The sequence below is a fragment of the Stenotrophomonas sp. I18B00994 genome, from assembly GCF_014145825.1.
Taxonomy (GTDB): Bacteria; Pseudomonadota; Gammaproteobacteria; order Xanthomonadales; family Xanthomonadaceae; genus Stenotrophomonas; species Stenotrophomonas maltophilia.
On the sequence record NZ_JACIUW010000019.1, the window covers coordinates 1 to 55,308 of the forward strand.

General features: G+C 68.0%; 55 protein-coding genes (1 of these 55 only partly in view). 24 read left to right on the forward strand and 31 right to left on the reverse strand.

Annotation, left to right across the window (positions count from 1 at the left end):
• Positions 1–407: 407 nt before the first annotated feature.
• Positions 408–1,136, reverse strand: a complete 729-nt coding sequence (locus H4O10_RS17425; protein WP_012480972.1) for a response regulator — start codon at positions 1,134–1,136, stop codon at positions 408–410.
• Between the two features lie 127 nt (positions 1,137–1,263).
• Between H4O10_RS17425 and rlmD the strand changes: the two genes are divergently transcribed.
• From rlmD to H4O10_RS17470, 9 genes are all read left to right on the forward strand, one after another.
• On the forward strand, positions 1,264–2,598 hold the full coding sequence (gene rlmD, locus H4O10_RS17430; protein ID WP_049454079.1) for a 23S rRNA (uracil(1939)-C(5))-methyltransferase RlmD: 1,335 nt from the start codon (positions 1,264–1,266) through the stop codon (positions 2,596–2,598).
• A 34-nt stretch (positions 2,599–2,632) separates the two neighbouring features.
• Positions 2,633–3,118, forward strand: coding sequence for a CYTH domain-containing protein (locus H4O10_RS17435; protein ID WP_033834349.1), 486 nt, complete (start codon positions 2,633–2,635; stop codon positions 3,116–3,118).
• 113 nt (positions 3,119–3,231) lie between these two features.
• Complete coding sequence (locus H4O10_RS17440; RefSeq protein WP_033834348.1) at positions 3,232–3,927, forward strand: DsbA family oxidoreductase; 696 nt, start codon at positions 3,232–3,234, stop codon at positions 3,925–3,927.
• A 160-nt stretch (positions 3,928–4,087) separates the two neighbouring features.
• A complete protein-coding gene (gene nagZ, locus H4O10_RS17445; protein WP_005414204.1) occupies positions 4,088–5,095 on the forward strand; it encodes a beta-N-acetylhexosaminidase in 1,008 nt (335 codons plus the stop codon).
• Complete coding sequence (locus H4O10_RS17450; protein ID WP_005410592.1) at positions 5,095–5,649, forward strand: hypoxanthine-guanine phosphoribosyltransferase; 555 nt, start codon at positions 5,095–5,097, stop codon at positions 5,647–5,649. The genes nagZ and H4O10_RS17450 overlap by 1 nt, the downstream gene beginning before the upstream one ends.
• 82 nt (positions 5,650–5,731) lie before the next feature.
• Positions 5,732–6,478 (forward strand): S-methyl-5'-thioinosine phosphorylase, encoded by a 747-nt coding sequence (locus tag H4O10_RS17455; RefSeq protein ID WP_005410591.1) that lies wholly within the window; start codon positions 5,732–5,734, stop codon positions 6,476–6,478.
• Positions 6,479–6,566: 88 nt separating this feature from the next.
• The gene (locus H4O10_RS17460; RefSeq protein WP_005410590.1) at positions 6,567–6,773 is read left to right on the forward strand and encodes a cold-shock protein; all 207 of its coding nucleotides are present in this window, start codon (positions 6,567–6,569) and stop codon (positions 6,771–6,773) included.
• 104 nt (positions 6,774–6,877) lie between these two features.
• Positions 6,878–8,146, forward strand: a complete 1,269-nt coding sequence (locus tag H4O10_RS17465; protein ID WP_049454076.1) for an NAD(P)/FAD-dependent oxidoreductase — start codon at positions 6,878–6,880, stop codon at positions 8,144–8,146.
• A gap of 180 nt (positions 8,147–8,326) precedes the next feature.
• Positions 8,327–8,596 carry a hypothetical protein gene (locus H4O10_RS17470; protein ID WP_024958257.1) on the forward strand — a complete coding sequence of 90 codons (270 nt, stop codon included), beginning with the start codon at positions 8,327–8,329 and terminating at the stop codon, positions 8,594–8,596.
• Between the two features lies 1 nt (position 8,597).
• On the opposite strand, the gene pdeM is transcribed toward H4O10_RS17470, so the two are convergent.
• Genes pdeM through H4O10_RS17490 form a run of 4 tightly spaced genes read right to left on the reverse strand, consistent with a single transcriptional unit; the run spans position 8,598 to position 14,287 of the window.
• Complete coding sequence (gene pdeM / locus H4O10_RS17475) at positions 8,598–9,239, reverse strand: ligase-associated DNA damage response endonuclease PdeM (RefSeq protein WP_049402339.1); 642 nt, start codon at positions 9,237–9,239, stop codon at positions 8,598–8,600.
• Positions 9,229–11,688 carry a ligase-associated DNA damage response DEXH box helicase gene (locus H4O10_RS17480; RefSeq protein WP_049454075.1) on the reverse strand — a complete coding sequence of 820 codons (2,460 nt, stop codon included), beginning with the start codon at positions 11,686–11,688 and terminating at the stop codon, positions 9,229–9,231. The genes pdeM and H4O10_RS17480 overlap by 11 nt, the downstream gene beginning before the upstream one ends.
• Complete coding sequence (locus H4O10_RS17485) at positions 11,685–13,292, reverse strand: ATP-dependent DNA ligase (protein ID WP_049454074.1); 1,608 nt, start codon at positions 13,290–13,292, stop codon at positions 11,685–11,687. Before H4O10_RS17485 ends, H4O10_RS17480 begins: the two co-directional genes overlap by 4 nt.
• The gene (locus tag H4O10_RS17490) at positions 13,289–14,287 is read right to left on the reverse strand and encodes a ligase-associated DNA damage response exonuclease (RefSeq protein WP_005414211.1); all 999 of its coding nucleotides are present in this window, start codon (positions 14,285–14,287) and stop codon (positions 13,289–13,291) included. The genes H4O10_RS17485 and H4O10_RS17490 overlap by 4 nt, the downstream gene beginning before the upstream one ends.
• A 113-nt stretch (positions 14,288–14,400) precedes the next feature.
• On the opposite strand from H4O10_RS17490, the gene H4O10_RS17495 reads away from it, so the two are divergent.
• Complete coding sequence (locus H4O10_RS17495; RefSeq protein ID WP_049454070.1) at positions 14,401–16,038, forward strand: acyl-CoA dehydrogenase family protein; 1,638 nt, start codon at positions 14,401–14,403, stop codon at positions 16,036–16,038.
• Positions 16,039–16,274: 236 nt separating this feature from the next.
• Here the strand turns inward: H4O10_RS17495 and H4O10_RS17500 are convergent, their stop codons facing one another.
• The 3 genes from H4O10_RS17500 to H4O10_RS17510 form a co-directional block, all read right to left on the reverse strand.
• The gene (locus H4O10_RS17500) at positions 16,275–16,685 is read right to left on the reverse strand and encodes a hypothetical protein (protein ID WP_005410582.1); all 411 of its coding nucleotides are present in this window, start codon (positions 16,683–16,685) and stop codon (positions 16,275–16,277) included.
• A 157-nt stretch (positions 16,686–16,842) separates the two neighbouring features.
• Positions 16,843–17,184, reverse strand: a complete 342-nt coding sequence (locus H4O10_RS17505; RefSeq protein ID WP_005410581.1) for a hypothetical protein — start codon at positions 17,182–17,184, stop codon at positions 16,843–16,845.
• A gap of 124 nt (positions 17,185–17,308) precedes the next feature.
• Positions 17,309–18,484 carry a thiolase family protein gene (locus H4O10_RS17510; RefSeq protein WP_005410580.1) on the reverse strand — a complete coding sequence of 392 codons (1,176 nt, stop codon included), beginning with the start codon at positions 18,482–18,484 and terminating at the stop codon, positions 17,309–17,311.
• A gap of 183 nt (positions 18,485–18,667) precedes the next feature.
• On the opposite strand from H4O10_RS17510, the gene H4O10_RS17515 reads away from it, so the two are divergent.
• On the forward strand, positions 18,668–21,514 hold the full coding sequence (locus H4O10_RS17515) for an autotransporter serine protease (RefSeq protein WP_049454067.1): 2,847 nt from the start codon (positions 18,668–18,670) through the stop codon (positions 21,512–21,514).
• A gap of 44 nt (positions 21,515–21,558) precedes the next feature.
• Here the strand turns inward: H4O10_RS17515 and H4O10_RS17520 are convergent, their stop codons facing one another.
• Entirely contained in the window at positions 21,559–22,656 is a 1,098-nt protein-coding gene (locus H4O10_RS17520) for a Glu/Leu/Phe/Val dehydrogenase dimerization domain-containing protein (RefSeq protein ID WP_005410578.1), read from the reverse strand.
• A 278-nt stretch (positions 22,657–22,934) separates the two neighbouring features.
• Here H4O10_RS17520 and H4O10_RS17525 point away from each other — a divergent pair, with 278 nt between their 5' ends.
• Positions 22,935–24,011, forward strand: a complete 1,077-nt coding sequence (locus H4O10_RS17525; protein ID WP_049454065.1) for an HDOD domain-containing protein — start codon at positions 22,935–22,937, stop codon at positions 24,009–24,011.
• Between the two features lie 3 nt (positions 24,012–24,014).
• Here the strand turns inward: H4O10_RS17525 and H4O10_RS17530 are convergent, their stop codons facing one another.
• The 3 genes from H4O10_RS17530 to H4O10_RS17540 all read right to left on the reverse strand — a co-directional run bounded on the left by H4O10_RS17530 (position 24,015) and on the right by H4O10_RS17540 (position 26,984).
• Positions 24,015–25,607, reverse strand: coding sequence for a phospholipase D family protein (locus tag H4O10_RS17530; RefSeq protein ID WP_049454063.1), 1,593 nt, complete (start codon positions 25,605–25,607; stop codon positions 24,015–24,017).
• A gap of 130 nt (positions 25,608–25,737) precedes the next feature.
• Positions 25,738–26,436: an RNA pseudouridine synthase gene (locus tag H4O10_RS17535; protein WP_033834386.1), complete on the reverse strand. Its 699-nt coding sequence runs from the start codon at positions 26,434–26,436 to the stop codon at positions 25,738–25,740.
• 47 nt (positions 26,437–26,483) lie between these two features.
• On the reverse strand, positions 26,484–26,984 hold the full coding sequence (locus H4O10_RS17540; RefSeq protein WP_049431303.1) for a M48 family metallopeptidase: 501 nt from the start codon (positions 26,982–26,984) through the stop codon (positions 26,484–26,486).
• 62 nt (positions 26,985–27,046) lie between these two features.
• Between H4O10_RS17540 and H4O10_RS17545 the strand changes: the two genes are divergently transcribed.
• The gene (locus H4O10_RS17545) at positions 27,047–27,604 is read left to right on the forward strand and encodes a DUF2058 domain-containing protein (protein WP_033834333.1); all 558 of its coding nucleotides are present in this window, start codon (positions 27,047–27,049) and stop codon (positions 27,602–27,604) included.
• A 170-nt stretch (positions 27,605–27,774) separates the two neighbouring features.
• The gene (locus tag H4O10_RS17550) at positions 27,775–28,041 is read left to right on the forward strand and encodes a DksA/TraR family C4-type zinc finger protein (protein WP_005414219.1); all 267 of its coding nucleotides are present in this window, start codon (positions 27,775–27,777) and stop codon (positions 28,039–28,041) included.
• A gap of 259 nt (positions 28,042–28,300) precedes the next feature.
• Here H4O10_RS17550 and H4O10_RS17555 read toward each other — a convergent pair whose 3' ends face one another.
• Positions 28,301–28,894: a mechanosensitive ion channel family protein gene (locus tag H4O10_RS17555; protein WP_080353465.1), complete on the reverse strand. Its 594-nt coding sequence runs from the start codon at positions 28,892–28,894 to the stop codon at positions 28,301–28,303.
• Between the two features lie 36 nt (positions 28,895–28,930).
• Positions 28,931–29,110 (reverse strand): hypothetical protein, encoded by a 180-nt coding sequence (locus H4O10_RS17560; RefSeq protein WP_005410570.1) that lies wholly within the window; start codon positions 29,108–29,110, stop codon positions 28,931–28,933.
• Positions 29,111–29,236: 126 nt separating this feature from the next.
• Between H4O10_RS17560 and H4O10_RS17565 the strand changes: the two genes are divergently transcribed.
• The 3 genes from H4O10_RS17565 to H4O10_RS17575 are packed head-to-tail and all read left to right on the forward strand — an operon-like array spanning position 29,237 to position 31,237.
• Complete coding sequence (locus H4O10_RS17565; protein WP_033834331.1) at positions 29,237–29,815, forward strand: sigma-70 family RNA polymerase sigma factor; 579 nt, start codon at positions 29,237–29,239, stop codon at positions 29,813–29,815.
• Entirely contained in the window at positions 29,812–30,345 is a 534-nt protein-coding gene (locus tag H4O10_RS17570) for a hypothetical protein (protein WP_005410568.1), read from the forward strand. Before H4O10_RS17565 ends, H4O10_RS17570 begins: the two co-directional genes overlap by 4 nt.
• Positions 30,346–30,355: 10 nt before the next feature.
• The gene (locus tag H4O10_RS17575; protein ID WP_033834330.1) at positions 30,356–31,237 is read left to right on the forward strand and encodes a DUF4097 family beta strand repeat-containing protein; all 882 of its coding nucleotides are present in this window, start codon (positions 30,356–30,358) and stop codon (positions 31,235–31,237) included.
• A gap of 49 nt (positions 31,238–31,286) precedes the next feature.
• Here the strand turns inward: H4O10_RS17575 and H4O10_RS17580 are convergent, their stop codons facing one another.
• The 3 genes from H4O10_RS17580 to H4O10_RS17590 all read right to left on the reverse strand — a co-directional run bounded on the left by H4O10_RS17580 (position 31,287) and on the right by H4O10_RS17590 (position 33,365).
• Entirely contained in the window at positions 31,287–31,469 is a 183-nt protein-coding gene (locus H4O10_RS17580) for a hypothetical protein (RefSeq protein WP_005410566.1), read from the reverse strand.
• An 11-nt stretch (positions 31,470–31,480) separates the two neighbouring features.
• Positions 31,481–31,774: a YkgJ family cysteine cluster protein gene (locus tag H4O10_RS17585; RefSeq protein ID WP_053462562.1), complete on the reverse strand. Its 294-nt coding sequence runs from the start codon at positions 31,772–31,774 to the stop codon at positions 31,481–31,483.
• Between the two features lie 229 nt (positions 31,775–32,003).
• A complete protein-coding gene (locus H4O10_RS17590) occupies positions 32,004–33,365 on the reverse strand; it encodes an Hsp70 family protein (protein WP_033834328.1) in 1,362 nt (453 codons plus the stop codon).
• 182 nt (positions 33,366–33,547) lie between these two features.
• On the opposite strand from H4O10_RS17590, the gene H4O10_RS17595 reads away from it, so the two are divergent.
• Positions 33,548–33,883: a zinc ribbon domain-containing protein YjdM gene (locus H4O10_RS17595; RefSeq protein ID WP_005414225.1), complete on the forward strand. Its 336-nt coding sequence runs from the start codon at positions 33,548–33,550 to the stop codon at positions 33,881–33,883.
• A gap of 6 nt (positions 33,884–33,889) precedes the next feature.
• Here the strand turns inward: H4O10_RS17595 and H4O10_RS17600 are convergent, their stop codons facing one another.
• Complete coding sequence (locus H4O10_RS17600) at positions 33,890–35,041, reverse strand: transglutaminase-like domain-containing protein (RefSeq protein WP_049454060.1); 1,152 nt, start codon at positions 35,039–35,041, stop codon at positions 33,890–33,892.
• Positions 35,042–35,281: 240 nt separating this feature from the next.
• On the opposite strand from H4O10_RS17600, the gene H4O10_RS17605 reads away from it, so the two are divergent.
• The 4 genes from H4O10_RS17605 (at position 35,282) to H4O10_RS17620 (ending at position 38,146) form a co-directional block, all read left to right on the forward strand.
• Entirely contained in the window at positions 35,282–35,884 is a 603-nt protein-coding gene (locus tag H4O10_RS17605; RefSeq protein WP_005410561.1) for a hypothetical protein, read from the forward strand.
• A gap of 49 nt (positions 35,885–35,933) precedes the next feature.
• Complete coding sequence (locus H4O10_RS17610) at positions 35,934–36,107, forward strand: oxidoreductase-like domain-containing protein (RefSeq protein WP_050550426.1); 174 nt, start codon at positions 35,934–35,936, stop codon at positions 36,105–36,107.
• Positions 36,104–36,721: a DUF998 domain-containing protein gene (locus H4O10_RS17615; RefSeq protein WP_049454058.1), complete on the forward strand. Its 618-nt coding sequence runs from the start codon at positions 36,104–36,106 to the stop codon at positions 36,719–36,721. Before H4O10_RS17610 ends, H4O10_RS17615 begins: the two co-directional genes overlap by 4 nt.
• A gap of 78 nt (positions 36,722–36,799) precedes the next feature.
• A complete protein-coding gene (locus H4O10_RS17620; RefSeq protein WP_032964433.1) occupies positions 36,800–38,146 on the forward strand; it encodes an AcvB/VirJ family lysyl-phosphatidylglycerol hydrolase in 1,347 nt (448 codons plus the stop codon).
• A 98-nt stretch (positions 38,147–38,244) separates the two neighbouring features.
• On the opposite strand, the gene mprF is transcribed toward H4O10_RS17620, so the two are convergent.
• Positions 38,245–40,809, reverse strand: coding sequence for a bifunctional lysylphosphatidylglycerol flippase/synthetase MprF (gene mprF / locus H4O10_RS17625; protein ID WP_005414230.1), 2,565 nt, complete (start codon positions 40,807–40,809; stop codon positions 38,245–38,247).
• 192 nt (positions 40,810–41,001) lie between these two features.
• Here mprF and H4O10_RS17630 point away from each other — a divergent pair, with 192 nt between their 5' ends.
• The gene (locus H4O10_RS17630) at positions 41,002–41,349 is read left to right on the forward strand and encodes a RidA family protein (protein WP_005410556.1); all 348 of its coding nucleotides are present in this window, start codon (positions 41,002–41,004) and stop codon (positions 41,347–41,349) included.
• Between the two features lie 157 nt (positions 41,350–41,506).
• Here the strand turns inward: H4O10_RS17630 and rnfB are convergent, their stop codons facing one another.
• From rnfB to H4O10_RS17675, 9 genes are all read right to left on the reverse strand, one after another.
• Positions 41,507–41,920, reverse strand: coding sequence for an Rnf electron transport complex subunit RnfB (rnfB, locus tag H4O10_RS17635; RefSeq protein WP_049454082.1), 414 nt, complete (start codon positions 41,918–41,920; stop codon positions 41,507–41,509).
• 24 nt (positions 41,921–41,944) lie between these two features.
• Entirely contained in the window at positions 41,945–42,535 is a 591-nt protein-coding gene (locus H4O10_RS17640; RefSeq protein WP_005414141.1) for an HAD family hydrolase, read from the reverse strand.
• A gap of 78 nt (positions 42,536–42,613) precedes the next feature.
• Positions 42,614–44,701 (reverse strand): methionine--tRNA ligase, encoded by a 2,088-nt coding sequence (metG, locus tag H4O10_RS17645; RefSeq protein ID WP_049454054.1) that lies wholly within the window; start codon positions 44,699–44,701, stop codon positions 42,614–42,616.
• A 102-nt stretch (positions 44,702–44,803) separates the two neighbouring features.
• Positions 44,804–45,247 (reverse strand): DUF2147 domain-containing protein, encoded by a 444-nt coding sequence (locus H4O10_RS17650; RefSeq protein ID WP_005410552.1) that lies wholly within the window; start codon positions 45,245–45,247, stop codon positions 44,804–44,806.
• Positions 45,248–45,789: 542 nt separating this feature from the next.
• Positions 45,790–46,194, reverse strand: a complete 405-nt coding sequence (locus H4O10_RS17655) for a VOC family protein (RefSeq protein WP_180845671.1) — start codon at positions 46,192–46,194, stop codon at positions 45,790–45,792.
• On the reverse strand, positions 46,191–47,261 hold the full coding sequence (locus H4O10_RS17660; RefSeq protein WP_049453105.1) for a serine hydrolase domain-containing protein: 1,071 nt from the start codon (positions 47,259–47,261) through the stop codon (positions 46,191–46,193). Before H4O10_RS17660 ends, H4O10_RS17655 begins: the two co-directional genes overlap by 4 nt.
• Positions 47,262–47,277: 16 nt before the next feature.
• The gene (locus H4O10_RS17665) at positions 47,278–49,218 is read right to left on the reverse strand and encodes a DUF885 family protein (protein WP_049403489.1); all 1,941 of its coding nucleotides are present in this window, start codon (positions 49,216–49,218) and stop codon (positions 47,278–47,280) included.
• Between the two features lie 95 nt (positions 49,219–49,313).
• Positions 49,314–50,099 (reverse strand): queuosine precursor transporter, encoded by a 786-nt coding sequence (locus tag H4O10_RS17670; RefSeq protein WP_012480937.1) that lies wholly within the window; start codon positions 50,097–50,099, stop codon positions 49,314–49,316.
• Complete coding sequence (locus H4O10_RS17675) at positions 50,096–50,791, reverse strand: DUF502 domain-containing protein (RefSeq protein WP_005414135.1); 696 nt, start codon at positions 50,789–50,791, stop codon at positions 50,096–50,098. The genes H4O10_RS17670 and H4O10_RS17675 overlap by 4 nt, the downstream gene beginning before the upstream one ends.
• Before the next feature lie 76 nt (positions 50,792–50,867).
• Here H4O10_RS17675 and H4O10_RS17680 point away from each other — a divergent pair, with 76 nt between their 5' ends.
• A complete protein-coding gene (locus tag H4O10_RS17680) occupies positions 50,868–52,184 on the forward strand; it encodes a hypothetical protein (RefSeq protein ID WP_049403488.1) in 1,317 nt (438 codons plus the stop codon).
• A 7-nt stretch (positions 52,185–52,191) separates the two neighbouring features.
• Here the strand turns inward: H4O10_RS17680 and H4O10_RS17685 are convergent, their stop codons facing one another.
• The 3 genes from H4O10_RS17685 to H4O10_RS17695 all read right to left on the reverse strand — a co-directional run.
• On the reverse strand, positions 52,192–52,644 hold the full coding sequence (locus H4O10_RS17685; protein WP_049453107.1) for a DUF4442 domain-containing protein: 453 nt from the start codon (positions 52,642–52,644) through the stop codon (positions 52,192–52,194).
• A 74-nt stretch (positions 52,645–52,718) separates the two neighbouring features.
• Positions 52,719–54,344: a CHASE2 domain-containing protein gene (locus H4O10_RS17690; protein ID WP_033835328.1), complete on the reverse strand. Its 1,626-nt coding sequence runs from the start codon at positions 54,342–54,344 to the stop codon at positions 52,719–52,721.
• Positions 54,341–55,308: the 3' portion of a FecR domain-containing protein gene (locus H4O10_RS17695; RefSeq protein ID WP_049453109.1), read on the reverse strand. Its footprint extends 700 nt past the window's final position; the window shows 968 of its 1,668 coding nt (coding positions 701–1,668); its start codon lies beyond the right edge, outside the window; the stop codon is at positions 54,341–54,343. The genes H4O10_RS17690 and H4O10_RS17695 overlap by 4 nt, the downstream gene beginning before the upstream one ends.

The window sequence follows — 55,308 nt, forward strand, 5'->3', positions numbered from 1 at the left end:
TACCGCCGTGTACAACTACCTGACCAAGAACGGCGTTGACGCCGGTCGCCTGGTCGGCCCGATCGGCTACGGCGAGAGCCGTCCGATTGCTCCGAACACCAACCCGGATGGTTCGGACAACCAGGGAAAACGGATCTGACCCCAGTTTGAATTTCGATATCTGACAGAGATTCATCCACGCATGGCGTGGATCTACTGGCCACCGGTCAACTGTCGAAGGCGGGGCACTATGGGTTTGCGGGGTGTGAGCGCCATGGATGGCGCGACCAAGGCTACATGGACGTACTTGCGCCGTCCCCGCATACCCACAGTGCCCCGCCATTCCACGGGATGCCCGCTGTTGCCGTTGCTTCGGCTGTTGCTCTGGCTTGAAGCAGGTGCAGGGCTGCAAGCCCTGCCGAACACCCTCAATGCAGCAGGGCCGCCACCGCCGCGCGGAACCCGTCCTGGGCCTGCCCGGACTCCGGCGCATGATGCAGCTGCCGCACCGCCCGTCCCAGCCGTGCCGCGCCGACAAACCCACAGCTCGCCTGCAACCGGTGCAGCTGGCTGCGCAGCTGGCGCTCGTCGTGCTGGTCCACGGCCTGCTCGACCGCGTCGCGTACGCCCGGCAACTCGGCCAGGAACAGCTCGCGCAGCGCGATCAAGTGGTTGCGCTGGCCATTGAGCGCGGCCAGTGCCGCGGTCTCGTCCCAGTCCTGTACCTGCAGCTCGACCGCTGCCGGAGCCGGGGCAACGGAGATCCCCGCCGGGCTGTTCACCAGTGCCCGGCGCACGGCCTTCAGCAACTGGTCGCGGCCCAACGGCTTGACCAGCGTGTCGCTGAAGCCAGCTTCGCGCAGGCGGGCATGGATGGAGGTGTCGCCATCGGCGGTATGCGCCAATGCCGGGGTATCGGGGTGTGAACGGCGCAGTTCACGCAGCAGCTGCGCGCCATTGCCGTCCGGCAGGTTGACGTCGATCAGCCACAGGTCATGCGCGCCGGGCTCGGCGCTGGCCAGCGCGCTGGCCAATGAATCTGCCGTGTCCACGTCCGCCGGTAACGTTTCCAACGCCGCTTTGAAAAAACCGCGGCTGATGATGTCGTCCTCGACAAGCAGGAAGCGGGGCCGGCTGGCCCGCGGGGTCATCTGCATCAGGGCTGCCTCCATGTCAGCTGCTGCAATCATCAAGCACGGCGGCGGCGGGCGCAAGCGGGTCCGGACCCTGCCAGTCAGGATCTGCGACAATGTGCCCCCATTTTTGCCCGCAGCCTGTTGCCACGTGGCCCGATCCCGCTCCCGCATCGACCGTACCCCGTTCCAGACCGAGATCCTCGACCTCAGCCATGATGGTCGCGGCGTCGCCCGCCGTGAAGGCGAGGGCGGCAAGGTCACCTTCGTCAGCGGCGCCCTGCCGGGCGAGGTGGTCATGGCCGAACAGACCGCCCGCAGCCGCCATTTCGACGAGGCACGCACGGTGGAAGTGCTGCAGGCCTCGCCCCAGCGCGTGACCCCGAAGTGCCCGCATTTCGGTACCTGCGCCGGCTGCGTGCTGCAGCACCTGGACGAAGACCAGCAGATCGTCGCCAAGCAGCGCGTGCTGATGGACAACCTGGAGCGGATCGGCCATGTGAAGCCGGGCAAGGTGCTGGCGCCGCTGGTCGGCGAGAGCTGGGGTTATCGCCGCAAGGGCCGCTTCTCGGTGCGCCGGGTCGAGAAGAAGGACAAGACTCTGGTCGGTTTCCGTGAACAGGACCCGCGTTTCGTCGCCGACCTCAGCCAGTGCCTGACCGTGATCCCGGAGATCGGTACCAAGGTCGAGGCCTTGTCGACCTTCATCGAATCGCTCGATGGCAAGCGCGACATCCCGCAGATCGAGTTCATCGCCGGCGATCAGGCGGTGGTGCTGACCGTACGTCACCTGCAGCCGCTCAGCGATGCCGACCGCACCGCCTGGGCCGCCTTTGGCCAGCAGCATGGTTTCGTGATCTACCTGCAGTCCGGCGGCGTGGACACCGTGCAGCCGCTGGACGGGCAGGGCGTGCCGCTGTCGTTCCGGTTGGCGCCTTGGGACGTGGAACTGGCGTTCCGCCCGCTGGACTTCATCCAGGTCAACGCCAAGCTCAACGAAAAGATGATCGCCCACGCCCTGGACCTGCTTGAGCCGGGCGAGGACGAACGCGTGCTTGACCTGTTCTGCGGCCTGGGCAACTTCACCCTGCCGCTGGCCCGCCGCGTGCGCGAAGTGGTGGGTGTGGAAGGCGATGCCGGCCTGGTCGCGCGTGCCCGTGAGAATGCCGTGCGCAACGGGCTGGCCAACGCCCAGTTCTTCAGCGCCGACCTGACCCAGGACCAGCGCAGCACGCCGTGGATGCGCCAGGGCTTCGACAAGCTGCTGCTGGACCCGCCGCGCTCGGGCGCCATCGAAGTGCTGCAGCAGCTGCCGCTGAAGCAGTTCAAGCGCATCGTCTACGTCAGCTGCCACCCGGGCTCGCTGGCGCGCGATGCCGGCTATCTGGTCAACGAACAGGGCTTCACCCTGATCAGCGCCGGTGCGATGGACATGTTCCCGCACACCGCGCACGTGGAAAGCATCGCGGTGTTCGAGAAGCGCTGAGCGGCTGTCATCACCCATGGCGCATAATCGCGCCATGGGCATTGAAATCGAACGCAAATTCCTGGTCATCAACGATGGCTGGCGATCCGCTGCGCACCGGGTGACCCCGATGGCGCAGGGCTACATCAACGACATGGGCGCGCTGGATCGCGGTACCCAGAACGCCTCGGTGCGCGTGCGTATCGAGGGCGACCATGCTGCGCTGAACCTGAAGTCGCGCACCATCGGCCACACCCGGCAGGAATTCGATTACCCGATTCCGGTGGAGGACGCGCGCGCGCTGCTGGCGCTGTGCGTGGGTGGCCTGATCGACAAGCGCCGCCATCTGGTCGAGCACGCCGGCCTGACCTGGGAAGTGGACGAGTTCCTCGGCGACAACGCCGGCCTGGTGGTGGCCGAGGTGGAACTGGACAGCGCCGACCAGGCCATCGAACTGCCGGACTGGGCCGGCGCGGAAGTCACCGACGACGCCCGCTACTACAACGTCGCACTCGCCAGTCGTCCCTATTCACAGTGGTGAAACCCTGAAAAGGGGACGGAGGGGATTAAGTCGTCTTTACCCCGCCTGTGCGGAAAGCGACTTAATCCCCTCCGTCCCCTTTTTTCGGTGGGGGCGGGCCCCATGTCGGGGGGATGAGAATCGACATCTACTCCGACGTGGTCTGTCCCTGGTGCTGGATCGGCAAGCATCGTTTCCAGCAGGGCGTGCAGTTGCTGGGCGCCGATGCGCCTGAACTCGATATCCACTGGCAGCCGTTCCAGCTGGACCCGGACGCGGACGCAACCCCGGTGCCGCTGCGTGAGGCCTATGTGCGCAAGTTCGGTGGCGTCGAGCGCACCGAGCAGATCCTCGGCCAGACCCAGACCACGGCGCGTGCGGAAGGCCTGCCGATGGACTTCAGCCGGGGCCAGGTGCGGGTGACCACGCTGCCGGCGCACCGGGTGCTGTGGCTGGCCGGCCAGCACGGCGTGCAGGACGCGGTCGGGGAGGCGCTGTTCCGGGCCCACTTCGAGCTTGGCCAGAACCTGGCGGACAGCGCGGTGCTGATCAAGGCCGGTGTGGCGGGCGGCCTGGACGGCGGCGAAATCGCGCAGATGCTGGCCTCCGACCGCGGCCTGGCCGAGGTCGAAGCCAAGCTGGCGGAGGCGCATGCGCTGGGCATCTCCTCGGTGCCGACCTTCGTCATCGATGGAAAGTGGGCCATTTCCGGGGCGCAGCCCCCCGAGGCCTTCGCCAACGCCCTGCGCCAGATTGCCGCCGAACAGGGCGCCCCGGCCACCCCGGCTGGCGACGACGAGGCCTGCGGCCCGGACGGCTGCAAGGTCTGAGCAGATCGGGGTCAGGGCCCCTGCGGGGATCCGGCCCCGGGGTCAGGGCCCCGCAGGGGCTCTGACCGCACACTCCCCTTTTTCTGACCACTGCGCCTGTCGGCCGGTTCTGCGACAATGCGGCACTGCGCCATGCGGGCGCGCGTTGTGGAGATCGACCATGCTGCTGATCGGCGTTGCCGGCACCGAACTGACCGCCCAGGAACGTGACTGGCTGCAGCACGATGCCGTGGCCGGGGTGGTGCTGTTCAAGCGCAACTTCGCCTCCCGCCAGCAGGTGACCGATCTGAGCGCGGCGATCCGCGCCGCCGCGCCGCGCCCGCAGCTGATCTGCGTTGACCAGGAAGGTGGCCGCGTACAGCGTTTCCGCGAGGGTTACAGCGATCTGCCGCCACTGCAGGACATTGGTGCCCTGTATGCCACCGACCCGCAGCAGGCCTTGGCATTGGCCGAACGGCACGCTTGGCTGATGGCCAGCGAAGTACGCGCCAGCGGCCTGGACCTGAGCTTCGCGCCGGTGGTCGACCTTGGCCGTGGCAACCGTGCCATTGGCAACCGCGCCTTCAGTGAAGACCCGCAGGTGGTGGCCGCGTTCACCGCCGCCTACGTGCGTGGCATGCACTCGGTCGGCATGGCCGCCACGCTCAAGCATTTCCCCGGCCACGGCACCGTGCTGGAAGACACCCACGTCGATACTGCGATCGATCCGCGCGCGCTGGACGAGCTGCGTGCGCAGGACCTGGTGCCGTTCCAGGCCGGCATCGCCGCCGGTGCCGATGCGGTGATGATGGCGCACGTGATCTACCCGCAGATTGCGCCTGAACCGGCAGGTTACTCGCCGCGCTGGATCCAGGACATCCTGCGCGGCGAGCTCGGCTTCCGTGGCGTGGTGTTCTCCGACGACATCGGCATGGCCGCCTCGCACAGCGCTGGCGGCGTGCCGGCGCGCGTGCACGCCCATCTGGACGCCGGCTGCGACGTGGTGCTGGTCTGCCACCCGGAGCTGGTCGATGAAGCCCTGCACGCGGTGCAGGGGCGCTCCCTCAATACCGCTGCGCTGCTGGGCCTGATCGGCCGCGGCGCGCTTGGCTGGGATGGCCTGCTGGCCGATGCCCGCCATGGCGACACCCAAACCCGTCTGCTTGAAACCCTTGGAAGAACCGTCTGATGCCCAACCTCACCATTTCCCAGGCCCTGGCCCAGGCTGACCTGCTGGTCGACCGCCCCACCATCGACAAGGCCATTGCTGGTATCGCCGACGCCATCGCGCGCGACTACAAGGGCGAGGTGCCGCTGTTCCTGTCCATCATGCACGGTGCGCTGCCGTTCGCCGGCCAGCTGGCGCTGGAACTGGGCGCGCGCGGCCAGGACGTGCAGTTTGATTACCTGCACGCCACCCGTTACCGCGGTGAAACCACCGGCGGCGACCTGGTCTGGAAGCACAAGCCGGCCACCTCGCTGTTCGGCCGCCGCGTGCTGCTGGTCGACGACATCCTTGACGAGGGCTACACCCTGCAGGGCGTGCGCACCTGGTGCCTGGAACAGGGCGCAACCGACGTGCGCATCGCCGCGATGACCGTGAAGAAGCACGACCGCGCGCTGCCGGACGTGACCGCCGACTACGCCGGCATCGAACTGCCGGACCGCTACGTGTTCGGCTTCGGCATGGACGTCAACGAAACCCTGCGCTGCGTGCCGGCCATCTACGCGATGAAGGAATAACGGCGCAGCCGCCCGCGGCGCGTCTTCTTCTGCCGCCGGCATCCTCGGGTGCCGGCGTTCGTCTTTTCATGGAGTGCTTCGAATGCAACAGATCGCCCTGGCCGTGATCGGCGGTACCGGTGTCTACAACCTGGCCAAGCTTGACGACGTGCAGACCCACGAGGTCGACACCCGCTTCGGCCGCCCGTCGGGCCCGGTGCGCGTCGGTACGCTGCTCGGCCATCGCGTGGCGTTCTTGGCGCGCCATGGTGAAGGCCACTCGCTGCCGCCGCACAAGATCAACTACCGCGCCAACCTGGCCGCGCTGCAGCAGCTGGGCGCGCAGCGCGTGTTGGCGTTGAACACGGTCGGTGGCATCACCGAGAACTTCGGCCCGCGCGTGCTGGCCTGCCCGGACCAGATCATCGACTACACCTGGGGCCGCATCAGCACCATCTGTGAAGAAGAGGGCACCGATGTGGTCCACGTCGATTTCGGCCACCCGTACACGCCGATGCTGCGCAGCAAGATCCTGGCGGCGGCCAAAGTGACCGGCGTCACGGTCCATGACGGTGGCTGCTACGGCGCAACGCAGGGCCCGCGCCTGGAAACCATCGCTGAAATCGCCCGCATGCGCCGCGACGGCTGCGACCTGGTGGGCATGACCGGCATGCCGGAAGCCGCGCTGGCACGCGAACTGGGGCTGGATTACGCCTGCCTGGCGATCATCGCCAACTGGGCTGCCGGCTGTGGTGATGGCGAGGAGATTACGATGGCCGAAGTGCTGGCCAACGTACAGGCGGCCAGCAACGGACTTCCGGAACTGGTGGGCGAATTGGCGCGGGGGTGATTGTCTTCCCCGAGCAAGCTTTGCATACTCAGCTTGTGCGCGGGTTCAGCGTACACCACCCATTCATTGCATAAGGTCTCGCATCACCATGCCGAACGGTACCGTCAAGTGGTTCAACGACGCCAAGGGATTTGGCTTCATCTCGCCGGAGGATGGCAGCGCCGACGTGTTCGCGCACTTCTCCGCCATCAACTCCAAGGGCTTCCGCAGCCTGCAGGAAGGCCAGCGTGTCACCTATGACGTGACCCAGGGCCCGAAGGGTGCCCAGGCTTCGAACATCACGCCGGCCGAGTGATCCACTCGACAGTGCGTTGAAAACCCCGCTTCGGCGGGGTTTTTTTTTTGCGCGGCGTGCCCGCGGCCGGTTCGCGATCCACCCGCCTCGGGCACAATGTGGCCATGACGGAACGACTGCGTATCGCCGTGATCGGCTACGGCACCGCTGGACAGGCAATGTCCATCCTCCTCACCCGTGACGGCCACGAAGTGGAGATATTCGAACGCGTGCCGACGCCGGGACCGGTGGGTGCCGGTTTCCTGCTGCAGCCCAGCGGCCTGCAGGTGCTGTGGCAGATGGGCCTGCTGGATGCGGTGCGCGCGCATGCCGCGCCGGTGCACCGCCTGTATGGCGACACGCCATGCGAGCGCGCGGTGATGGACATGCGCTACGACGGTCTGGATGCGCGCCTGCATGGCCTGGGCATGCAGCGTGGGGCGTTGTTCTCGCTGTTGGACCAGGCGCGCGCGGGGGCAGGCAATCTGCATGCGGGCGTCACCATCGCCGCCGTGGATGCCGAGCAGGGCCGCCTGCGCGACAGCGAAGGGCGCCTGCATGGCCCGTTCGACCTAGTGGTGGCCGCCGATGGCGCGGCCTCTACGCTGCGCAGCACCATTGCCGGCGGTGCCGGGCTGGACCGCGTGTATCCGTGGGGAGCGCTGTGGTGCCTGTTGCCGGCCGAAGACTGGCCGCATGTGCAGGAGCTGCGGCAGCGCTACGTGGCCGCGCGCAAGATGATCGGCCTGTTGCCGGTCGGCACGCGCCCCGGCGATGACACGCCGCGCCTGAGTTTCTTCTGGAGCCTGCCACGCACCGACTTCGAGCGCTGGCAGGCCGATGGCATGACGCCCTGGCTGGACGAGCTGCATGCGCTGTGGCCGCAGGCCAGTGCGCGCTTCGCCCACCTGCGCGATGCCGGCCAGCTGGCGCGCGCGGTCTATCGCGATGCAGTGATGACGCGCTGGCACCAGGGCCGCATGGTGCTGGCAGGTGATGCGGCGCACGCGATGAGCCCGCAGCTGGGGCAGGGGGTGAACATGGCGCTGCTCGATGCGCTGGCGCTGCGCGATGCGGTGCGCACGCATGGCGGTGGTGCCGCTGCATTGCAGGCCTACCAGGCGCAACGCAGGGCCCACGTGGCGGTCTACCAGCGCTGGAGTCGCTGGCTGACGCCGCTGTTCCAGTCCGATCGCGATGCCTTGGCGAAGACGCGCGACGTGCTGCTGGGCCCGATGGGGCGCCTGCCCGGAGGCCGTGGCCACATGCTGCGCGTGCTCAGCGGCACGCAGCAGGGGTGGTTCGGTTCGCTTACGCTGGATCCGGCCTTCATCGACGCATTGGCGACGACGATGGAGATACCTCGCAGCAACGCGATCACGGCCAGCGTGTGAAGCGTGCCGTCACGTGAATTAACGGTTGCCTCACCGCGGATGTGCGAGAAGTAGGTTGCACGCGACTGCGCGTCGCCCGTTTTCCTTTCCGTGATCAACATCGCGCGTGGCCCGGGCAGCGCGGCTGTTGCGGCCTGTTGCGGCCCGGACGTGCCGCTTGATGTTGAAGAGGAGGACGCCATGTTGTTCGCGGTCGAAGAGCTGGAATCGGAAATCTGCAAGCTGCGTGGACTGCTGCAGATGCTGCACGAGGACCAGCCCGACGTACTGGAGGATGTATTCGAGTTCCATGTCGGCAGCCTGGTCAGCCATGCGTCGCCGGAACACCACGCACGCATCCGGACCTGCGCGCAGGAGATGCTGGCGGCAATCCAGGCCTTGCCGCGGCGGCGTGAGAATGACACCCCTGATTTCCAGTTGATGCCGCAGCTGGGCATTGGCCCGGCCTGAGTCAGGCGACCGGCAGTTCCACCAGGCCGCTTTCCACGCAGGCGATCATCTGTTCGCCGCGGGCGGGGGCAGGCACGATGCCTGCAGTGAATGCGGAGAAGGCCGGCAGGACCGTCATCCGGTCACGCAGCCAGAACGCGGGGAAGCGCCGTCGCAGTGGCTTCAAGGCGACCTGCGGGTGCAGATGCCCGGCAATCACATGCAGCGCCGCATCGGGCATCGGCTCATGCCGAAGCAGGAACGGCCGCAGTCGTACTTCATCGTGGATCTGGACCTGCAACTGCGCATGCGGCAGCTGGCGGTCGTGATTACCGCGCAGGACATGCACGTCCAGCGAAGCATTGCGTTCACGCCATCCCAGCCATTGCTGGTACCACCCAGCGCGATGCGCCGGTCCATGCAGGATGTCGCCCAGGATCCACAGCTCGCGACAGGCATGCAGGTCCAGAAGCCGCTGCAAGCGTTGCAGGTCTTCGCCGGTGCCGCCGCTGGGCAACGCGATGCCGGCGCGACGGAACACATCGGCCTTGCCCAGGTGGAGGTCTGCGATCAGCAGTGCCTGCCGCGCGGGCCAGTACAGCGCACGCGCACCCACCAGGACCACGGACTCACCAGCAAGCAGCAGCGGCAATTCATCGGTCATGGCGGCGCTCCAGTTGCTGGGCCGCGCGCTGCACGCGCATACGCCAGTCTTCATTGCTGAACTGACCGCGCAGGCGTTCGGCCCACAATGGAAAGCCCAGCGGCGTGAGTGATGACGGTCGCTGCAGCGACAGCTGCTGCGTGCCGATCCGCTCCAGTACCTGCTGCACCCCCGGCAGGTCGAGGCTGTCGTACAGCACTTCATGTTCCGCCAGCGCCAGCAGCAGGTGTTCCGGATCGTGCTCGCGCAGCACGTCGTACAGCAGGCCTGCGGACGCCTGCAGCTGGCGCAGTGACCGTGGCATGCCACCGGGCAGGCTGGGCACCAGCAGGCCTGCTACGCGTGCGATGCCCCGGAACTGACGTCGCGCCAGCTCGCCCAGGTTCACTGCCTCGCGCAGATCGGCCAGCAAGCGGTCATTGCCGAACAATGCACGCCATTGCGCCTCATCCAGATCGATCGGCTGCGCCGGCGCCAGTACCAGGCCATGATCGTTCACCGCATAGCCAATGCTGTTGCGTTGCTGGCGGGTGCAGCGCAGCGCCAACAGCGCGGCCAGTGCCTCGTGTACGTGGCGGCCGGCAAAGGGGTAGACGAACATGAACTGGCCTTCGCGGCGCCGCACCTCTTCCACCAGCAGGTGCTCTGGGCCGGGAAGCGCCGACAGCTGCTGCTGCAGTGCCAGCAACGGTGACAACCAGCGGGATTCGGCACTGTCGTCGGCGCCGGACAGCACCCACTCCAGCTCACGGCCGAGTGGCATCGACAGCGGCAACTGGCCTCCCTGCCAGCGCGGCACCACACCATCGCCGCGCCCTCGTGCCAGCCGCACGAAAGCGGTCATGTCGCGCAGCTGCACCAGTTCCAGCAGGCGCCCGGCGAACTGGAAACGGTCGCCGCGACGCAGGCGGCTGGCGAACTGCTCCTCCACTGCACCAAGCCCGCCACCGCGCAGGAACTGCACGCGCACGCTGCCATCGCTGCTGATGGTGCCGATCGACAGGCGGTGCCGCAGCGCCTGGCGGCGATCGTGCATGCGGTAGCTGCCATCGGCATCGCGCACGACCTTGTGGAAATCGGGGTACTGCGCCAGCGCCTGCCCACCCTGCACGATGAAGTCCAGCACGGCCCGCCATTGTTCATCGCCCAGCGTGGCGAAGGCATGGGTGCGACGCACCTGCGCCAGCAGCGCATCACTGTCAAAGCCGCCAGCGAGGGCGCGGCTGACCGCATGCTGTGCCAGCACGTCCAGTGACAACCTCGGCGGTCGACGCGCTTCGACCACGCCTTCGTGCAGTGCGCGGCGCACCGCTGCATATTCGGCCAGTTCCAGTGCGTGGCTGGGTATGCAGACGATGGCCCCCCCGGCGCCGGGACGATGGCGTGCGCGCCCGGCGCGCTGGCGCAGCCGCGCCACGCCCTTGGGGCTGCCCAGCTGCAGTACCTGTTCAACCTCCGGGAAATCCACGCCGAGGTCGAGGCTGGAGGTCGCCACCACGCAGCGCAACGCGCCTGCGCGCAGGCCGTCTTCCACCTGCTGGCGCAGTGCTGGATCCAGCGAGCCATGATGCAGTGCCAGCGTGTCCGCGTCTTCCGGCCATACCGCCGCCAGCGCCTGGTGCCACAGCTCGGCCTGCGCGCGGGTGTTGGTGAACAGCAGGCTGCTGCGTACGGCCATCAGCGCGTCCAGCACGCGCGGCAGCTGCGCCAGGCCGAGATGCCCCGCCCAAGGGAAACGTTCACCGGGTTCCGGCAGCAGGCTGCGCACGCTGATCGCGCGCGGACGAACGCCCTGTACGATCGGTGCATCCTGTTGGCCAGGCAGCAGCACGTCGCGGGCCTGCGGCAGGTTGCCCAGCGTGGCCGACAGTCCCCAGAGCTGCAGGGAAGGAGCGGCGTCGCGCAGCACCGCCAGGTTCAGCTGCAGCAGGACGCCGCGCTTGTTGCCCAGCAGTTCATGCCATTCGTCCACCACCACGCAGCGCAGCTGGCGCATGCGTGGCAGTGTGTCGGGATAGCTCAGCAGCAGTGCCAGCGATTCCGGCGTGGTCACCAGTACGTCGACGCGGCCTTCGCGGGCCTGCCGGCGCTCGCGGTTGCTGGCATCGCCGCTGCGCAGGCCGACCCGCCAGCCCAAGCCCAGCCCGTCGACCACTGCCTGCAGCGCACGTGCGGTATCACTGGCCAATGCCCGCAGCGGCGTCACCCACAGCACCTGCAGCGGCCGCACCGCGCTGGCCCGGCGCGGTGCCGACGGTGGATCGAGCATCGCCTGCAGCAGCGGGCCGCCGAACATGGCCAGCGTCTTGCCGCTGCCGGTGGGGGTGTGCAGCAGCCCGGAGTCGCCCGCCAGATAGTGCCGCCACATCGCGCGCTGGAACGGCAGTGAGCGCCAGCCGCGCGCAGCGAACCAGTCTTCCAGCCTACGCAACGCCTCGCGGCGGTTCATCGCGCCAGCGCCTGCAGCGTGGCCAGCTGGTCGGCTTCCGTGGCGGGCTTGTCGTGGCGCCAGCGCAGGATGCGGGGAAAGCGCACGGCGATGCCGGATTTGTGCCGGCTGCTGTGGTTGACTGCCTCGAAGCCCAGTTCAAACACCTGTTCGGCACGCACGCTGCGCACCGGGCCAAACCGTTCACGGGTGTTGGCGCGGATCCAGCGATCGAGGGCCAGGATTTCCTTGTCATCCAGGCCCGAATAGGCCTTGGCCACCGGCACCAGCGTATCGCCGTCCCAGACGCCGAAGGTGTAATCGGTGTACAGCGTGCTGCGCCGTCCATGGCCGGCCTGCGCATACAGCAGCACGGCATCGATGGTCAGGGGGGCGACCTTCCATTTCCACCAGTCGCCGCGCCGTCGCCCTGACTGGTAGGCGGACGTCCGGCGTTTCAGCATCAACCCTTCCACGCCCCGCTCACGGGCGGCCTCCCGCAACGTGGCCGCCTGCAGCCAGTCTCCAGCGGGTACGTCGGGCGACAGCTGGATGCGTGTATCGCCGAGGGCACCGATGACCTCGGCCAACTGTGCACGCCGTTGCTGCAGTGGCAGCCCGCGCAGATCCTCGCCATCGCGTTCAAGCAGGTCGTAGGCAAGCACGCGCACCGGGGTGTTGCGCAAGGTCGCTGCACCGGGCTTGCGACGCTGGATGCGGGTCTGCAGCGCGGTGAAGGCGCGTGGCAGGTCGTCGCTCTCGTCCCAGGCCAGCAGTTCTCCGTCCAGCACGCAGCCGTCGGGCAGCGCCATCGCGGCCTGTTCAATTTCCGGGAAGCGGCCATCCAGCCGTTCTTCGCCACGTGACCACAGCGCCACTTCACCGCGTCGGCGCAGCAGCTGCAGACGGATTCCATCCCACTTCCACTCCAGCAGCCAGTCTTCGACCGGACCCAGCCGTTCGCCCGGTTCGCCCTCCAGCGGTGAGGCCAGGAAGAACGGGTACGGCTGCTGCCGGTCCAGTGGCAGTTCATCCGGCGACAGCAGCTGCCCCAGCAACGCGGGAGAGGGCACCCACTCGCCGAGCATGCGCTGGGCGATGCGCGCGATGTCCAGGCCGGACCATTCTGCCAGCGCCTGCTGCACCAGCCGTTGCGAGACACCCACGCGCAGCGCGCCGGTGAGCAGCTTGTTGAACACCAGGCGCTCGCCGCTGCACAGCTGCTGCCAGCCGGCGACGACCGCCGCACGGCGCACCACTTCGGGCTGGTTGGCCACCGCCAGCAGATGCTGTTCGATCCAGTCCGACAACGGCCGGTCGGCGGCGGGATGCAAGGGGTCATCCAGCAGCAGTGTCAGTGTTTCGGCCAGATCGCCGACCTGAGCGTAGCTGTCTTCCACCAGCCAGGCGGGCAGTCCGGATTCCTCGGCAATCCAGCTGCGCAGCTCACCACTGGCGGCGATCCTGCGGCGTGCGCCGCCGACCTTGCCGCCGCTGAGCAGGTACAGCGCCCACGCCGCATCGTGCGCCGCTGCGTGGCGGAAGTAGTCGACCAGTGCGGCGCGCTTGTCCTGCGTCGCAGTACTGCGGTCCAGGCGCTGGTAGAGCGCGGCGAACGCCTTCATTCCTCGCTCCCGAAGTCGGTGCGAAAGGCTTCAGCCGCCACGCCGCGCTCGCGCAGGAACGGAATCAATGCATCGGTATTGCCATGGGTGGCGATGACCCGCTGCGCGCCGGTCTGTTCGATGGTCTGCAGCAGCGCGGGCCAATCAGCGTGATCGGAAATGACGAAGCCCCGGTCGACGTTGCGGCGCCGCCGGTTGCCGCGCAGCTGCATCCACCCCGAGGCGAACCCCAGTTGATGCGGTCCGAAGCGGCGCATCCACGGCGTGCCTGCGGCCGAGGGTGGGGCCAGGATCAACTGGCCGGCGGCATCGGGTTGACGCCCCTGTTCGGCGACGGTGAGCGTCTCCAGCATCGGGATGTTGGCCTGCCGGTAGACCGACACGCCATTGGCGATGGCGCCGTGCAGCCACGCGGGGCGGTCGTCCAGTGGCAACAACTCGGCCAGCACCCGCTGCGCCTTGCCGAGTGCATAGCACAGCAGGATCGCCGCTTCGCCACGTTGTTCGCATTCGCGGCGCCACGCCACGATCTCTGCGGCGACCGCCGGGGTGTCCGGCCAGCGATAGATCGGCAGCGCGAACGTCGCTTCGGTAATGAACGTATCGCAGGGCACCACTTCGAAGGGCGTGCAGGTCGGGTCGGGTTGGCGCTTGTAGTCGCCGGACGCCACCCATACCCGTTCACCATCGTCGATGCGCACCTGCGACGAACCGAGCACATGACCGGCCGGATGCAGTGATACCTGCACCCGGCCCAAGCGGAACGGCACCCCCTCGGCGTGCGCCTGCACGCCAACATCGCCCAGCCGCCAGCGCAGGATCGGCAGGCTTCCTTCGCTGCAGTGGTATTCGCCCATGCCCGGGCGCGCGTGGTCGCCGTGGCCATGGGTGATGACCGCGCGCGGCACCGGGCGCCAGGGATCGATGTGGAAATCTCCCGCGGCGCAGTACAGCCCCTCCGGACGCAGCACCACCAGATCGTCATTGCCTTCCATGCGGCCACTGTGGCCTGCGCTTCGTGCAGGCGGTGAGAACCGGCCTGAACACGGGCTTGGCGGGGCATGCGGCACAATCGGGCCGCATACCTCTTGCCGCCAGGATGGACCGGATGAGTGGACCCAGCTTCAGCAGCAACGCGCCGTTTGAAACCCATGTGGTGCTGAACCAGCCGCCACCGTTCGCGGGCCGCCAGCTGTGGACCGACGATGTGGCGTTGGCGGAGGCGGTGCATCGCGAGGGTGCCGGTGCCTTAGCGCCACGCCTGGCCGTGTACGGGGCCTTGGCCGGCGACGAGTTGTACCGGCTCGGCTTCGATGCCAACCGTGATCGCCCGCGGCTGCGTACGCACGATGCGCAGGGCCACCGTATTGATACGGTCGAGTTCCACCCTGCGTACCACCAGCTGATGTCCGCAGCGAAGCAGCATGGCGTGGCGGGTTTGTCCTGGCACGAGCCGCAGCCCGGCGCACACGTCGCGCGTGCGGCGCTGAGCTACCTGCACCACCAGGCCGAAGCCGGCACCAGTTGCCCCTTGACCATGACCCATGCGGCGGTGGCAGTGCTGCAGTCGCAGCCGCACCTGGCCGAATGGGCGCGCAAGGCCGCCGCGCCGGTCTATGACCCGCGCGACGTGCCGGTGGCGGACAAGACCGGCATCACGCTGGGCATGGGCATGACCGAGAAGCAGGGCGGCTCGGATGTACGTGCGAACAGCACGCGCGCCGAGCCGATCGATGGCGAACATTACCGCCTGGTCGGCCACAAGTGGTTCTTTTCCGCGCCGATGTGCGATGGCTTCCTGGTGCTGGCGCAGGCACCGGGCGGGCTGACCTGCCTGCTGATGCCGCGCCGGCTGGCCGACGGCGACCGCAATGCATTCAGGCTGATGCGGCTGAAGGACAAGCTGGGTGACTGGTCCAATGCGTCCAGCGAAGTCGAGTTCTGTGGCGCGCAGGCGTGGCGCGTGGGCGAAGAAGGGCGTGGCGTGGCGACCATCATCGGCATGGTGATGATGACCCGTCTGGACTGCATGCTGGGTGCGGCGGCGGAGATGCGCATGGCGCTGGCGCAGGCGCTGCATCATGCACGCCATCGGCGCACCTTCGGCAAGCTGCTGGTGGAGCACTCGCTGATGACCAACGTGCTGGCTGATCTGGCGCTGGAGTCGGAAGCGGCCACGGTGTTGGCGATGCGCATCGCACGCGCGGTGGATCGTGCCGGTGTGGATGCCAATGAAGCGGCGATGGCGCGGTTGGGGACGGCGCTGGGCAAGTACTGGCTGTGCAAGCGTGCGCCGGCCTTCGTCAATGAAGCGCAGGAATGCCTGGGCGGTGCCGGCTACGTGGAGGAGTCGATGCTGCCCCGCCTGTACCGGCAGGCACCGTTGAATTCGATCTGGGAGGGCAGCGGCAACATCCAGTGCCTGGATGTGCTGCGTGCGCTGGCGCGTGAACCGGAGGCGATGGCGGCGTTGCGCGGTGAGCTGGCGTCGGTGGCCGACCGTGATGCGCGCTATGCAGCGGCATTGCAGCGTTGGGCAGCGGCGCCGCCACCGGAGGAAGCGCAGGCGCGGCTGTTCTGCGAGCGCACTGCGCTGCTGCTGCAGGCGGCGCTGCTGCTGCGTGCGCGCAGTCCGATGGCGGAGGCGTTCGTGCGTAGCCGGCTGGAAGCGGAGCATGGGCTGGCGTTCGGGACGCTGCCGGCGGGGCTGGAGCTGACGGCGATGCTGGCGCGCGCGCTGCCGTAGGGGCGGCCCACGCCGGCTCTCGACACCTACGCTGACAGATTTTCATCAGATAAGGCTCGGGCGCGCCATCCATGGCGCTTACGCCCCTGCGCAACCTACCCGCGCGTCCTTGGACACTTTCCGTGGGCGCACACCACGGAATCAACAGAAGAAGCAGGGAGCGAAAAGCAGAAAAGCCGCGGCAGTGCCGCGGCTTTTCCTGTGGAACCGAGCCGGTGCTCGGCTGCCGGTAAGGCTTAGTGCTTGGCTTCTTCCTTGGCGGCGTTGGCCTTGGCGTCATTAGCGACATCGCGGGCCTTGTCGGCGACCTTCTGCGCGGCGTCGGCGGTGGCGTCGCTGGCGTGCGCGGCGGCGTCGGTTGCGGCGTCCTTGGCCTTGTCGGCGGCGTTGGCAGTGGCGTCTGCGGCCTTGTCCAGCGCCTGCTGGGTATCGGCGGCGGCCTGCTCGGAAGCGGCGGCGGTCTTGTCGGCGGCTTCGCGGGTGGCGGCAGCAGCCTTGTCGACGGCGTCGCGGGCGGCAGCGCCGGCGCTGTCGGCCGCCTGCTGCGCGTCCTGCTTGGCCTGTTCGGCTTCCGGGCCCTTGCAGGCGGCCAGGGCCAGCAGCAGGGAGGCGGCCAGCAGGGTGGTGGTGATCGGACGAATCTTCATGGCGGTCTCCGGCACTGCAATGGATGGGGACGCCAGCCTATTCATGCCGTTGTGAAGACCGGGTCGCGATGCAGGGGCTTGATCGCCGGCATCCACGCAAAGAAAAAGCCGCTGGCGAACCAGCGGCTTTTCCAGAACGGCGTGAAGAAAGAAGTTATTACTTCTTGGCTTCTTCAGCAGCGTCCTTGGCCTTCTCAGCGGTGCCTTCAGCAGCCTTGGCAGCGTCAGCAGCAGCGCCGGCAGCAGCGTCGGTGGCAGCACCGGCGGTCTGGGCAGCGGCGTCGGTGGCGGCGTCAGCAGCGGTGGCGGCGGTGTCAGCGGCCTGCTGGGCAGCGTCGGCGGTCTGGGCGCCAGCAGCGGCGGCCTGGTCGGCAGCAGCCTGGGCTTCGGTGGCGGCTTCGTTGGCCGAAGCAGCGGCGTCCTGGGCAGCTTCCTGCTTCGAGCAGGCGGCCAGGGCCAGAGCCAGGGACATCGCGACCAGCAGCTTGTTGATGCTCATTGTGTAAATCCTCGTCGTTAGAATTAGGCAACGCGCATGCTGCGCGCCGACAACATGATGACAAGCCAAGATTGGGTGTCAAGCGATCCCGCATTCATTTTTGCGAAATCATCGTTAAATCTTTTTAAATCAATTCGATGGCGATTGCCGTTGCTTCGCCGCCGCCGATGCAGAGGGTGGCAATGCCGCGCTTGCCACCACGCGTGCGCAGAGCGTTGACCAGGGTCACCACAAGACGTGCGCCGGAAGCACCGATGGGGTGACCCAGTGCGCAGGCGCCGCCATTCACGTTGAGCTTGTCGTGAGGGATGCCCAGTTCGCGCATCGGGGCCATCGCCACCACGGCAAAGGCTTCGTTGATTTCGAACAGATCGACCTGGTCCAGCGACCAGCCGGTCTTGCCCAGCAGCTTGTGCAGCGCACCGATCGGCGCGGTGGTGAACCACTCCGGCTCCTGCGAGTGGGTGGCGTGGCCGACGATACGGGCCAGCGGCGTGATGCCTCGCGCGGCGGCGTCCTCTTCGGTCAGCAGCACCACCGCGGCGGCGCCGTCGGAGATGCTGGAGGAACTGGCGGCGGTGACGCTGCCGTCCTTCTTGAAGGCCGGGCGCAGGGTCGGGATCTTGGCGATGTCCGAGCGCCCCGGCTGCTCGTCGATGGCGACCTCGACCTCACCCTTGCGGGTGGCTACCTTCACCGCGACGATCTCGTCGGCGAACGCACCATTGGCCTGGGCAGCCTGCGCGCGCTTGACCGACTCGATCGCATAGGCGTCCTGCTCTTCGCGGCTGAACTGGTACTTGTCCACCGCGCACTCGGCGAATTCGCCCATGGCCTTGCCGTCATAGGCGTTGACCAGGCCATCGTGGGCCATGTGGTCGACCGCCTGGAAGTTGCCGAAACGGTTGCCGGTACGGGAGTTCGGCAGCATGTGCGGGGCGTTGGACATCGATTCCATGCCGCCGGCGACCACGATGCTGGCCGAGCCGGCCTTGATCAGGTCATGGCCGAGCATGATGGTCTTCATGCCCGAGCCGCACACCTTGTTCAGCGTGGTGGCACCGGCCGACAGCGGAATGCCGGCGGCGATCGCGGCCTGGCGGGCGGGCGCCTGGCCGAGGTTGGCCGGCAGCACGCAGCCCATCAGGACTTCGGAAACGTCGCTGGCCGGGACACCCGATTGTTCCAGCGCGGCGGCGATGGCTGCCGCGCCGAGGGTCGGGGTCGGTACGCCGTTGAACTGGCCGAGGAAGGAGCCGATGGCGGTGCGCTTGGCGGCCGCGATGACGATGTTGGACATGGCAATCTCGTTGATGCGTAAGCAATGTTCGGAAAGGAGACCGGAGGCCGTTGGATGCGCCCCGGTTTCCCGGCAGACTGCGTGGGGGTCGGCCCAAGTATAGAGGGTCGGGGAGGGCTGCCGCTGTGCGGCGCCGAACGCCTGCCGGGATGAAGGCAGGCCAACGTTCACGGGAAGGAATCGATGGAGCGAACGATGATGGTGAGGTCTGTGCTGGCAACCGCGCTGGCGATGGCGCTGACGGCCTGTGGTGGAGGCGGCGGAGGCGGCAGCAACGTGCGCGTCGACCCACCCCCGACCACGCCGCCCCCTCCAACCACGCCTCCGCCGACGACACCACCGCCGGCCAAGCCGCAGGAGCCGGCCTTTGATGCGCATCTTTCAGTCACCAACGCGCGTGCCGCACAGGCCGCCGGCCTGACCGGGCAGGGCGTGCGCATCGGCATCGTCGATTCGGGCGTGCAGCGCAACGCGGTGGCCTTGAATGGTCGCGTGCTGGCCAACTTCAATTACATCGATCCCGCCAGGAACAACCTGGCGGTTGATGACGTGGTCGGGCATGGCACCGCCGTGGCCAGCCTCGCCGCCGGCGCAGCAGTGGGGACCTGGCCGGGCGGTATCGCGCCAGGCGCCCAGATCGTCTCGGCAAGAATCATTTCCGACAAGCCGCCGACCGATGACGGCAGTGGCCAGGGCAATGCCTTCAGTGGGCCGCTGGGCGTGGCCCAGGTCCACCAGGACCTGATCAGCTACAACGTGAAGGTGATGAACAACTCGTGGGGCGGCCTGTACTGGACCGACCTGCCGACCACCGCGCAGGTAGCCGCCGAATACCGGCCGTTCGTGATCAACCACGGTGGCCTGGTGGTGTTCGCCGCCGGCAATGACGGCCGCAGCGAGCCGAGCAGCCTGGCCGCGCTGCCCAGCCAGAAGGGCGTGGCAGGCACGCTTCCGGCGGCCGATCTGGAGCGCGGCTGGCTGGTGGCCACGGCGGTGGACCCGTTTACGCCTGGCGCGCTGGCCAGCTATTCGAATGCCTGCGGCCAGGCGGCCCGCTACTGCCTGGCAGCGCCGGGCAGCGCGGTCTACCCGGATGCCAACGGTGGCAGCTACTACTGGAACTACGGCACCTCGTTCGCCGCGCCGCTGGTCTCCGGTGCGGCGGCGCTGGTCTGGCAGCGCTTCCCCTACTTCAGCAACGATCTGGTGAGGCAGACCCTGCTGGGCACTGCCAAGGACATCGGTGCGCCCGGCGTGGATCCGGTGTTCGGCTATGGCCTGCTCGACATCGGTCGCGCGATCAACGGTCCCGGCCGCTTCGACTGGGGCGATGTGGTTGCCAACGTTGATGCCGGCTCGACCAACTCGATGTGGAGCAACGACATCACCGGCAGCGGTGGCCTGGTCAAGCAGGGCGGAGGCAAGCTGGTACTGGCCGGCAACAACAGCTATTCCGGCGCCACCCGCATCGAGCGCGGCATCCTGACGCTGCAGAACGGTGGCGTGATCCGTTCCAATGTGACGATCCTCGCCCAGCCCGACCCGGACTCCACCGGTCTGCAGTTCAACGGTGGCACGCCGCGGGTGATCGGCAATGTGGTCAACGGCGGCAGCGTGTTCCTCACCACCGGCAACACCACCGGCACCATCGAGGGCAACTACACCCAGCAGCCCGGCGCGCAGCTGATGATCGCGCTCGGTGCCAACGCACTTCAGGTCATCGGCAACGCAACGATCAATGGCGGTGTGCGTGTGCACGGCTTCGTCTCCGGCTATGTGCCGCAGAACGGAACGCGCCAGGACCTCATCCACGCCGCGGGTGGCCTGAACGGCACCTTCAGTAGCCAAGCCACTTCCACCGGTCTGCAGGGGCTGACCCTGGTGGCACCCACGTATGGCTACGACAGCAACAACGCCTGGTTGAACGTGAACCAGGTCAGCGTCACCGCCGCAGCCAGTGGCCTGAGCGCCTCCGCACAGGCCGCAGCGCAGCGCCTGGAAGGCGCATTCGCAGTGCTCGACGGCAACACCGGCCTGCAGGGATCGCCCTTCGGTGCGGCAGCCGGTGCGCTGCAGTGGGCCGGAGGCGGCCAGCAGGGCCTGGCCGACAGCCTGCAGAGCCTGTCCGGCCAGGCGCATGCCCGCGCCGAGGCCGCCACCTTCGACAGCATCGACATGTCGCGGCGTGCGATTGCCGAGCGCTTCGATCGTGTACAGGCCACCCCGCGCCTGCGCGGGAGCTGGCAGAGCGCGCTGGGTGAGGTGGGGCAGGGCAGCTTCGCCGGCAACGCCGCCGACAGCCGGGGCTGGATGGCCGGCCAGGATCTGCCGCTGGGCGGCAACGGCCTGATGGGCGTCGCCTTCGGTGAGACCCGCAGCAATGGAGGCAGCAGCTTCGACGGTGATCGCGGGCGCGACCGCCAGGCGCAGGCACAGTTGTACGCTGGCTGGAGCTTGGGGCGCGGCTATGCGCTGGCCCAGTTCGGCAGTGGCCAGTTCACCCGCGCGCTGGATCGCCAGCTGCTGCTGGGTGCGGGTGCCTACGGTGTCTCGGCGCGTTACGGCGGGCGTTTCAGCAGCGCCAGCGTGGAAGGCGGATATCGCCTGGGCCGCGCAGGCGCTTCGGTGACGCCCTACCTCGGTGCCAGCACCACGCGTGTCGATACCGATGCGTTCAATGAGCTGGGCGGTTTCGGCTTCGGCCTGCGGGGTGAAGCCACCCGCGCGCAGCGCAGCCAGATGCTGGCCGGCATCCGCGGCGAGCGGGGCTGGGGGCGTTGGAACCTGCGCGGACACGCCGAGTGGCAGCAGCGGCTGGACGGCGGTGACGCCGATTGGCAGGCCAGTTTTGTCGGCGTGGATGCCTGGGCGCCGCTGGCAGGCTGGGATGCGCCGCGCGGCAGTGCGCTGATCGGCGTGGCGCTGGAATCGTGGTGGGGCCGCAATGGCCGCTTGAGCCTGGGCTTCGACCAGCGTATCGGTGGCGAGGGCGCGCGGCAGGCTGCGTTGCGCTACAGCACCGGGTTCTAGCAATCGGTCGCGCCGGGAAGGCTCCCGGCGCGACGTCTGCAGCCTCAGCCGCCGCGCAGGTTGCCCAGGCGCGGAGTGCTGCGGCCCAGCGGCATCTTCAGCTTGCCGATCGACAGGATGCGGCTTTCCGCAATGCGATCGGCGGCCCGCTGCGGCGCGATGTTCTCGCGCTGCGACAGTTCGAAGATGCGGGTGAGGTTGTGGTAGATGCTGCGGATCAGGCGCATCGCGCGTTCGCGGTTGTAGCCGTCGATCTCCAGCGACACGTTCATCACACCGCCGGCGTTGACGGCGTAGTCCGGGGCGTAGAGGATCCCGCGCGCATGCAGTTCGTCGCCGATCTCCAGGCTCGACAGCTGGTTGTTGGCCGTGCCGCAGATGATCTTGGCCTTGATCCGCGGCAGCGTATCGGCGTTGATCGCGCCTTCCAGCGCACACGGTGCGAACACATCGGCGTTCACTTCGTGGATCTCGTCCGGCTTGACCGCCTCGGCGCCGAAATCGCTGACTGCACGATCAACCAGGGCACTGTCCAGGTCGGTGACATACAGTTTGGCACCGCGGTCACGCAGCAGTTTCACCAGTTCCATGCCGATGTGGCCCAGGCCCTGCACCGCGATGCTGGTCTTGCCTACTTCCTCATGGCCGAACTTGAAGCGCATCGACGCCATCAGTGCCTGCAGTGCGCCGTAGGCCGTGAAAGGCGCCGGATCGCCGGAGCCACCATGGACCTGGTGCACGCCGGTCACGAACTGGCTCTCCAGGTAGATGTTCTCCATGTCGTTGACGTCGGTGCCAACGTCCTCGGCGGTGATGTAGCGGCCGCCCAGCGAATCGACGTAGCGGCCGAAGGCGCGGAACAGTACCTCGGTCTTGTCCGTCTTCGGGTCGCCGATGATCACCGCCTTGCCGCCGCCCACGTTGAGCCCGGCCAGCGCATTCTTGTAGGTCATCGTCCGGCTCAGCCGCAGCACATCGGCCAGCGCCTCGTCGGTGCTGGCGTAAGGGCGCATGCGCACGCCGCCCAGGGCGGGGCCCAGGGTAGTGTTGTGGATGGCGATGATCGCCTTCAGGCCGGCATCGTGGTTGTGGCAGAACACCACTTGTTCGTGGCCGGTGGTGGCGAGGGTTTCGAATAGCATGGCGTCTCCGATGGCGCGAACAGCGGCGAACTGCAGCGAACGGCCAATGAACGGTAGGGTCCCAAAACAAAAAAAGCGACGTCGTCAGTGCAGGGGGACGGGTCGCGCGGCGCCATTCTAGTCCATTCCCCCGGTTGCTGCCGTCGACATCGCCGCCCTTCCGGTTAAAGAAGATGAAAGTGCGGCCGATGCTGCGACGACGGCGGGTGGCCGGATTCGCGTGAAGAGGCAGGGCGGTCAGTGACGGCAAGGGCACCACAACGACAGGGCAGGCGGCGATGACGCCGGCCTGGTGGCGATCGCTGCGCGGCTGGCTGGCGCGCTCGACCGGGACGGCTCCGTTGCGCCTGGCGGCCGTATCGCGACAGGCGGTCGCTGCTGCCGCAGCCAGCCTTCAGGGCGAGGCGCTGCAGGCCGGTGAGATCGCCGCCCACCTGCAGCGCGGCCTGCATGCACTTGCCCTGTACCCACGGCTGGCCGGCGAGCCTGCCCCCGTGCAGGATCCGGCACTGGGCGAAGCGGTGGCGCGCGCGCTGCAGGACCGTGACTGGGCCGCCCGGCACCTGCCGCGGCGCCCGCAACTGCTGCCGCAGCTGATCCAGACCGTCAACGACGATGCCGCCTCGGCACGGGTGATGGCGGCCATCATCGGCCAGGACCCGGTGCTGACCGGAAATCTGCTGCGCATCGCCAACAGCCCGGCCTACAAGGTGCATGAGCGGCCGGTGGAAAGCCTGCAGCGTGCGGTGACCCTGGTCGGTACCGAGGGCGTGCGCCAGATCATCAGCGCGGTGCTGGTGCAGCCGGTGATGCAGGTGCAGTGCGGCATGTTTCCGCAGTTCAGCACGGTCATCTGGGAGCACGCACTGCTGGCTTCGCGTGCGGCCGCCGATCATGCGCGCACGGTCACCTTCGGTGATGCCTTCGCTGCGCAGTGGCTGGGCCTGGTGCAGGGGCTGGGGGCAGCGCTGGTGATGCGCCAGCTGCTGCAGGAAGCGCAGGCACGCGACGAAACCGTGGAGCCGGCGCTGGCCCTGCAACTGCTCCAGCAATGGTCGTTGCCGCTGGCACAACGCGTGGCTGCAGCCTGGGAGCTGCCCGAGCCCGTGCACCAGGCACTGGCGCCGGAGGCCGATGGCCCACTCGCCGACAGCCTGCGCCTGGCCAGCGCTGCGGCGGCAGCCAGCCTGCTGTGCCGGCATGGACATGCCAGCCAGAGCCGCATGCTGGCCCTGCTCGAACAGTTGCCTTCAGCGCCGCCGCATGCCCTGCGTTGGATCTGGCGGCGCCTGCATGGACGCAGCGTGGAAACACGTGATGAGGCCGGACAGGAAGAGGCGGGTCCAACGCCCTGAGCGCTACAGCTGCGATTCGACCGGCAGCCAGCTGATCACCCGCGACAACCAGCGTTTGCGCGCCGTTGCCCCCGGCTCCGCCTCCACCCAGTGCGGTGGCGGTTCGCGCTCCAGCCAGCGCAACCGGCGACGGTCATCCAGCGCCAGCCACCAGCTGTGCCTGGGATCAGCCAGGCGCAGGTACTCGTCCCGCAGCTGTGCGCCCAGCACCGGATCGTCGAACAGCACGCCCATCTCGGTGTTCAGATAGGCCGAGCGCGGGTCGAGGTTGAACGAACCGACAAAACCGCGGCGGTCATCGACCAGGAACGCCTTGGTATGCAGGCTGGCGCCGCTGCTGCCGAACACGCCGGCATCGCCGGACTGCCCTTGTGCCTTCAGTTCGTAAAGGTGGACGCCGGCTTCGAGCAACGGCACGCGGTAGCCCATGTAGCCACCATGTACGGCGGCGACGTCATTGGCGGCCAGTGAGTTGGTGACCACGCCGACCTGCACGCCCCGCCCGGACATGGCCGAAAAGCCATCCAGGCCCTCGTTGCCGGGAACGAAGTAGGGCGAGATCAACAGGGCCTTGTGCCTGGCGGCCTGCAGCTCGCTGATCAGGGTCGACACCAGCCAGGCAGCGCGATCGTCCTTGCGGTGCTTCATCGGCGGGTCGGACACGATGCGCACTGCACCGCTCCAGCGCAGCGGCTCGGGGCTCGGGCGCTGCCGCTTGCGCGATTCGGCCACGCGCGCCAGGTACGGCCGGGCCACGTCCCGCTGCGCCTCGTGGTCCGATTCGCGCACCAGCAGGCGCAGTTGTGCGTCGGTATGGAAGGCAAGCGCGGATACCGGAATGGCGGTTTCGCTGTTCCAGTAGTCGTCGAAGATGCGGTTGGCCTGCTCCACGGCGGGGCCGGCGACCAGCAGGTCCAGATCCTGGAAGTTCACATCGGAGCGCGCGCTGAAATACTCCTCGCCGATGTTGCGGCCACCGACGATCGCGACGCGGCCATCGGCGATCCAGCTCTTGTTGTGCATGCGGTGGTTCACGCTGAAGAAGCGCTGCACCATCTCCACCATGCGCAGGATGCCGGTCCGGTTGCGGAACGGGTTGTACAGGCGGATCTCGATGTTCGGATGCGCATCGAGCGCCATCATCAGCGCGTCCTTGTCCTTGGCATTCATGTCATCAAGCAGGATGCGCACGCGCACGCCGCGCTCGGCGGCGTCATACAGCGCCTTGGCCATCAGGTGGCCGATCAGGTCGTCGTGCCAGATGTAGTACTGCAGGTCCAGGCTGCGGCCTGCGTGCGTGGTGATCATCGCGCGTGCGGCGAAGGCATCCATGCCATCACTGAGGAAGGCCACGCCGGACTGGCCGGGATGGGCCTCCTGCAATGGCACGATCTGCTGGTCGATGCGGGTCTGCGCCGACTGCAGTGGCAGCACATGCGAAGGCGTGCCCCGTGCCTGCGGCGTGAGGTGGTCGGCCAGCAGCAGGCCGGACAGCACCAGCAGCACCAGCGCAGCGAGAATGATTGCAGCGATGCGCAGCAGGCGTCGCCACAGCGGCTTGGGCAGGCTCATGCCCCGATGGTAGAGCCACGCCATGCGTGAAGGAATGCCTGCAGGATCGACAGGGGGTCAGAGCCCTTGCCTTCGGCACGGGATCCCGCCCCGAGGGGGCGTCACCGATGGGGTCGGATCCCATTCCACAGGAAAGGGCTCTGACCCGCACACCTCAGAACCGCTCGTGGCTGCCCAGGTAGCGCCATTGCCCCGGCGGCAGCGGCCCCAGCGCCACGCGTCCGATACGCAGGCGGCGCACCCCGGTCACCTGCAGCCCGGCGGCTGTCACCGCTGCACGCAGGCCCTTGGCGGTAAGCCCCTTGCCGGCAAAGCGCAGGCGTTGTTCGCTCTGCCAGCTGACCTTGCCGCCGCCGGCCTCCTGCTGCAGACGCGCCATCAGCCATGGCCCACGCTCCGGGCCGCCTTCGGCCACTTCGATCAGGTATTCCTGCTCGGTGCGGCCCAGATTGCGCTGCAGATGGGCCAGCGTGGCCGGATCCTGGCTGACCACCACCAGGCCGCTGTCGCTGGCCGGAAGCGAGGCGGCCAGCTGCAGGCCATGGAAGTGACGCTGCAGAGGACGGATGTCGCTGGCATCGAGTTCGCTGTGGCTGTCACTGCTGACCAGCGCACACAGGGTCTCAGCGGCAACGCCGGCCGGCTTGTTCAACAGCATGCTGACCCGCTCGGCCTTTTCATCGCTGGCCTGCGCGGCTACGACGATCACCGCGCTGTCATCGACCGGGCGCTGCGGCTGCTCCACCACGTCGCCGTTGACCGTGACCCAGCCGCCTTCGATGTAGCGCCGCGCTTCGCCGCGCGGGATGCCGAGCAGGGCGGACAGGCGTTTGTCGAGACGGATCGGTTCCATGGCGGCAAGGTCGGGCAGGGGGCGCGCAGTGTAGCTGCTGCGGCCGGTCAACGCTGGCCGCGGTTGGCCAGCTCGGTCAGGTACAGGCGGGTATCGAACTCCAGCTGCAGGTACTCCGGCTCCATGTGCTGGCACAGCTGGTAGAAAGCCTTGTTGTGGTCGGATTCCTTCAGGTGGGCCAGCTCATGTACCACGATCATGCGCAGGAACGCTGCTGGTGCCTGGCGGAACACGGTGGCGATGCGGATCTCGCGGCTGGCCTTGAGGCGGCCGCCGTGCACGCGGGAAATGGCGGTATGAGTGCCCAGCGCGTGCTTGATCACTTCCAGCGTGTTGTCGTAGCAGACCTTGTTGAGCGGCACCGACTTGCGCAGGTAGCGGTCCTTCAGCTCCTGGGTGTAGTCGTACAGCTGGCGGTCGCTGCGTACCTCGTGCGGGTCGGGATAGCGCTGCTGCAGCCAGGGGCCGAGCTTGCCTTGCGCCAGCAGTTCGCTGACCTGGGCGACCAAGGGTTCGGGATAGCCGGTGAGGTACTTCAGGACTGCCATGCAGGGGCGGCGGGGCGTCGGTAGAATGGGGCATCCAAGATTACACGCGGTACGCACCGACCATGGCAAAGCCCAACGCGCTGCAGGAACAATTGCTCAAGGCCGGCCTGGCCAAGAAGTCGCAGGCCAGCGCCGCCGCGCGCGAGCAGGCCAAGGCCCGGCAGGGCAAGGCCGAATCGACCTCGGCCGACGTCCAGCGCGAGGCTGAACGGGCCCGCGCCGAGAAGGTCGAGCGCGACCGCGCGCTGGCCGCCGAGCGCAATGCGCAGGCCAGGCAGGCTGAACAGAAGGCGCAGGCGAAGCAGATCATCGCGGCCCATGCCGTGCCCCACAAGGGCGATGACGAGTACCGCTTCAGCGATGGCACGGCGATCCGCACCCTGCTGATCGACCCCAAGCTGCGCAAGGCGCTGTCGGTCGGCGTGCTGGTCATCGTTGCCCACGGCGACGGTTACGCGCTGCTGCCACGTGCTGCTGCCGAGAAGGTGCGTGAGCGCGCCCCGGAAGCGATCATCGTCGACCACGGCCAGCCGGGCTCGACCGCGGAGATCTCCACCGGCAACGCCGAGGACGACGCCTACTACGCGCAGTTCCAGGTGCCCGACGACCTGGTCTGGTAAGCAAAAAGGGGACGGAGGGGATTAAGTCGCGATCGACCTGATTGAAGCCCTCCACGTTCTGCTCAGATTGCTGAAGATCAGCCGGGCATGGCTCTGCTCAACACAGGTCTGCTCCTTTGTGCGCGGGTGTATCGTCCCCATATCAGGCGACACACCTGCGGAGGATGGCCATGGCCACCGGTTGGGCGGGAGACGGCGCGGTCCAGGACCAGATCGACGCCACCGTCGACGATGCGATTGCCCGCGCGCGGCGCCAGCTGCGGCAGGGCCCTGGTCTGGAACACTGTGAGGAATGCGACGCACCGATTCCGTTGGCGCGGCGCCAGGCCGTGCCTGGGGTACGGCTGTGCGTGGCGTGCCAGCAGGCGCATGACGACGAAGAGCAGGCGCATGCCGGGTACAACCGGCGTGGCAGCAAGGACAGCCAGCTGAGGTAAGGGGTGTTTTATTGCAGGGCTGCGCCCTGCACCTGCAGAAGCAACGTCAACATCAAAGGCTGGCATTCCGTGGGTTGGCAGGGCGGTGTCGGAGTGCGGGGACGCCGTGAACCCGTCCATGGGGCCTTGGCCGCGGCATCCATGCCGCGGACACCCCGCACTCCGACACCGCCCCGCCATCCCACGGAATGCCGCTCTTGATCTTGCTTCGGCTTCGGCCTCTGCAGGTGCAGGGCGCAGCCCTGCAAAGGCCCCCCCCTCAGCCGTCGCCCTGGATGCCGCCGGGGGCCTGCGCCGGGTCGCGCCAGCGCCGCACCGTGCGCTGGAAGAACAGGTTGTTCGGCAGCTGCAGCACCGTGCCCTCGTGGCCGTCGCCGGTCTCCTGCAGCGTGGTGTAGATCAGGTTCACGTCGATCACCCGGCCCTTCAGGCCCGGTTTCTCGCCGTTCTCCAGCACCTCGATGTAGTCATGCAGGCGGAACGGGCGCGTGGTGAAGATCAGCAGCGTGCAGAAGATGTTGGAGAGCACGCTCCAGGCCGCGAAGAAGGCCACCGCACCCACCGCCGCGAAGCCGGTGAACGCGGTCCACAGTACCGACGGCGATGCGCCGAGCAGGCTGAGGATGTACAGCACTGCGCTGAAATAGACCACGAAACTGGTGATCCGGCGCGCGCCCATCACCATTTCCGGTGGCAGCGTGTAGTGCTCGGCGAAGCGGCGGATCAAGCGCCGTGCCAGCACCCGCAGCAGCCACGCGGCCAGCAGGGTGAGCAGGATCTTCACGGCGATACCCGCGTCGTGGAGCCAAGGGTAGGTCCAGGTCGGCAGGTGATCCTTCAGGGACAACATCATGGGGGCGACGACGGGTGGCAATAACGGCCCTCGATGTTACCCGGCGCGTGCGGGGGATTCGACCGCCGGGGTCCAGGCCAGGCAGACCAGCTCCTGGCGGTGCTGCTGCAGGCAGGCGCGGCCGTTGTCGGGGCGCAGCTGCAGTGACAGGCCCAGCGCCTGCAGCAGGACGCAGGCAGCGATCACCAGCAGGGCGGCGCAGGAAGGGCTGGACATGGCAGGACTCCCGGACGGCAGATTCGCGAAGGACCTTCCATGGATGCAGCAGCCGTCGAAAAGGTTGCATGGCATCGGCCGTCGATCGGCTCTAAACCTTTTCCCGGGTCGCCGCATCCAAGCGATATGCTCGACACCACCATGCCCGCGCCGCCCGCCGCCAACGACGCCGTCGACGAACCCGCTCTGGTACGGGCGGCGGCCGCCGGCGACACCGCTGCCTACGAACTGCTGTACCGGCGTCACGCGCCGCGTGTATTCGCTGTCCTGTGGCGGTTGTGTGGCGGCCAGCAGGCACGTGCCGAGGATGCGCTGCAGGAGGCCTTCCTGCAGGCCTGGAAAGCCCTGCCAGGGTTCCGTTTCGAGAGCAGCCTGTCCACCTGGCTGCATCGGCTGGGGGTCAACGCCGCACTGATGGAACTGCGTGGTCGCGCCGCAGGGCAGGATCACGACAGTCTGGAGGATGTCGATGGCGGCCTGCTGGAACTGGCGGTGCATGACCGTTGCGCGGGTACCGAGCGTGACCTGGAGCGCGCATTGTCGACACTGCCACCACGGGCGCGTGCGGTACTGGTGCTGCACGATATCGAAGGCTGGAAACACCAGGAAATCGCCGAGCAGCTGCAGATGGCTGTCGGCAGTTCCAAGGCACAGCTGCATCGTGCGCGCGGCCTGTTGCGCGCACGGCTGGGAGACATGACATGAGTACACACGAACACGATTCCGATCACGACCTGCTGGCCCGGCTGCGCGCGCTGCCGAACGAGCGCGATGTACCCGCCGATGGCTGGGCACGCCTGTCCGCCCGGCTGCCGCCGCGTGAATCGCAGGCAGCGCCCGCGCCAACGGACAACGTGGTGGTCCTGCCGGTGCGTTCGCGGCGCCGCTGGTGGTTGCCGGCCGGCGCTGCCCTGGCTGCCAGCTTGGCACTGTATGCGGTGGCGCCGTGGCGGCATGCGCAGCCGGATACGCCGGCGCCGTCCGCCCTGCAGCTGCAGGCCGCGGCGATGACCGAGCAGTATCAGCAGGCCGTCGCTTCGCTGCCCGATGGACGGGCGCCGGAATGGCAGCCGGCCCTGCACGAACTGGATGAAAGCGCGGCGCAGATCCGTGCCGCCCTGGCGCAGGACCCGCGTGCGCCGCACCTGCTTGGCCAGCTCAAGCGCACCTATGCGCTGCGGCTGGAACTGACCCGGCAGGCGGCCTATGCCGCCGAGTCCGGCTTGACGACCTGAGGAGACCCCCATGACCCGAACCCTGATTTCCTGCTGTGTCGCGCTGCTGCTGACCCCTGCCGTGGCACTGGCCGACATCCGCATCGACGAGCGCCACACCTTGGCTGCGGGCGGTCGCATCGAGCTGAGCAACGTGGCCGGCAAGGTGACCGTGCGTGGCTGGGACCGCAATGACGTGCAGCTCACCGGCACGCTCAGCGACGGCCTGCAGTTGCGCCAGGAAAAAAGCGCCAACCGTGTGCGCTGGGAGATCGAATATCCGCGCCGCAGCAACAGCGGTGGTGCAACGCTGGTGTTGAACGTGCCGCGATCGGTGGAGCTGCTGCTGAGCACGGTCAGCGCCAGCCAGGACATCAGTGGTATCGACGTGCGACGGCTGCAGGCCGACACGGTCAGCGGCAGCCTGAGCGCGGCTGGCCGCAGTGGCGACAGCAAGCTCAACACGGTCAGTGGCAGTGTCAGCGCACGCCTGCAGACACCGAAGCTGGATGTGAACACCGTCAGTGGCCGCATCGAGGCCGGCGGTGGCGTGTCCGGTGATATCGGTGCGCAGACGGTGTCCGGACGGGTCCAGGTCGACGCCGGGCGCGTGCAGCGACTGGCGGTGGAAACCGTTTCGGGCAGCATCGATCTGGCAGCAGCCGGGTTGGCGCCCGGCGGCCGCATCAATGTCGAATCGGTCAGTGCCTCGGTCACGCTGAGCCTGCCACGCACGGTGTCGGCACAGCTGTCGGTGAACAGCTTCAGCGGCTCGATCAACAGCGACGCCGGTCAGGTGGAGCGGCCGCGCTACGGGCCGGGCAGCCATCTCGATACGCGTCTGGGGGGCGGCGATGGAGACATCCGCATCCAGTCGCATTCGGGCAGTGTGCGGGTACGCCTGGATCGCTGAGCACGGTCCGGCAGGCCGCGGCGGCAGCGCCGCCGCGGTCGGTACTGGGTCAGCTGGCTTTCTTCAGCGCCCAGGTGGTGCCGAGGACTTCGATCTTGCCACCGGCCTTGCGGAACGCTGCCAGGTCCGAAGCGATCGAATCGCTGCTGACCACGGTGCTGGCGGCCGCGCCCTTGCGTTCGCTGCGGATGCTGTTGCTGGCCTTCGCGGGGGTCTTTGCCTTGCGGGGCATGGTTGCTCCTGTCAGGTGGAAGGGGAGGAAAGCGCCCAGGCATCGGCCTGGCGCAGGTAGTCCTGCCGCTCGCGGCGGCAGTCATCGCCGCCCATCGAAAACTGGCGGCAGATCGCCGGGCGCTGCGAATAGATCGTGCAGCGCAGGTGATAGGGATCGATCGCCGCGCACCAGCCTTCCTCGTTGCGCGCCATCACGGCACGGCCGTGGGTGTCGCGTGACAGGAACTGGCCAGGCACGTGGTCGCCGGGCTGCAGCAGCACGGGCAGCCGGCAACAGACCGCGTCACAACGGCGGCAGTCGATGGGTGCAGGTGCTGCGTCAGGTTGTAAGGCCACAGGGGCCTGGCGGGTGCCCAAAGCGGGTCTCGATGGCGGCTCAGGTGCTGCGCGGACCATGAACGAGCCAGGAAGGCATGGCCGCTAGGCCCGCAGGGCGGGCCAGGCTGCACCGTGGACACACACCGGCGTGGCCGGTGGAAGGTGCAGCGGGGTTCTAGCCGACCAAGAGTAACTTAGACCGCGTAACGTTTTGTTAATCCTGGCAGGCTGCCGCCAACGCCAGGCCCTGGACCACGCCCAGCGAGGGCTCGCCGTGGACCATGCGGGCCCCCGGGAAGGCCTCGGCCACGGCCTGGCGCAGGTAGCCGGCACGGGACATGCCGCCGGTCAGGAACACCGCATCCGGGTCGCCCCCGATGTCGCTGCGGACCTGGGCCAGCAGTTCCCGGATCTGCTCCAGGTAGCCGTGGGCGGCGGCGGCCAGGCCATCGGCGCTGCTGTCGGCATGCAGGTCGCGGGCGATGTAGTCCAGCGTGCTGCGGTGCTCGCTGGCGGCGCTGAGGGCGATCTTGGCGCGTTCGACATCGCGGTACAGGCGGGCGGTATTGCCGGTGTCCTGCAGGGCCTGCAGGCGCCCGCCCCACGGCTCGTCGACGTGATCGTATTTGTGCTGGCGGAAGTCGCGCTGGCGCGTCATGTCCTGCACGGTGGCTGCTTCCACATAGTGGTGGGCGGGCACGCGGGTGATGCCGCGGCCGAACAGCGGCATGTAGCTGGACAGGCTCAGCGCCAGATCAATGTCGGTACCCCCGCGGGCGATACCCCACGCGCGGTGGATACGCGGGGCGTCGTCGCCGCCGACTTCGGCATGCGCGATATCGGTGGTACCGCCGCCGATGTCGACGATCACCGCCTGGTGCCGCTCGCGGCTTTCGGCGTGGTAGTGCATGGCCGCCGCGGCGGGTTCTTCGAGGAAATCGATCTGGTCGAAGCCGGCCTGGGTGGCGGCCTCGCGCAGGATATCCAGTGCCTGGTCATTGCCGGCCGCGCCGATCGAGCTGCGGAACTGCACCGGGCGGCCGAGCAGAGCGGCACGCAGCGGCTGGCCAAGCTGGGCGCTGGCGGTCAGGCGGATGTGTTCGAGGATGTGCGCGGCGATGCCGGTGATGGTCTGCTTCGCGCGTGGGTGCAGGTTGTAGCCCAGCATCGACTTCGGGCTCTGCACCAGGTTGCCTTCGTGTTCCTCGAAATAGGCTTCCAGCGCGTCGTCGCCGTAGACCGCGTTCTGCAGCAGGTCGCTGGCGCTGCGTTCCTTGCCGGCGCGGGCCTCCATCCATTCACGGCGCAGGGCGCGCAGGGCTTCACGGCGCAGCGCCTGCGGGGTGCGTTCCTGGCCGGCGGCACGGGCTGCACGCGCGGCGCTATCGATCATCTGCTGCAGCTGGTGTTCCTGGCCGTCGTCGAGCTGGAAGTCGTCCGGGTCGGGCACCACGCCGGGGAAGTACACGCTGGTGCGGAACTGTTCGGCGTCACCGAAACGGATCGGCAGCAGTTTCCCCTCATGCACGATGGCGGCGGCGGAGTTGCTGGTACCGAAGTCGATGCCGAGGCGCATGGGGAGTTCCGGGGGCGGTCAGGGGCCGCGCACTCTGCTGCAGTTCGTCGCCGACTGCAAGTTCCAGCGTCACGGCTGCTCCAGCCGCGGTCATGGCGGCGGCCGGGCACCTGCCAGGGAGCCGGGGCCCCGGACCGGGCGGTTACAATGGCGGCTGTTGATTCACTTTGAGGTACTTGCCGATGTCGTCTGTTCCCGCCTGCCCGCAGTGCACCCTGGAAAACACCTATGCCGATGGCGCGCTGTGGATCTGCGCCGATTGCGGTTTCGAATGGACCGCCGAGGAAAGTGCCGGTTCGACCCTGGTCGTGCGTGACAGCAACGGCAATACCCTGCAGGCCGGCGACACCGTCACCGTGATCAAGGACCTGAAGGTGAAGGGGTCTTCGATCCCGCTGAAGCAGGGCACCGTGATCCGCAACATCCGCCTGGTCGAAGATGATGCCGAGCACATCGAAGGCAACTCGGACAAGATCAAGGGCCTGGTCCTGAAGACCTGCTTCCTCAAGAAGGCCTGATCGGTCTCAGCGCCTGGCCTGCTGCTGCGCGCGCCAGCGGGCCAGGCTGTCGAGCTTGGCCTGGTAGCGTGCCTGCTCCGTTGCACCACCCAGGAGCTGCGCGCGGGTCAGTTCACGGTCGGCGCGTTCAAGCTGCCCGGACACGAAATACACGCGCGCCAGCCCGAAGTGGAACTGGTGCGCGGTGTCATACAGGCGCACGGCCTGCCGGTAATAGCGGATGGCTTCGGCCAGCTTTCCGGCCTGCTCGGCCTGCGTGCCCAGCATGTACTGCGCAAACGGGTCCTCACGCTGCACCGACTTCAAGCGTCGCTCCAGGGCCTTGGCCTGCGCATCCAGCCCAAGCTGCCGATACAGCGCGCTGGCATTGGTCAGCGCCGCATCCTGGCGACCGTCCAGGCGCAGGGCGCGGTCCAGTGCCTGCCGCGCCGCATCGGTGTTGCCCTCACGGTTGTCGAGCACACCCAGGTTGTTCCAGACCGAGGGGAATGCGCGATCCTGCACGACCGAGGCATCGAAGAACGCGCGGGCGCCGACGAGGTCTCCTTCGGCCATGCGTTCGGCACCTCGATTGTTGTAGAAATGGGCCAGTGCGCGCGCGCGGCTGACCGGCTGCGGGCCGTGGCGGTCGTAGAGTACGTTGCGATCGAGGTCGACCGTGGCGTAACGCCCCGCGATCTCCACGCCCGCGTTGACGTGGCCCACACTGTAGACCACGCCGGCGTCCTGGTCCTGGTACCAGGACACGACCTGGCCGACTTCCTGGACGCGGGCCTGGATGCCAGCCTCGCGCGCCAGTGCCACGAACATCAGCGTGAAGGCGAGGCAGTTGGCTCGGCGCTGCTGCCAGACTTCGTCCACGGTGTAGGTCGCGTTCGCGTCGTACTGCAGGTCCAGCCCCTGGCGGGCGAAGATCATTTCCACCAGTGCCTGCAGCCGCTGCTCGCGCGATGAACTGCGGTCGATCACCTGCGCCTGCAGCATCGCGCGCATTGCGGGAGGAATCGCGAAGACCTGTTCCGGTGAGGGGACCTCCACCGGGGGGACGCTTCCGATGGGCGGGAGTGCATCGGTGCGCGGGTGGTCCTGTGCGCAGAGCGGCGCGGCCATCAAAGCGGCCAGGACCACGACGAAGATGCGGGCGGCAGGGCGGTACATGACAGTTCCCGGCAGCGGCGGGCGCTCCCGCCTGCAGCGAGTGTAGACCCGGCGGCGCCGCGCTGCAGTGACCGTTGGTCGGCGCGTGGCCGGTACGGCGTTTCATCCACAACCGATGTGGACCAGCGCTCGACAAAGCTGTGGACAACCGCGTCCAGGCCTCACCGGGCAAGCGTTGTGAGTATGTGGTGAAAAAACCATCAGCTTGCCGCGGGGCTGCGCAGGCGGGATGATCCGGGTATGGATTTCTCTCCGCTGACGCTGGCTCCTGCGCAGTGGCAGGCGCTGCAGGACAGCTACGCAACGCCGCCCCGCGCCTACCACCACTTCGGACACGTACGCGCGGTGCTGCAGCACTGCCAGGACGTGGCTGACGGCCCGGGCTGGCAGAGGCCCGCCGAGGTGTACCTGGCCGTGCTCTACCACGACGCGATCTATGTGGCGGGCCGCAAGGACAACGAAGCGCGTTCGGCGGCGCTGGCCCTGCAGGCAATCGCACGGGCCCCGGAACTGGCCGGCGTCGACGCCGCGCGGGTCGAGCAGTTGATCCTGCTGACAGCCCGCCATGGCGATCTGGGCCCGGACGACGTTGATGCCGAGGCCGCGCTGTTCCTGGACTGCGACATGGCGATCCTGGCCGCGCCCGAGCCGGTGTTCGCCGCCTACGATCGTGGCGTGGCCGAAGAGTACAAAGGGGTCGTGCCGGGCTTCCTGTACCGCGCCGGGCGTCGCCGTTTCCTGCAGGGGCTGCTGCGGGCGCCGCGCATCTTCCTCAGTGACTTCTTCCACCAGCGCCTGGATGCGGCGGCTAGGGAAAACCTGCGTCGACAGCTGGCCCGCTGAGCTGGACCGGTACACTTGGGCCTGCTCTCACCGATTGTCGCTTCCCACTGTGTCCGTCCCTGATCCCGATCCCCGCCCGCTGCCACCGGAAGAGCCCGGTCCCAACGAATGCTGCGGCAGTGGTTGCCCGCTGTGCGTGCTGGATCTGTACGCCGATGAGCTGCAGCGCTATCGCAAGGCGCTGGCCGAGTGGAAGACGCGGCATCCGGAGGCAACGCCATGAGCCGTGCGCGTCCGGCGGCGGTGCTGGCACTGGTGGCGCTGCTGCTGTTCGTGGCCACCGCGCTGTGGACCCAGGTCGCGCGCAGTGATCTGGACTGGGTGCGGGCAACCTTGAGCCTGTACCTGCACGGGCCGTGGGGCCTGGTATTGCGCGCTGCCTACTGCCTGCTGGCGCTGGCCATTGCGGCGCTTGGCATTGCGCTGTATCGCGGCAGCATCGGGCCGCGCCGCAGTGCGGCGGCGCCGCTGTTGTTCACTGTCTCTGCACTGGGGCTGGCGACGGTCGCCATCGGTGACAGCTGGCTGCCTGAAGCGACCCCGCTGCTGGCACCGTTCATCCATGGACTGGCAGCCAACACCGCGTTCCTGTGTGCCAGCGTCGGCATGCTGCTGCAGGCCTGGTATCTGCGCCGCGAACCGGGTTGGCAGTCCGCCGCAGGCCTGCTCTGGGGCTGGGCATGGCTGGCCTTCGTGCTGCTGTGGCTGCATGTGCTGTGGCGTGGTGGACCACCGCGTGGGCTGGGGCAGAAAGTGGTGATCGCGGTGATCGTTGGCTGGCTGCTGTATCTGGCGATGGCCCTGTACCGGCGCAGCCGTCGGGCCGCAGCCCACTGAATCCCCAACGGCCTGCGCCGGTACGTGCCGTGTACGCGGCGGCGGCGTATCGTGTGCGCATTCCATCGGGGATGCGACATGAAGCGTGCAGGGCTGGGCAGGGCAATGGGTGTGGTTCTGGCGTTGGCAGCGCTGCCGGCAATGGCGGCGGCCAACGTGCAGCAGTTCAGCCACGGGCGGTTCGAGCAGATTCCGGTGCACATGCCGGCTGGCACGCCGCAGCGTGTGGTGATCTGGTTCCATGAACCCACCGCCGGTGGTGATACCAGCCGCCTTCCGATCGAGGCCCTGCGTGCCGATGGCGCGATGGTCGCTGCCGTGGACATCGCGCATCTGCGCAGCGTGCTCAAGCGCGAGGGGAATCCGACCTGTTCGTTCGGTTCCGGCGACGTCGAGAACTTCTCGCGCTGGTTGCAGGCCTCCCTGCACCTGCCTGGCTACCACCTGCCGCTGGTCGGTGGTGATGGTGAAGGCGCCGAGATGGCCTACACGCTGGCCGCACAGGCCGACACCCAGGTGTTCGCCGGCCTGCTGACCACCGGCTTCTGCCCGGATCACAGCCACGAGCGCATGGTCTGCGGCGATGGCGTGAAGCACAACAAGCTGCAGCCTGCCGAGTTGAATTCCCCGTGGCTGAGCGCCGCCGGCGACCATGGCTGCAAGGTTGGCGAGGCCAGCCGCTTCGTGCAGCAGGTGGCGATGGCACGCGAGTTCAAGCGCACCGCGCGCGGCGATGCTTCACCCGGCCTGGTGGCGGCGGCGCGGGTGATCGGCGCGCAGGCCGGCGTCAGCCTGGCACCGCCACCAGCCGCGCTGAAGGGCCTGCCGATAGTGGAAGTACCCGCTGCCGGTAATGGCGACACGCTGGCCGTGTTCGTTTCCGGCGATGGCGGCTGGGCCGGCCTGGACAAGGACGTGGCATCGTCGCTCAACGAACATGGCGTGGCCGTGGTCGGCATCGACTCACTGCGCTACTTCTGGAGCGAACGCACGCCGAAGGGATTTGCCACTGACCTGCAGAAGATCATCGATCACTACCGCCAGCAGTGGCATCGCGACAAGGTGATGCTGATCGGTTTCTCGCAGGGTGCCGACGTGCTGCCGGCCACCATCAACCAGCTTGATGCCGGCACCCGTGAGGCGCTGGACCGTATCGTGCTGCTGTCGGTGGGCAGGAAGGCTGACTTCGAATTCCATGTCAGCAACTGGCTGGGCGGTGGCGGCGATGGTCTGCCGATCGCGCCGGAAGTGGCGAAGCTGCCGGCGGCCAAGACCCTCTGCGTGTATGGCGACAAGGATGACGACGCGCTGTGCCCCGGCCTGCCGGCCAACGACGGCGTGCAGAAGGTGAAGCTGCCGGGCGACCATCACTTCAATGGTGATTACGACCGATTGGCCGAAGTGATCCTCAAGGGCGGGGCGTAGCGCCGGGCCACGCCCGAACGCTGTCGCCGCCGTGTCGACCAAGGTCGACACCTACCGGGTGGTTTGCAGCGCCGGGCCATGCCCGGCGGCTCAGGGCTTCAGTTACGCCGCGGGTCCAGAGAGATCAGACGCGTGGCATCCAGCAACGCGGCCGGCAGGTGCATGCCGCCGGGTGCTGCCAGATAGCGCGGTCGCCACTGCGGGTCGAACTTCGACTTGAAGCGGCGCAGGCCACTGAAGCCATAGAAGCGTTCGCCATGCCGCGCCAGCAGGCCGGCCAGTCGGTTCCAGCGCCCAGCAAGGCGATGCTGGGCCAGCCCGGACAGCGGCGCCATGCCCAGCGAGAAGCGCGCATAGCCCTGAGCGCGGCCCCACAGGAACAGCTCGATGAACAGGAAGTCCATCGTGCCCTTCGGTGCCTCGTTGACGTGGCGCATGAGGTCCACCGACAGCTCGGCGCCGGCCGGTGCCTGCCACAGGTTGGCGAATGCCACGATCTGGCCCTCGGCTTCGACCAGTGCCACCGGGAAGCGCGCCAGGTAATCCGGATCGTAGCTGCCCAGCGAGAAACCCTTCTCGTCGCCGGCCTTGTCTTCCAGCCACGCGTTGGAGATCGCGTGCAGACGGGGAAGCAGGCTGGGAATCTCTTCCACCGGTGCCACGCGGAACGAAAGGCCCCCGCGCTTGCCACGGTTCCAGGCCTGGCGCAGATCGGCGCGTTCGCGGCCTTCCAGGCCGAAGTCGTGCAAGGGCACGATCGCTTCCTCGCCCAGCTTGACCAGGCCCAGACCCAGGTCGAGATAGGTCTGCCAGTAGGTCTCGCCCACCTGGTAGAACACCGGGCGCAGGCCGAGCCGGTCAGCTTCCTCGCGGAAGCGCCATATCAGCGCGCGCGCCACATCAGGCGGGCCGACCGGATCGCCCATCGCGATCAGCGAACCGCCGTAGCGCTGCATCATCACGAAGCCCTGTTTCGCATCATCGCGCAGCACCGCCTTGTCGGCGGTCAGTACCAGGCAGGCCTGGGTATCGGTGGCACCGGCCAGTACCGGCGCCAATGATTGCAGCGTGGCCTCGTCGGCGGCTGGCAGCGGGCTGCGCGTACTGTGCAGCAGCCGCGCCAGGCCGAACATCACCAGCGCGATCGCCACCACCAGCAGCGCACGCAGCGCACGCGGTGCGTTGCCGGATATCGCAAACTGCCACCACAGCTCGTTCTGGTACTCGACATGGCTGTAGGTGAAGAACAACAGCCAGGTGACCGCCACCAGTACCAGGCCGAGGTTGCGCAGCCATGGCCACGACCATGCTTCATCGAGCAGCGCGCCCTGGCGGTAGAACTCGCGGCGTGCGGCCCACAGCGCCATCGCCACCAGCAGGGCGGAGACCGCGATCAACGGTTGGCCACCGCGCAGCCACAGTGGCAACGGGGTGATCACGCACACGGCCATCGCCAGCATCCATGCGGCATGGCTGCGCCGGGCCAGGCCCTGGCCGATCAGCAGCAGGGCGACGCCGCTGAGGCTCCCGATCAGATGGGACGTTTCCAGGATCGGCAGTGATGCGTTGACCAGGTGACGGCGCGGCGTGGGCAACGTGCCGTCGATGACCAGCGCAGCACCGATGCTGAACACCGCCAGCGCGATGATCTGCGGCAACCATGGGCGCAGCGCGTTCCAGCCGGCACGGGTTGCCCCGGCACTGGCCTGCAGCGGCTGGCGTAGCGCGGGTGCAAGCGCGAGCAGGGTGGCCAGCAGCAGGGGCAGCACGTAGTAGGTGACGCGGTAGATCAACGCCGCCGCCAGCACCGCAGCCGGTGCCACCTGTGGCAGCAGCTTCAGCAGGCTCCATTCGAACACGCCAAGGCCGGCGGGCACGGTCGAAACCAGGCCGGCCAGCACCGCGACCAGGTACAGGCCGACGAAGCCAGGCAGGCCGGTCGGCGTCGAGTCCGGAAGCAGCACATAGAACGCGGCACTGGCCAGCACCAGCTCGATCACGCTGAGCACGGTCACCCCGATCATCGTGCGCCGGTCGGGCAGCCACAGCGCATGGCCGAACACGCTGAACTGGCGTCCATCGCGGCCGACCAGCAGCAGGGTGGCCGCATAGGCCAGCAGCGCGACGATGCCGACCACGCGCACCGCATCCGGGTCCAGCGGCAGGGCAAGCGCCGCTGCCGCCGGTTCCATGCACAGCGCCACGCTGATCAGCAGCCACGCACCGAACACGAAGCCGAGCGTGCTCATCAGCACGACCTGGCCGATCTGCGCCAGGTCGAGGCCGGCGGTACGGTAGCCGCGCAGGCGCACCGCACCGCCGGTGAGCGCGGCAAAGCCCACGGTCTGGCCGAGCGTGTGTGCCAGGAACGCGGTGATGCCGATGCGCGCCGGATGCACGCGGATGCCGCTGCGGCGCAGGCCGATGGCATCAAAGCCGATCAGGCAGGCATAGCTGGCCAGGCCCAGCACGACAGTAAGCGCGATCTGCGTGCCACTGAGCTGGTGGAAGGCATGGCGGATGGCGCGGTAGCCGTTCTCATCGAACTCGTTGGCCAGGCCGTGCAGCGCCAGCGCAAGGATCAGCAGCGGGATGACGATGGTGAGGACCCGCTTCCATGCCGGGGTGGAGGGAGCGGTGGCGGGGTCGGTGGTTTCGGTCATCGGCGCAAGGGTGCGTCAGGGAGGGCGAGGGCGGTGTCAATGCAGCCGTGGCGCATCGTGCGCCTGTCGCTGGCATTTGACCAGCGTCGCTGTCGGAAGCCGGTAGTGACCGTGTGTGGAAGGCTGCCCTGCACCCATCGTTGACCGGTTTGGAGGACAATGCAGGCCTGATCACCCGCAGGAGCCACGCCCATGATGGAGCGTTACGACGTCGGACCGCGCATGTCCGAAATGACCGTGTACAACAAGGTCGCCTACCTTTCCGGCCAGATTCCGGAAGACACCAGCCAGGACATCACCGGGCAGACCCGGCAGGTGCTGGCCGAGATCGACAAGCTGCTGGCGCTGGTGGCCAGTGATCGCCAGCACGTGCTGCGCGCCGAAGTGTTCCTGGCCGACATGGCCGATTTCGACGGCATGAACAAGGCATGGGATGAGTGGGTGGTGGAAGGTGCGACCCCGGCGCGCGCCACGGTCGAGGCCAAGCTGGCCCACGCCGACTGGAAGGTCGAGATCGTGGTGACGGCGGCAGTGCCGTAACGGCAAGGTCACCTCCCAGCAGTGGAGGGGGGGGTAGAGCCGACTGTTAGTCGACTGTCGCGCGCAGCGCGGGGTTTTGCGCCGCCGGAACGAAGAGCAGTCGACTAACAGTCGACTCTACCCCGCCGCTCCGCCGCTCCGCCGGTTGGTCCGGTGGCTATGCCGGCACCAGCTCGATGCAGTCCACCGGGCACGGCGGGATGCACAGCTCGCAGCCGGTGCACAGATCGGCGATCACCGTGTGCATGTACTTGGCGCCGCCGACGATGGCGTCCACCGGGCAGGCCTGGATGCACTTGGTGCAGCCGATGCAGTCGGCTTCCACGATCAACGCCACCTGCGGCGCCTTGTGCTCGCCGCGCGAACGATCAAAAGGAATCGCCGGTACGCGCAGAACCTGGGCCAGCGCGCGTGCACCGGCATCGCCACCGGGTGGGCAGCGGTCGATGCCTGCCTCGCCGCGCGCCATCGCCTGCGCGTACGGTCGGCAACCGTCGTAGCCGCATTGCCCGCATTGGGTCTGCGGCAGCAGGCGGTCGAGGCGTTCGGTCAGGGGCGGGATCAGGCTCATGCGTGGCGAAGGCTGCGCGTCGGGTTACTTCAGGGGTTTGCCGCGGAACCAGCGCTCGTGGGCCAGCGCCAGCATCGGCTTGTCTTCGGAACTGTCACCGTAGGCATGGATGCGCACGTAACGCGACAGATCGAACTGGCGACGGATGTGCTCGACCTTGCGCGGGCCACAGTCGCCACCGGCGTAACGGCCGGTCAGGCGTCCGTCCTGACATTCCAGCCGGTTGCAGATCAACTGCAGGCCCAGCTGCTCGCACCACGGCCGCAGGTACAGGTCCAGCGAGCCGGACACGATCACCACGGTGTGCTGCTGTTCCTTGTGCCAGCGGATCTGCTCCAGCATTTCCGGGCGCACCACGTCGGGCAGGAACTCACGCGAGAAGCCGGCGGCCAGGGTGGCGATGTCGTCACTGTGGCGGTCGCTGAAGGTCAGGCGGGTGACGCGCGCGCGGATGCGTTCGGCCGAGATCAGCTTCAGCTTGTACGCGAGCAGCCACGGGCCGACCTTCCACCACGCCTGCGCCAGCTGTTCGGCGGTGGCCACGCGGCGCAGGAAACGGCCATAGGTATCGCAGGTGGTCACGGTGTGGTCGAAGTCGAACAGCGCCAGTTCCATTCCGTTGCCTCCCATCGCGTTGCCTCCGCTGGCCAATGCTGCCGGCGGGCGCGGCCGAGGCCACGCCCGCTACGGGCATCAGCGGACCGGCATGCCCGGCTGCGCGCCGCTGTCGGCGTCCAGCAACGCCAGCGCACCGCCGTCGAAACCGGCCGACAGGATCATGCCTTCGCTCAGGCCGAAGCGCATCTTGCGCGGGGCCAGGTTGGCGATGAACACCACGCTGCGGCCGACCAGCTTCTCCGGCTCGCCGTAGCTGCCACGGATACCGGAGAAGATCTGGCGCTTGCCCAGTTCACCTGCATCCAGCTCGAAGCGCAGCAGCTTGTCCGAACCGTCCACGAACTCGCAGACCAGCACCTTGCCGATGCGCAGGTCGAGCTTGGCGAAATCGTCGATGCCGATGTAGGCCGGCGCGTCGGCGCTCTTTGCTTCGTCCTTGGCCGGGGCCGGGGCGGCCGGCTTGGCCGCTTCGGTCCTGGCGGCGGGGGCGGCAGCGGCGGCCGCGGCCGGCTGCAGGGTGTCCTTGGAGGCGTCGATCATGGCGTCAATCTTCTTCGGGTCGATACGGGTGAACAGCGGGGTGTAGTCGGTGATGCGGTGGCCCAGCAGCGGCTGTGCCAGTTCGGTCCAGTCGTTCACCGGCGCGGCCAGGAAGGCTTCGGCCTGCGCGGCGGTGGCCGGCAGCACCGGCTTCAGGGCGGTGACCAGCACGCGGAACAGGTTCAGGCCCTGGCTGCATAAGGCCTGCAGCTGCGCATCGGCGCCTTCCTGCTTGGCGATGACCCACGGCTTGACGTCGTCGATGTAGCGGTTGGCTTCGTCGGCCAGGGTCATGGTCAGGCGGATCGCCGCGGCCGGGTCGTTGCGCTCGTAGGCTTCACGGATCGGCGCCAGGCCATCGACGAAGCGCTGGTACTGCGCCGCATCGGGCAGCTGCGCGGCCAGCTGCCCGTCGAAGCGCTTGCTGATGAAGCCGGCGCAGCGGCTGGCCAGGTTGACGAACTTGCCGACCAGGTCGGCGTTGACGCGGGCGATGAAGTCACCCAGGTTCAGGTCGAGATCGTCGACGCCACCGCCGGACTTGGCGGCGTAGTAGTAGCGCAGCGCTTCCGGTTCCAGGCCGGCATCGAGGAAGGTACGCGCCATCACGAAGGTGCCACGCGACTTGCTCATCTTGGCGCCGTCCACGGTCAGGTAGCCGTTGACGTGCAGACGGGTCGGCGCGCGGTGGCCGGTACCGTGCAGCACCGCCGGCCAGAACAGGCCGTGGAAGTTGACGATGTCCTTGCCGATGAAGTGGTGCAGCTCGGTGGCGGTACCGGCGCGCAGGTGCGCCTCGAAGTCCTCGCCGATCCTGCCGCACAGGGTCTGGAAGCTGGACAGGTAGCCGATCGGCGCATCCAGCCAGACGTAGAAGTACTTGCCCGGCTGGCCAGGAATCTGGAAACCGAAGTACGGCGCATCGCGCGAGATGTCCCACGCGCGCAGGCCACCTTCGGCATTGAGCCACTCACCCAGCTTGGCCTTCACGCCCGGCAGGGCGACGTCGCCGGCCAGCCATTCGCGCAGGAACGCGTCGAAGTGGCCCACCTCGAAGAAGAAGTGCTCCGAATCGCGCATTTCCGGCGTGGCACCGGAGATGACCGAACGCGGTTCCTTCAGGTCGGTCGGCGCATAGGTAGCGCCGCACACTTCGCAGTTGTCGCCGTACTGGTCGGGGCTGCCGCAGTTCGGGCAGATGCCCTTGACGTAGCGGTCGGGCAGGAACATGCCCTTGGCCGGGTCGTAGAACTGCGCCACCGAACGGCGGCTGATGTGGCCGGCCGCTTCCAGCTTCAGGTAGAACTGCTCGGTCAGCGCCTTGTTGGCTGCCGAATTGGTCGAGTCGTAGTGGTCGAAGGCCACGCCGAAGGCGGCGAAGTCACGTTCGTGGCTGGCCTGGATGTTGGCGATGAAGGTTTCCGGGGTGACCCCGGCCTTTTCCGCGGCCAGCATGATCGGCGTGCCATGGGTATCGTCGGCGCAGACAAACCAGGCCTTGCCGCCACTCATTCGCCGCGCACGCACCCAGATGTCGGCCTGGATGTAGCCGACCAGGTGGCCCAGGTGCAGCGGGCCGTTGGCGTAGGGCAGGGCGGTGGTGACGAGCGCGGTACGGGTCATGGTCGCGGGGTGAAGCCGAGGGGAACCGCAGAGTATCGCATGCCCGCAACGAGGTGACCCGGCCGGGGCCGGGTCACGGGGATGAAGCGGGGGCCGGGGCGCTTATTCGCGCTGCCAGGTCTGCGCGCGGCAGATGAAGGCGATGCAGCCGGACACGTCCAGCCTGGTGCCGCCGGGCTGCAGTTCCATCTTCGACTTGTAGGTCTTGCCATTGGCCGGATCGAGGATGGTGCCACCGGACCACTTGTTGGCGCCGTCGGCCTTCAGGTTCCAGAGGATGGTCATGCCCTTCACCGGCTTGTTCCTGTTGGCGCCTTCACAGCCGTCACAGACCGGGTTGGGGCCCTTGTCCGAGTGCAGGATGTCGACCACCTTGCCGGTCAGGGTGCCGTTGGCGGCCTGGGTGATCTCCACGATCGACTTCACCTTGCCGGTCTTGTCGTCGATGGTCTTCCAGCGGCCGGCGGCGCCATCGGCGGCCTGCGCCGAGAGCGCGGCCAGGCACAGCGGCAGTGCCAGCAGCAGGGTCTTGAAGGTCTTGCGCATGGTCCCCTCCCAGGGTTCATTCCGGCACGATGCCGGTACGGGTCGACTGTATACCCATTCGGCGGGGTATGGGGAAGGGGGGCTTTGCAGGGCTGCGCCCTGCACCCGCGGTAGTGCCGGCCGCTGGCCGGCAACCTCAAAAGCAAAGACGGCTATCCGTGGGATGGCGGGGTGGGTCCGGTTGCGGGGGGCGCTGCAAGTCCCCCTCCGGGACCCGGCCCAGCCGCTGGCGGCTGTGCGTTCGGGCGCTTGCGAAGCAGTGCTTCGCAAGCAAAGCGCCCTCACCCATGTAAGCTCGGTCGCCGCTTGCTCGTGGGCGCAGTCCTGCGCACACGGCAAGACCGGGGTTGGGCGTCCTGCCCAACCCGCCCGAGGCATGCCTCGGGCCCATGCGGCTCACGCCCCCGCAACCGGACCCACCCCGCCTTCGACAGGTCTCCGCGATCTGTTGGAATGCCACGGCCTGCTCTTGGTGGGTGTCGACCTTGGTCGACACGTAGATCCACGCCATGCGTGGATGGGCCTCCGCGATTGAAAATCGCTCACGCGATCTCGTACAGCTCCAGCGGCAGGTCGTCGGGGTCGGCGAAGAAGGTGAAGCGTCGGCCGGTGTATTCGTCCACGCGGATCGGTTCGCAGGCGACACCATGCGCGGCCAGGTGCTGGATGAAGGGTTCCAGTGCAGCGACCCGGAACGCGAGGTGGCGCAGACCCTGGGCCTCTGGGCGGCTGGGACGGGGCGGCGGCGAGGGGAAGGAGAACAGTTCCAGCTGGCCGCCGTCGGGCAGGGCCAGATCGAGCTTCCAGGAATCGCGTGCGGCGCGGTGGTTCTCGGCCAGCACGCGCAGGCCGAGGATGCGCACGTAGAAGTCCTTCGAGCGTGCGTAGTCGCTGCAGATCAGTGCGGCGTGGTGGATGCCCAGCAGGGCGTCGGAACCGGGGGTCATTGCAGGGTGTCCAGCCAGCGCTGGGCGATCTTCTGCGCCAGCGGATAGGGTTCGGGGTCGTTGCGGTTGGTCAGCACGATCACGGTCAGGTGCTTCTCCGGGTGGCGCACGATCACGTTGCGGAAGCCGATGCTCTCGCCGCTGTGCCATTGCACCGGACCATTCAGCCGCCAGCCGAAGCCGTAGTGCGGCACATCCGGTTCGGGCGTCGATGTCGCGGGGCTGAACATCGCCCGGCGCGAAGCCTTCGACAGCAGGCGGTCGTCGTACAGCGCCGCATCCCAGCGGGCGAGATCGTCCAGCGAGGAGTAGATCCCGCCGTCTCCCAGTACAGCGCTGGTAGTGCTCTGGTCGGTGCGCTGCCAGCGGCCATCGATCCTGCTGTAGCCATAGGCGCGTGTGGCGACCGTGTCCACGCCGTCCTGGTGGGCCACGGTATGCGCCATGCCCAGCGGGCGGAAGATGCGTTGTTGCAGGAAGGCGGCGAAATCCTGGCCGGATGCGCGGCCCACGATCAGTGCCAGCAGTGCATAGCCGCTGTTGCTGTAGCGGTACTGCGTGCCCGGCGCGAAGTTCAGCCGGTCCTGGCGCGACAGCAGGGCCAGCACATCGGCATCGTGTACCTGCCGCGTGTCTGCCGGGTCCATCAGGTCTTCGTAGTCGAGCAGGCCGCTGGTATGCGAGAGCAGGTGGCGGAGGGTGATGCCCGCTGCAGCCGGTGGCAGCTCGGGCAGCCACTGCCGGGCCGGCTGGTCCAGCCCGAGCCGGCCGTCTTCCACCAGCAGCAGCACCGCCGCGGCGGTGAACTGCTTGCTGACCGAGGCCAGCCGGAAGTTGCTGGCGGCTGTGACCGGGGTGCCGTCTTCGACCACCGCAAGGCCGTAGCCACGGCGGAACACCGGCTGCCCGTCATGCAGCACCAGCACTGCGGCGCCGGGCACCTGGCCATCGTAGGCCTGCATCAGGCCGTCGATACCGGCATCCGGTGGGGTCAGCACCGGTGCGGCGGCGCCCGCCAGAGGCAGCAGGCCCAGCACGGCGGCGAACAGGGCGACGGCAGGGCGCATGGTGGCTCCGGAAGCGTCAGGGCGAAAGTGTGGGCGCAGCGCTGGCCGGCTGTGCCATCCAGCGCTCCATCTTGCGGTCCAGCACGTCCAGAGGCATCGAGCCGTCTTTCAGCAGTTCTGCATGGAAGCGGCGCAGATCGAAGGCTGCGCCCTGGCGTGCCTTGGCCTTGTCGCGCAGGGCAACGATGGTCGTCATGCCGGCGACGTTCGACAGTGCCTGGCCGGGCTGGGCCATGATCCGCTCGACTTCGGCGTTGGCGTCATCGCTGCTCATGTCCACCGTCTTCTGCAGGTAGGCCACGGCCTGCTGCTTGCTCCAGCCCTGTGCATTGACGCCGGTGTCGGCGACCACGCGCGCGGCGCGCAGCAGGCGCGAGTACAGGTAGCCGATGCGGTCGTAGGGATCGGTGTAGGCGCCGAGATCTTCGCCCAGCGTTTCGGCGTACAGGCCCCAGCCTTCGACGAAGGCGAGATCGCCACCGAGGCGGCGGAAGCGTGGCAGCTTGGCCAGCTCCTGCTGCAGGCCCAGTTGCACGTGATGGCCGGGAATCGCTTCATGCAGGTACTGCACCGGCACGCTCCAGCGCTTGCGGCTGGGCAGGTCGCGGGTGTTGATGTACAGCACGCCGGGCTGCCCGGGCGGCGACGGCTGGTAGGCGGCAGCGGCGGCGGTCAGCGCCCGTTCCGGTTCCACTGCGCGTACTTCCAGCGCGGACTTCGGCAGCGTATCGAGCACCTGCGGCAGGCGCGCGTTGACCTGCTGCTGCACCTGGCGGTAGCGGCTGATCAGTGCATTGGCATCGCTGTACTGGAACTGGCGATCGTTGCGCATGCTGCGCAGCAGCTTTGCCGGCGTGCCACGCAGCTTGGCGTCCTTCATCACCGTGGCGATCTGTGCCTGCAGTTCCTGCACGCGTTGCTCGCCCAGCGCGTGCAGCTGCGCGGCGGTCTGGTCGCTGGCGGTGGTCTGCACGATCAGGTTGGCGTACCAGGCCTGGCCGTCGGGCAGCGCGCCCATGCCGCTGCTGGCGCGCGTGGCCGGCAGGTACTCGGTGGCGATGAAGCCGCGCAGGGCGCGGTAGGCGGGCATGATGCGCAGTTCGATCATGCGCTTGTACTCGGCACTGATGCGCGCCTTGTCTTCGGCCGCAATCGTGTTCGGCATGGTGCGGATCGGCGACCAGAAGATGCTCTCTTCAGCGGTCGGCTTGATCACTGCATCCAGCTGCGGCAGCACCTTCTCCATCAGGTCGCGCGGCTGCACCACGCCGGCCTTCATGCCCTGGCGCATGTTGTCGATGGCCTGGTCGAACAGTTCGGGAATGCCGAGCGAGCGGCGCGACCAGGTGTCATAGTCCTGCACGGTGTTGAACGGCTGCGCGCCCGCGCCGGAGCCGAGGATCGCCATGATGCTGCCGATGTTGTAGTACTGGCTGATCGGCATCATCCAGCTCGGGTAGCGCTCGGCAGCCAGCGAGGCGCGCGCGTCACGTACGAAGATCTCGTAACTGAGCAGGTCCTGGCCCTGCAGGCCATCGCTGCCGAGTTTTTCGACCTTGCCCAGCCACTGCGTGGTGAAGTCGTGCGACTGCTGGCGCCAGGCGGCGGACAGGATGTTGGGTAGCTGGTCGTTGTAGCGCGGTTCGCCCTGGAACGTGGCCTGCAGCGGGTTCAACCGCATCGAGGCATCCCAGTACTCGTCGTACAGCCGTTCCAGCTGCACCTGCTTGGGCACGGCACGGGCCGGTGCGACCGGACGCGGCGCAGCGCGGCGCGCCGAACTGCCACGGGCCGGTGCGGTGGCACGGGCGGGCCTGGCCTTGGGCTTGGCGGCCTGGCGGGTCTGCGCAGCGGCAGGGCGGCTGGCCTTCTTCTTCGCTGCTTCGGCCGACGGCACGGCACTGAACAGGAACAACGCGGCAATGGCAGCGGCCAGGACGCGGGGGGAATACGGCATCAAGAAGCTTCCGTGGAACACAGATCGTGGAGCTTGCACGATCCGCGCGCGTACGGCCAGCGTGAAGACGCAGTCAGCTTGGCGGCGCTGGGGCTTCAGTCAGCCGCAGCGGCGGCGCGCAGTGCCGCCGCGCGATCGGCGCCCAGATAGCGGGTGATGGCACGCCGCATCAGGTACAGCAACGGAATCAGGGCGACCGCAAAGCCCATCTTGTACACGTAGTTGACGCTGGCGACCGCAAGGAACAGCGAGGTCGGCCAGTGTTGCGGGCCCAGCACGAAGGCGATCCAGATCACCACGAAGCTGTCCACCACCTGCGAGATCGCGGTCGATCCGGTCGCACGCAGCCACACGTGGCGTTCGCCGGTGGCCTGGCGGATGCGGTGGAACACCGCCACGTCGATCAGCTGGCCGAGCAGGAAGGCCACCAGCGAACCGGCAATGGTCCACATGCCCTGGCCGAACACGGCTGCGAACGCGGCCTGGTAGTCGGGCACACCGTGGCCATCCATCGACGTGACCCACCAGCTGGCCGGCGCCAGCGAAATGGCCGCGAAGGCGAACAGGAAGCCGTAGCCGATCAGCACCACCGCCAGCCACGAGATGAAGCGCACGCCGCGCTTGCCGAAAAACTCGTTGATGGTGTCGGTCATGATGAACACCACCGGCCACAGCAGGGTACCGGCGGTGAAGCTGAGCGAGCCGGTCTGGCCGAACAGGTTCCAGTTCAGCGGGGCGATGCCCAGGGTGTCTTCCAGCGCGAAGATCTTCACCCCGATCAGCTCGGCCAGCACCGCATTGCCGCAGAAGAACGCGGCCAGCACGATGAACAGCAGGACCGCGCGGTCCTGCAGCGGGCGCTCGATCGGCGCCGGGGTCATTCGGTGCGTTCGCCGGTGCGTTCGCCGGCGCGGGTGAACGGCACGCTGGACGGTGCGACGGCGCCGCCGGAAATGATGAAGCTCATGGCCTGGTCGACGGTCCAGTCAGTCGGGGTCAGCAGTTCCACCGGCACGATTTCCAGGTAGCCCGAGGTCGGGTTCGGCGTGGTCGGTACATACACCGCGGCCAGCTCACGGTCGGTGCCGTGTTCCTTGATCACGCGGGTGACCAGTCCGACCGATTTCATGTCGCGGTGCGGGAAGTCGATCAGCACCACGCGCTGGGTGCTGCCCGGTTCGGTCTGCAGCATGTCCAGCAGCTTCTTTGCGCTGTCGTAGATGATGCTGGCCAGCGGAATGCGCTTGATGACCGCGCCCACCCAGCGCAGCAGGCGCTGGCCGAGCACGCGGCGGCTGGCCACGCCCACCGCCAGGATCACCAGCAGGGTGGCCAGCAGGGCGATGGTGTCCTGGATCCATTCGGCGCGGACCCAGCCGAGGTAGTGCGGGAAGCTTGTCGCGATCTGCTCGGACAGCGGTACCACCAGCGGGCTGGAAATGCCCGACAGCAATACGAACACGAACTTGACCACGACCCAGGTCAGCCAGATCGGCAGCAGGGTCAGCAGGCCGGTCAGGAACAGGCGCTGCAGGGAGGGGCGGGGGACCAGGGCGGGGGCTTCGAGCGACATGTGCGCATTGTAGCGGTCACTGCCGGTCGATTACGCTGGTGGATCGACTGCGGCAACGAGCCATGGAAGGGAAGCTGTGTTGAAGATTCTGCGCGGACTGGGCTGGACCCTGGCGGGCCTGCTGCTGTTGACCATCGTGGTGTGGTGCGCCTCACGCATGTGGCCGGTGCCGGAATCGCGGTTGCAGGCGCAGAAACGGCTGGAAGCGCGGCTGCCGGCGAGCGGGCGCAACGGTTATGCCCTGTTGTGGACGCTGCCGTTCGACGATCTGGATGCCCGCCAGCGCGAGCAGGCGTTGGCCGAGGACGTGCGCCGTTGGGAGGCCGACCTGCGGGGCAGCAGCGGCGGCCAGACACACCTGGTGGCCAACCATGCCGAGCTGCGCTCGCGGCCCGGTGCCAGTTGCGGGCCGGCCGCCCGCGGCTGCCTCGCCCAGGTCCGCGCGGACCCGCAACGCTTCGTGGAGGCCCATGCCGGGCACCAGCAGTTGCACGCGCGGCTGGATCAGCTCGCCGAAGCAGACTACTTCGTATCGCCGTTCCAGCCGAAGGGCGAGGGCATCCTGGTGCCGATGCCGACCTACGGGCTGGTGGTCGATGCCACCAGCGCACGCGCGCTGGCGTTCGTACAGGGTGACATCGACGGTGCCCTGCGCGGCAGCTGCCGGGGAGTGCAGCTGGGCCGGCGGCTGGTGCCCGGTGGCAGCTATCTGGTCGAAAGCATCATCGGCGCCAGCCTGGTGCAGGCCAACGCGCAGCTGCTGGCCGACATGCTGGTCGAACTGCCTGCCGATCGCCCGCTGCCGGCCGAATGCGAACAGGCCATGCAGCCGATGCGGGCCGACGAGCAGAGCCTGTGCCGTGCGATGCAGGGCGAGTATGCGATGAACCGGGTGGCGATCGAGACCTCGGCGCGGGAATTCGGCGGCGCGCTGGTACTGGACCGCAGCAGCACCCTGGCCCGTGCGGCCGGCAATCTCGGTTGGGCCTGTGGCGCGACGGCGACCGCTGCGCTGGAGGCGGACCGTCCGTTGCCGGTGCCGGCGCCGCCGCAGCGTGACTTTGGTTGCCTGTCGAACGTCATGGGTTGCCTGTTGACCGACATTGCGGGTCCGGTCTATCCGGCCTATTCGTCGCGCACCCAGGACGCCGCGGCGATGCTGCGCCTACTGGGTGCACAGCGCTGGCTGCGGCAGCAGCCGGGGGATCCGGTGGATGCCCTGCAGCGGTTGCCGGCGCAGTTCGCCTCGCCGGTGCGGGTGCCGCGCTTGTCGGCGGATGGCCGCCATCTACAGGTGCCGCGGCGCTCTCCAGCGCGCAGCGCTGATGAGAACCCGTGGCTGTCGGTACCGCTGCAGGCGGAGCCAGCTTCGACTGCATTGGCGCGCGATTGAGGCGCGCTCAGCGTGCGTGTGGCTTCAACCGCAGGTACACCTGCTTGCGGACCTGTGCGACCACCTCGCCGCTTTCATCGATCACGTCGTTGCTGAACCAGCGCAGCACCTTCTCGCCACTGGCCGCTTCGGCGCGCAGTTCATCCAGCAGCGCGTCGTCGATGCGGAACGACGTCCGCACGATGCCACGGCCCGGCTTGAGGAAGTCGATGGTGCCGGCGCGGTCCCACACGTAGTAGTCGCGGCCGAGGGTGTGCAGCAGGCCGAGCATCCAGAATGGATCGGTCATCGCGAACAGGCTGCCGCCGAAGTGGGTGCCGACGTAGTTGCGGTTCCATGGCCGCAGGCGCAGCTCGACATCGATCTGCCGGTAGTCGGGGGTGATGCGGGTGACGTGGATGCCGGTGAACAGGAAGGGCGGCCAGAGGTTGATGCCGAAGCGGAACAGACAGGCGTTCATGCGGATCCGGGGGCGCTGGGCGAGGTGTCCAGTCTAACCATTCGCATGCGTATGTTGCACCCTGGTGGTGCCGGTCACGCGCCGCCGTCGATCACATACCCGTCGCGCCCGTTGGCTTTGGCCTGGTACAGCGCGGTGTCGGCCCCTTCGACGAAATGATGCGGATGCAGCCCGCCTTCCGGTACCCGGGTGAACACGCCGATGGTAAGCGTCACCCGGTCGTCGCTGCCGTCACCGTGTACCGGCAACGCACGTACGCAGTCGATCAGGTCCTGGATGACAAGCCGCGCGCCTTCGGCCGGGGTATCGGGCAGTACCAGTGCGAATTCATCGCCACCGTAACGCGCGGCCATGTCGCGCGGCCGCCGCGCATGCGCGCCGATCAACCGGGCGACGTCCCGCAGCACGCGGTCGCCGACCTGGTGGCCATGGCGGTCGTTGTGGCGCTTGAAGTGGTCGACGTCGATCAGCGCCAGGCTCAGTGGCTTGCCGTTGCGTCGTGCGGCGTCGCATTCCTGCTGCAACGCCTGTTCGAAACGCAGGCGATTGCCAAGGCCGGTCAGTGCGTCGCGGTTGGCCTGCCGGTGCCAGGCCGAAATCCGCCAGATCGCCCAGGCCAGCAGGACCAGCAGGACGCCCAGCAGGGCGGTGGCTGGCGCCCACCAGAGGTTGATGGTGCGCAACAGCAACCAGCTCAGCAGAGGGGCAAGCGGCAGCGAACTCAGCGCCGCCAGCCACGGCAGGCGCAGGCCGAGCAGGATCACGCACAGCGCCACCAGCACCGCGCTGATGGTGTGCTGCCAGAAGCGGGGCAGCACCTCGATCTGCTTGTGCTGCAGCAGCATCGAGGCGATGTTGGCCTGGTACTCGCTGCCGCTCATCCAGAACTCGCGGGTGGTCGGGGTCAGCAGGCGCGGTGCGATGCCGCTGGCGGTCATGCCGACGATGATGCGGCGGCCATGCAGCATCGCCATGTCCACGTGGCCATCGAGTACGTCTGCGTAGGAAACCTGCGGCAACTGCTCGGGAGGTCCGGCATAGCGCACCCGCACGTAGTCGTTGCGCCGCCATTGATAAGGCGAGCCCACCTCGGGATCAGGGTCGGGCAGTCCGCGCACCGCGCCCGCGGGCAGGCCGGTCAGGGCCAGCCCGAGCGCCGGCCAATGCGCCTTGCCGATGCCCGCATGCAGGTAGATGCCGCGGGCGACGCCGTCGCTGTCCACCTCAACGTCGGTGTGGCCGATGGCGGCGGCACTGGCCGCGATCTGCGGAACCGGCAGCATTTCCTCGGCCATGCGATCACCGGCTGCCGGTGCGGCCAGCACCGGCAGCACCACCCGGCCATTGCGACGGATGGCCGCGGCCAGCGCCTCGTCCTGGCGGCTGTCGCGGCGGTCCGGCTCGGACAGCATCAGATCCAGCGCGACCCGTTCGGCACCGGCATCGGTCAGGCGATCCAGCAACCGGGCGTGGACCGAGCGCGGCCACGGCCATTGGCCGATGCGTTGCAGGCTGCCTTCGTCGATGGCCACGATCAGCACGCTAGGGTCGGGTCGATAGTCCCAGTTGCCGACCATCGCGTCGTAGGTGGCCTCGTCCTGCCGCCACAGCCATTGGCCCTGGCTGGCGACGAGGGTCAGTATCCCGGCCAGCATGGCCAGCAGGATCCGCTTCGACCACGGCAGCGGCGAGCGCCTCACAACAGCAGCCACAGCAGCAGAGCACCGCCGCCGGTGCCATAGCAGAGGCGGCACGGCAGGGCGATCTGCTGGGCAGGCGAGAACTCGCCGGCATGGCCGTCATCGTCGATGTACTGCACGCGCACGTGCAGGGTGCCGCGCCACGGGCGCTTGAAGCTGACCTGCGGTTCGGCCACGGTTTCGTCGACCAGGGGTGCCTTGAAGTCGCCGCGGCGGTCGACCTGCACGCGATAGCGCTGGCCTTCGCTGCCGGCCTGCCAACGCAGGGTCAGTTCACCGTGCGCGGCCTCGGGCGGTTGCAGCGCAGGATCGACCGGCTCGTTGCTCAGCTGCAGTGGCAGGGCCTGGCCATAGCGCCCCTGGTGCCCATCGGCACTGCGGGAGGCGATCCGCCAGAAGTAGTGACCCGGCGGCAATGGCTGCGCCAGGCGCAGGTCGGTGCCGGTGCTGGTCTGTTCCTGCAGTGGCTGTACGAAGGTGGAATCAGCCGCGATCTGCAGCACGCTGCTGCGCGCACCGGGGGCCTGGCTCCAGCGGAAACGCGGGCGGTCGCTGTTGATTGTCTGTCCATGCAGCGGGGTCAGGGTCAGCGGCGGTGGGGGCTGGTCGCTGAGTTCGAAGTCGGCACTGGCGTCGATGCCTTCCACACCCTGCGCATCGACCGCGCGCAGCAGGATGCGCAGCTGGCCCGGCGGCAGATCGCCGATGGCCAGGCGGGTATCGGGGGTGGTGGCAGCGAACAGCAGGATCTCCGGCGTGGCTGCCTCTACCACTTCAACGCGGTAGTGCGCGGCGCCGGTGACCGGAGTCCATGCCAGCAGCGTCGGCAACGGGGCCAGGCGCAGTTCATCGTTGCGCAGCTGCGGTGCCGGCAGCAGTGCGGAGACTGCGTCCGGTGCGGCGTCTGCGCTGGCGCTGCGGGTGGCCTGTCCGGGCTGGACCATGCGCTGGCCATGGGCGTTGC

Coding starts and splice junctions, on each gene's coding strand:
- H4O10_RS17615 (WP_049454058.1), top strand. CDS start 36,104: ATGAGCCGTGCGCGTCCGGCGGCGGTGCTGGCACTGGTGGCGCTGCTG.
- H4O10_RS17555 (WP_080353465.1), bottom strand. CDS start 28,894: ATGATGTTGTCCCTGAAGGATCACCTGCCGACCTGGACCTACCCTTGG.
- H4O10_RS17560 (WP_005410570.1), bottom strand. CDS start 29,110: ATGTCCAGCCCTTCCTGCGCCGCCCTGCTGGTGATCGCTGCCTGCGTC.
- H4O10_RS17675 (WP_005414135.1), bottom strand. CDS start 50,791: ATGTCGCTCGAAGCCCCCGCCCTGGTCCCCCGCCCCTCCCTGCAGCGC.
- mprF (WP_005414230.1), bottom strand. CDS start 40,809: ATGACCGAAACCACCGACCCCGCCACCGCTCCCTCCACCCCGGCATGG.
- H4O10_RS17655 (WP_180845671.1), bottom strand. CDS start 46,194: ATGACCCCCGGTTCCGACGCCCTGCTGGGCATCCACCACGCCGCACTG.
- H4O10_RS17545 (WP_033834333.1), top strand. CDS start 27,047: ATGGCAAAGCCCAACGCGCTGCAGGAACAATTGCTCAAGGCCGGCCTG.
- H4O10_RS17455 (WP_005410591.1), top strand. CDS start 5,732: ATGCAACAGATCGCCCTGGCCGTGATCGGCGGTACCGGTGTCTACAAC.
- H4O10_RS17450 (WP_005410592.1), top strand. CDS start 5,095: ATGCCCAACCTCACCATTTCCCAGGCCCTGGCCCAGGCTGACCTGCTG.
- pdeM (WP_049402339.1), bottom strand. CDS start 9,239: ATGACCGATGAATTGCCGCTGCTGCTTGCTGGTGAGTCCGTGGTCCTG.
- metG (WP_049454054.1), bottom strand. CDS start 44,701: ATGACCCGTACCGCGCTCGTCACCACCGCCCTGCCCTACGCCAACGGC.
- H4O10_RS17665 (WP_049403489.1), bottom strand. CDS start 49,218: ATGCCGTATTCCCCCCGCGTCCTGGCCGCTGCCATTGCCGCGTTGTTC.
- H4O10_RS17510 (WP_005410580.1), bottom strand. CDS start 18,484: ATGTCCAACATCGTCATCGCGGCCGCCAAGCGCACCGCCATCGGCTCC.
- H4O10_RS17535 (WP_033834386.1), bottom strand. CDS start 26,436: ATGGAACCGATCCGTCTCGACAAACGCCTGTCCGCCCTGCTCGGCATC.
- H4O10_RS17515 (WP_049454067.1), top strand. CDS start 18,668: ATGGAGCGAACGATGATGGTGAGGTCTGTGCTGGCAACCGCGCTGGCG.
- H4O10_RS17685 (WP_049453107.1), bottom strand. CDS start 52,644: ATGAACGCCTGTCTGTTCCGCTTCGGCATCAACCTCTGGCCGCCCTTC.
- H4O10_RS17470 (WP_024958257.1), top strand. CDS start 8,327: ATGTTGTTCGCGGTCGAAGAGCTGGAATCGGAAATCTGCAAGCTGCGT.
- H4O10_RS17620 (WP_032964433.1), top strand. CDS start 36,800: ATGAAGCGTGCAGGGCTGGGCAGGGCAATGGGTGTGGTTCTGGCGTTG.
- H4O10_RS17485 (WP_049454074.1), bottom strand. CDS start 13,292: ATGAAGGCGTTCGCCGCGCTCTACCAGCGCCTGGACCGCAGTACTGCG.
- H4O10_RS17600 (WP_049454060.1), bottom strand. CDS start 35,041: ATGTACCGCCCTGCCGCCCGCATCTTCGTCGTGGTCCTGGCCGCTTTG.
- H4O10_RS17490 (WP_005414211.1), bottom strand. CDS start 14,287: ATGGAAGGCAATGACGATCTGGTGGTGCTGCGTCCGGAGGGGCTGTAC.
- nagZ (WP_005414204.1), top strand. CDS start 4,088: ATGCTGCTGATCGGCGTTGCCGGCACCGAACTGACCGCCCAGGAACGT.
- H4O10_RS17425 (WP_012480972.1), bottom strand. CDS start 1,136: ATGCAGATGACCCCGCGGGCCAGCCGGCCCCGCTTCCTGCTTGTCGAG.
- H4O10_RS17480 (WP_049454075.1), bottom strand. CDS start 11,688: ATGAACCGCCGCGAGGCGTTGCGTAGGCTGGAAGACTGGTTCGCTGCG.
- H4O10_RS17460 (WP_005410590.1), top strand. CDS start 6,567: ATGCCGAACGGTACCGTCAAGTGGTTCAACGACGCCAAGGGATTTGGC.
- H4O10_RS17435 (WP_033834349.1), top strand. CDS start 2,633: ATGGGCATTGAAATCGAACGCAAATTCCTGGTCATCAACGATGGCTGG.
- rnfB (WP_049454082.1), bottom strand. CDS start 41,920: ATGAGCCTGATCCCGCCCCTGACCGAACGCCTCGACCGCCTGCTGCCG.
- H4O10_RS17670 (WP_012480937.1), bottom strand. CDS start 50,099: ATGACCCCGGCGCCGATCGAGCGCCCGCTGCAGGACCGCGCGGTCCTG.
- H4O10_RS17630 (WP_005410556.1), top strand. CDS start 41,002: ATGATGGAGCGTTACGACGTCGGACCGCGCATGTCCGAAATGACCGTG.
- H4O10_RS17530 (WP_049454063.1), bottom strand. CDS start 25,607: ATGGCGTGGCTCTACCATCGGGGCATGAGCCTGCCCAAGCCGCTGTGG.
- H4O10_RS17595 (WP_005414225.1), top strand. CDS start 33,548: ATGTCGTCTGTTCCCGCCTGCCCGCAGTGCACCCTGGAAAACACCTAT.
- H4O10_RS17495 (WP_049454070.1), top strand. CDS start 14,401: ATGAGTGGACCCAGCTTCAGCAGCAACGCGCCGTTTGAAACCCATGTG.
- H4O10_RS17540 (WP_049431303.1), bottom strand. CDS start 26,984: ATGGCAGTCCTGAAGTACCTCACCGGCTATCCCGAACCCTTGGTCGCC.
- H4O10_RS17505 (WP_005410581.1), bottom strand. CDS start 17,184: ATGAGCATCAACAAGCTGCTGGTCGCGATGTCCCTGGCTCTGGCCCTG.
- H4O10_RS17565 (WP_033834331.1), top strand. CDS start 29,237: ATGCTCGACACCACCATGCCCGCGCCGCCCGCCGCCAACGACGCCGTC.
- H4O10_RS17640 (WP_005414141.1), bottom strand. CDS start 42,535: ATGGAACTGGCGCTGTTCGACTTCGACCACACCGTGACCACCTGCGAT.
- H4O10_RS17660 (WP_049453105.1), bottom strand. CDS start 47,261: ATGCGCCCTGCCGTCGCCCTGTTCGCCGCCGTGCTGGGCCTGCTGCCT.
- H4O10_RS17500 (WP_005410582.1), bottom strand. CDS start 16,685: ATGAAGATTCGTCCGATCACCACCACCCTGCTGGCCGCCTCCCTGCTG.
- H4O10_RS17575 (WP_033834330.1), top strand. CDS start 30,356: ATGACCCGAACCCTGATTTCCTGCTGTGTCGCGCTGCTGCTGACCCCT.
- H4O10_RS17650 (WP_005410552.1), bottom strand. CDS start 45,247: ATGCGCAAGACCTTCAAGACCCTGCTGCTGGCACTGCCGCTGTGCCTG.
- H4O10_RS17440 (WP_033834348.1), top strand. CDS start 3,232: ATGAGAATCGACATCTACTCCGACGTGGTCTGTCCCTGGTGCTGGATC.
- H4O10_RS17570 (WP_005410568.1), top strand. CDS start 29,812: ATGAGTACACACGAACACGATTCCGATCACGACCTGCTGGCCCGGCTG.
- H4O10_RS17550 (WP_005414219.1), top strand. CDS start 27,775: ATGGCCACCGGTTGGGCGGGAGACGGCGCGGTCCAGGACCAGATCGAC.
- H4O10_RS17520 (WP_005410578.1), bottom strand. CDS start 22,656: ATGCTATTCGAAACCCTCGCCACCACCGGCCACGAACAAGTGGTGTTC.
- H4O10_RS17580 (WP_005410566.1), bottom strand. CDS start 31,469: ATGCCCCGCAAGGCAAAGACCCCCGCGAAGGCCAGCAACAGCATCCGC.
- H4O10_RS17465 (WP_049454076.1), top strand. CDS start 6,878: ATGACGGAACGACTGCGTATCGCCGTGATCGGCTACGGCACCGCTGGA.
- H4O10_RS17590 (WP_033834328.1), bottom strand. CDS start 33,365: ATGCGCCTCGGCATCGACTTCGGTACCAGCAACTCCGCCGCCGCCATC.
- H4O10_RS17525 (WP_049454065.1), top strand. CDS start 22,935: ATGACGCCGGCCTGGTGGCGATCGCTGCGCGGCTGGCTGGCGCGCTCG.
- H4O10_RS17605 (WP_005410561.1), top strand. CDS start 35,282: ATGGATTTCTCTCCGCTGACGCTGGCTCCTGCGCAGTGGCAGGCGCTG.